Origin of the sequence: Cloacibacterium sp. (genome assembly GCF_047601505.1) — a bacterium.
Taxonomy (GTDB): Bacteria; Bacteroidota; Bacteroidia; order Flavobacteriales; family Weeksellaceae; genus Cloacibacterium.
Window position 1 is genome coordinate 287,843 of sequence record NZ_JASGJD010000001.1, and the last position, 57,671, is coordinate 345,513.

At 31.9% G+C, this 57,671-nt stretch carries 58 protein-coding genes, 1 tRNA gene, 1 pseudogene and 1 riboswitch (2 of these 61 running past the window's edge); of the genes and pseudogenes, 29 read left to right on the plus strand and 31 right to left on the minus strand.

The features are described from left to right. Positions 1 to 750: the 5' portion of a M48 family metallopeptidase gene (locus QM746_RS01285; protein ID WP_414982557.1), read on the minus strand. Its footprint begins 57 nt before the window's first position; the window shows 750 of its 807 coding nt (coding positions 1–750); it begins with the start codon at positions 748 to 750; its stop codon lies beyond the left edge, outside the window. A 147-nt stretch (positions 751 to 897) separates the two neighbouring features. Here QM746_RS01285 and QM746_RS01290 point away from each other — a divergent pair, with 147 nt between their 5' ends. Beyond that, a complete protein-coding gene (locus QM746_RS01290; protein WP_414982558.1) occupies positions 898 to 1,425 on the plus strand; it encodes a DUF4251 domain-containing protein in 528 nt (175 codons plus the stop codon). Position 1,426: 1 nt separating this feature from the next. Here QM746_RS01290 and meaB read toward each other — a convergent pair whose 3' ends face one another. Next, positions 1,427 to 2,413, minus strand: coding sequence for a methylmalonyl Co-A mutase-associated GTPase MeaB (gene meaB / locus QM746_RS01295; protein ID WP_414982559.1), 987 nt, complete (start codon positions 2,411 to 2,413; stop codon positions 1,427 to 1,429). A gap of 61 nt (positions 2,414 to 2,474) precedes the next feature. On the opposite strand from meaB, the gene QM746_RS01300 reads away from it, so the two are divergent. Further along, positions 2,475 to 2,774, plus strand: a complete 300-nt coding sequence (locus QM746_RS01300) for a cytochrome C (RefSeq protein WP_414982560.1) — start codon at positions 2,475 to 2,477, stop codon at positions 2,772 to 2,774. A 69-nt stretch (positions 2,775 to 2,843) separates the two neighbouring features. On the opposite strand, the gene QM746_RS01305 is transcribed toward QM746_RS01300, so the two are convergent. From QM746_RS01305 to scpA, 3 genes are all read right to left on the minus strand, one after another. Continuing rightward, positions 2,844 to 3,065 carry a hypothetical protein gene (locus QM746_RS01305; RefSeq protein WP_414982561.1) on the minus strand — a complete coding sequence of 74 codons (222 nt, stop codon included), beginning with the start codon at positions 3,063 to 3,065 and terminating at the stop codon, positions 2,844 to 2,846. 112 nt (positions 3,066 to 3,177) lie between these two features. After that, positions 3,178 to 4,173 (minus strand): enolase C-terminal domain-like protein, encoded by a 996-nt coding sequence (locus tag QM746_RS01310; RefSeq protein WP_414982562.1) that lies wholly within the window; start codon positions 4,171 to 4,173, stop codon positions 3,178 to 3,180. A 62-nt stretch (positions 4,174 to 4,235) separates the two neighbouring features. Beyond that, a complete protein-coding gene (gene scpA, locus QM746_RS01315; RefSeq protein WP_414982563.1) occupies positions 4,236 to 6,359 on the minus strand; it encodes a methylmalonyl-CoA mutase in 2,124 nt (707 codons plus the stop codon). 414 nt (positions 6,360 to 6,773) lie between these two features. Here scpA and pflB point away from each other — a divergent pair, with 414 nt between their 5' ends. The 3 genes from pflB (at position 6,774) to QM746_RS01330 (ending at position 10,855) form a co-directional block, all read left to right on the plus strand. Further along, positions 6,774 to 8,999, plus strand: coding sequence for a formate C-acetyltransferase (gene pflB / locus QM746_RS01320; RefSeq protein ID WP_414982564.1), 2,226 nt, complete (start codon positions 6,774 to 6,776; stop codon positions 8,997 to 8,999). Between the two features lie 86 nt (positions 9,000 to 9,085). Then, positions 9,086 to 9,823 (plus strand): pyruvate formate-lyase-activating protein, encoded by a 738-nt coding sequence (gene pflA, locus QM746_RS01325; protein ID WP_414982565.1) that lies wholly within the window; start codon positions 9,086 to 9,088, stop codon positions 9,821 to 9,823. A 183-nt stretch (positions 9,824 to 10,006) separates the two neighbouring features. Next, the gene (locus QM746_RS01330; RefSeq protein WP_414982566.1) at positions 10,007 to 10,855 is read left to right on the plus strand and encodes a hypothetical protein; all 849 of its coding nucleotides are present in this window, start codon (positions 10,007 to 10,009) and stop codon (positions 10,853 to 10,855) included. An 81-nt stretch (positions 10,856 to 10,936) separates the two neighbouring features. Here the strand turns inward: QM746_RS01330 and prfA are convergent, their stop codons facing one another. The 13 genes from prfA to QM746_RS01395 form a co-directional block, all read right to left on the minus strand. Next, the gene (gene prfA / locus QM746_RS01335; protein ID WP_414982567.1) at positions 10,937 to 12,019 is read right to left on the minus strand and encodes a peptide chain release factor 1; all 1,083 of its coding nucleotides are present in this window, start codon (positions 12,017 to 12,019) and stop codon (positions 10,937 to 10,939) included. Positions 12,020 to 12,132: 113 nt separating this feature from the next. Then, the gene (locus QM746_RS01340) at positions 12,133 to 13,437 is read right to left on the minus strand and encodes an APC family permease (RefSeq protein WP_414982568.1); all 1,305 of its coding nucleotides are present in this window, start codon (positions 13,435 to 13,437) and stop codon (positions 12,133 to 12,135) included. Positions 13,438 to 13,441: 4 nt separating this feature from the next. Next, a complete protein-coding gene (locus QM746_RS01345) occupies positions 13,442 to 15,835 on the minus strand; it encodes a TonB-dependent receptor plug domain-containing protein (protein ID WP_414982569.1) in 2,394 nt (797 codons plus the stop codon). A gap of 76 nt (positions 15,836 to 15,911) precedes the next feature. Continuing rightward, a riboswitch (SAM riboswitch) is annotated at positions 15,912 to 16,020 on the minus strand. 151 nt (positions 16,021 to 16,171) lie between these two features. Next, positions 16,172 to 16,444 carry a hypothetical protein gene (locus tag QM746_RS01350; protein WP_414982570.1) on the minus strand — a complete coding sequence of 91 codons (273 nt, stop codon included), beginning with the start codon at positions 16,442 to 16,444 and terminating at the stop codon, positions 16,172 to 16,174. A 156-nt stretch (positions 16,445 to 16,600) separates the two neighbouring features. Next, a complete protein-coding gene (locus tag QM746_RS01355) occupies positions 16,601 to 18,208 on the minus strand; it encodes a fumarate hydratase (protein WP_414982571.1) in 1,608 nt (535 codons plus the stop codon). A 159-nt stretch (positions 18,209 to 18,367) separates the two neighbouring features. Continuing rightward, positions 18,368 to 19,075 (minus strand): ABC transporter ATP-binding protein, encoded by a 708-nt coding sequence (locus tag QM746_RS01360; protein WP_414982572.1) that lies wholly within the window; start codon positions 19,073 to 19,075, stop codon positions 18,368 to 18,370. A 14-nt stretch (positions 19,076 to 19,089) separates the two neighbouring features. Continuing rightward, the gene (locus QM746_RS01365) at positions 19,090 to 20,556 is read right to left on the minus strand and encodes a DUF5687 family protein (protein ID WP_414982573.1); all 1,467 of its coding nucleotides are present in this window, start codon (positions 20,554 to 20,556) and stop codon (positions 19,090 to 19,092) included. A gap of 45 nt (positions 20,557 to 20,601) precedes the next feature. Then, positions 20,602 to 22,254 carry a DNA repair protein RecN gene (locus QM746_RS01370; protein ID WP_414982574.1) on the minus strand — a complete coding sequence of 551 codons (1,653 nt, stop codon included), beginning with the start codon at positions 22,252 to 22,254 and terminating at the stop codon, positions 20,602 to 20,604. A 100-nt stretch (positions 22,255 to 22,354) separates the two neighbouring features. After that, a complete protein-coding gene (locus tag QM746_RS01375) occupies positions 22,355 to 23,257 on the minus strand; it encodes a DUF4835 family protein (RefSeq protein ID WP_414982575.1) in 903 nt (300 codons plus the stop codon). Between the two features lie 33 nt (positions 23,258 to 23,290). Continuing rightward, positions 23,291 to 24,496, minus strand: a complete 1,206-nt coding sequence (gene coaBC / locus QM746_RS01380; RefSeq protein WP_414985106.1) for a bifunctional phosphopantothenoylcysteine decarboxylase/phosphopantothenate--cysteine ligase CoaBC — start codon at positions 24,494 to 24,496, stop codon at positions 23,291 to 23,293. A gap of 129 nt (positions 24,497 to 24,625) precedes the next feature. Continuing rightward, positions 24,626 to 24,949, minus strand: coding sequence for a DNA-directed RNA polymerase subunit omega (locus QM746_RS01385; RefSeq protein WP_374362414.1), 324 nt, complete (start codon positions 24,947 to 24,949; stop codon positions 24,626 to 24,628). 38 nt (positions 24,950 to 24,987) lie between these two features. Beyond that, entirely contained in the window at positions 24,988 to 25,974 is a 987-nt protein-coding gene (locus QM746_RS01390) for an outer membrane protein assembly factor BamD (RefSeq protein ID WP_414982576.1), read from the minus strand. A gap of 106 nt (positions 25,975 to 26,080) precedes the next feature. After that, the gene (locus QM746_RS01395; RefSeq protein WP_414982577.1) at positions 26,081 to 26,704 is read right to left on the minus strand and encodes a TetR/AcrR family transcriptional regulator; all 624 of its coding nucleotides are present in this window, start codon (positions 26,702 to 26,704) and stop codon (positions 26,081 to 26,083) included. Positions 26,705 to 26,804: 100 nt separating this feature from the next. Here QM746_RS01395 and QM746_RS01400 point away from each other — a divergent pair, with 100 nt between their 5' ends. The 3 genes from QM746_RS01400 (at position 26,805) to rnpA (ending at position 28,667) form a co-directional block, all read left to right on the plus strand. Further along, on the plus strand, positions 26,805 to 27,434 hold the full coding sequence (locus QM746_RS01400) for a TatD family hydrolase (protein WP_414982578.1): 630 nt from the start codon (positions 26,805 to 26,807) through the stop codon (positions 27,432 to 27,434). Between the two features lie 5 nt (positions 27,435 to 27,439). After that, positions 27,440 to 28,186, plus strand: a complete 747-nt coding sequence (locus QM746_RS01405; protein ID WP_414982579.1) for a ThiF family adenylyltransferase — start codon at positions 27,440 to 27,442, stop codon at positions 28,184 to 28,186. Between the two features lie 130 nt (positions 28,187 to 28,316). After that, complete coding sequence (rnpA, locus tag QM746_RS01410; RefSeq protein ID WP_414982580.1) at positions 28,317 to 28,667, plus strand: ribonuclease P protein component; 351 nt, start codon at positions 28,317 to 28,319, stop codon at positions 28,665 to 28,667. A gap of 134 nt (positions 28,668 to 28,801) precedes the next feature. Here rnpA and QM746_RS01415 read toward each other — a convergent pair whose 3' ends face one another. From QM746_RS01415 to QM746_RS01460, 10 genes and pseudogenes are all read right to left on the minus strand, one after another. Then, entirely contained in the window at positions 28,802 to 30,502 is a 1,701-nt protein-coding gene (locus QM746_RS01415; protein ID WP_414982581.1) for a hypothetical protein, read from the minus strand. Between the two features lies 1 nt (position 30,503). Beyond that, entirely contained in the window at positions 30,504 to 31,016 is a 513-nt protein-coding gene (lptE, locus tag QM746_RS01420) for an LPS assembly lipoprotein LptE (protein WP_414982582.1), read from the minus strand. Between the two features lie 39 nt (positions 31,017 to 31,055). Then, positions 31,056 to 32,347 (minus strand): annotated as a pseudogene (locus tag QM746_RS01425) (sigma-54 interaction domain-containing protein). Between the two features lie 55 nt (positions 32,348 to 32,402). Beyond that, entirely contained in the window at positions 32,403 to 33,836 is a 1,434-nt protein-coding gene (gene miaB, locus QM746_RS01430) for a tRNA (N6-isopentenyl adenosine(37)-C2)-methylthiotransferase MiaB (protein WP_414982583.1), read from the minus strand. 128 nt (positions 33,837 to 33,964) lie between these two features. Continuing rightward, complete coding sequence (locus QM746_RS01435) at positions 33,965 to 34,681, minus strand: energy transducer TonB (RefSeq protein ID WP_414982584.1); 717 nt, start codon at positions 34,679 to 34,681, stop codon at positions 33,965 to 33,967. 10 nt (positions 34,682 to 34,691) lie between these two features. Then, the gene (locus QM746_RS01440) at positions 34,692 to 35,105 is read right to left on the minus strand and encodes an energy transducer TonB (protein ID WP_414982585.1); all 414 of its coding nucleotides are present in this window, start codon (positions 35,103 to 35,105) and stop codon (positions 34,692 to 34,694) included. 63 nt (positions 35,106 to 35,168) lie between these two features. Next, positions 35,169 to 35,678 (minus strand): hypothetical protein, encoded by a 510-nt coding sequence (locus tag QM746_RS01445; protein WP_414982586.1) that lies wholly within the window; start codon positions 35,676 to 35,678, stop codon positions 35,169 to 35,171. A gap of 94 nt (positions 35,679 to 35,772) precedes the next feature. Continuing rightward, positions 35,773 to 36,972 carry a diaminopimelate decarboxylase gene (gene lysA / locus QM746_RS01450; protein ID WP_414982587.1) on the minus strand — a complete coding sequence of 400 codons (1,200 nt, stop codon included), beginning with the start codon at positions 36,970 to 36,972 and terminating at the stop codon, positions 35,773 to 35,775. Between the two features lie 258 nt (positions 36,973 to 37,230). After that, the gene (locus QM746_RS01455) at positions 37,231 to 38,454 is read right to left on the minus strand and encodes a PolC-type DNA polymerase III (protein ID WP_414985107.1); all 1,224 of its coding nucleotides are present in this window, start codon (positions 38,452 to 38,454) and stop codon (positions 37,231 to 37,233) included. Between the two features lie 94 nt (positions 38,455 to 38,548). Next, on the minus strand, positions 38,549 to 40,084 hold the full coding sequence (locus QM746_RS01460; RefSeq protein WP_414985108.1) for a helicase HerA-like domain-containing protein: 1,536 nt from the start codon (positions 40,082 to 40,084) through the stop codon (positions 38,549 to 38,551). A 161-nt stretch (positions 40,085 to 40,245) separates the two neighbouring features. On the opposite strand from QM746_RS01460, the gene QM746_RS01465 reads away from it, so the two are divergent. The 12 genes from QM746_RS01465 to QM746_RS01520 all read left to right on the plus strand — a co-directional run bounded on the left by QM746_RS01465 (position 40,246) and on the right by QM746_RS01520 (position 47,710). After that, positions 40,246 to 40,860, plus strand: coding sequence for a Crp/Fnr family transcriptional regulator (locus QM746_RS01465; RefSeq protein ID WP_414982588.1), 615 nt, complete (start codon positions 40,246 to 40,248; stop codon positions 40,858 to 40,860). Between the two features lie 72 nt (positions 40,861 to 40,932). Then, positions 40,933 to 41,721 (plus strand): sulfite exporter TauE/SafE family protein, encoded by a 789-nt coding sequence (locus tag QM746_RS01470; protein WP_414982589.1) that lies wholly within the window; start codon positions 40,933 to 40,935, stop codon positions 41,719 to 41,721. A 156-nt stretch (positions 41,722 to 41,877) separates the two neighbouring features. Further along, positions 41,878 to 43,290, plus strand: a complete 1,413-nt coding sequence (locus tag QM746_RS01475) for an MBL fold metallo-hydrolase (RefSeq protein ID WP_414982590.1) — start codon at positions 41,878 to 41,880, stop codon at positions 43,288 to 43,290. A gap of 31 nt (positions 43,291 to 43,321) precedes the next feature. Next, positions 43,322 to 43,915, plus strand: a complete 594-nt coding sequence (locus QM746_RS01480; protein ID WP_414982591.1) for a methyltransferase domain-containing protein — start codon at positions 43,322 to 43,324, stop codon at positions 43,913 to 43,915. An 18-nt stretch (positions 43,916 to 43,933) separates the two neighbouring features. Beyond that, complete coding sequence (locus QM746_RS01485) at positions 43,934 to 44,137, plus strand: DUF2892 domain-containing protein (RefSeq protein WP_414982592.1); 204 nt, start codon at positions 43,934 to 43,936, stop codon at positions 44,135 to 44,137. Beyond that, entirely contained in the window at positions 44,137 to 44,337 is a 201-nt protein-coding gene (locus tag QM746_RS01490; RefSeq protein WP_414982593.1) for a DUF6132 family protein, read from the plus strand. The genes QM746_RS01485 and QM746_RS01490 overlap by 1 nt, the downstream gene beginning before the upstream one ends. 4 nt (positions 44,338 to 44,341) lie before the next feature. After that, positions 44,342 to 44,653, plus strand: coding sequence for a rhodanese-like domain-containing protein (locus QM746_RS01495; protein ID WP_414982594.1), 312 nt, complete (start codon positions 44,342 to 44,344; stop codon positions 44,651 to 44,653). 2 nt (positions 44,654 to 44,655) lie between these two features. Next, on the plus strand, positions 44,656 to 44,865 hold the full coding sequence (locus QM746_RS01500) for a hypothetical protein (RefSeq protein WP_414982595.1): 210 nt from the start codon (positions 44,656 to 44,658) through the stop codon (positions 44,863 to 44,865). A gap of 12 nt (positions 44,866 to 44,877) precedes the next feature. Next, entirely contained in the window at positions 44,878 to 45,177 is a 300-nt protein-coding gene (locus QM746_RS01505) for a thioredoxin family protein (protein WP_414982596.1), read from the plus strand. 1 nt (position 45,178) lies between these two features. Further along, positions 45,179 to 46,057, plus strand: coding sequence for an AraC family transcriptional regulator (locus QM746_RS01510; protein ID WP_414982597.1), 879 nt, complete (start codon positions 45,179 to 45,181; stop codon positions 46,055 to 46,057). 272 nt (positions 46,058 to 46,329) lie between these two features. Continuing rightward, entirely contained in the window at positions 46,330 to 47,235 is a 906-nt protein-coding gene (locus QM746_RS01515) for a DUF4476 domain-containing protein (protein ID WP_414982598.1), read from the plus strand. Positions 47,236 to 47,362: 127 nt separating this feature from the next. Further along, the gene (locus tag QM746_RS01520) at positions 47,363 to 47,710 is read left to right on the plus strand and encodes a YybH family protein (RefSeq protein WP_414985109.1); all 348 of its coding nucleotides are present in this window, start codon (positions 47,363 to 47,365) and stop codon (positions 47,708 to 47,710) included. Between the two features lie 46 nt (positions 47,711 to 47,756). Here the strand turns inward: QM746_RS01520 and QM746_RS01525 are convergent, their stop codons facing one another. Further along, complete coding sequence (locus tag QM746_RS01525) at positions 47,757 to 48,506, minus strand: amidohydrolase (RefSeq protein WP_414982599.1); 750 nt, start codon at positions 48,504 to 48,506, stop codon at positions 47,757 to 47,759. 113 nt (positions 48,507 to 48,619) lie between these two features. Between QM746_RS01525 and QM746_RS01530 the strand changes: the two genes are divergently transcribed. The 4 genes from QM746_RS01530 (at position 48,620) to menD (ending at position 52,382) form a co-directional block, all read left to right on the plus strand. Further along, positions 48,620 to 49,060 carry a DUF6646 family protein gene (locus QM746_RS01530; RefSeq protein ID WP_414982600.1) on the plus strand — a complete coding sequence of 147 codons (441 nt, stop codon included), beginning with the start codon at positions 48,620 to 48,622 and terminating at the stop codon, positions 49,058 to 49,060. Between the two features lie 119 nt (positions 49,061 to 49,179). Beyond that, positions 49,180 to 50,511 (plus strand): RIP metalloprotease RseP, encoded by a 1,332-nt coding sequence (gene rseP, locus QM746_RS01535; protein WP_414982601.1) that lies wholly within the window; start codon positions 49,180 to 49,182, stop codon positions 50,509 to 50,511. 77 nt (positions 50,512 to 50,588) lie between these two features. Beyond that, a tRNA-Asn gene (locus QM746_RS01540) sits at positions 50,589 to 50,665 on the plus strand. Positions 50,666 to 50,714: 49 nt separating this feature from the next. Then, on the plus strand, positions 50,715 to 52,382 hold the full coding sequence (gene menD / locus QM746_RS01545; protein WP_414982602.1) for a 2-succinyl-5-enolpyruvyl-6-hydroxy-3-cyclohexene-1-carboxylic-acid synthase: 1,668 nt from the start codon (positions 50,715 to 50,717) through the stop codon (positions 52,380 to 52,382). An 11-nt stretch (positions 52,383 to 52,393) separates the two neighbouring features. On the opposite strand, the gene QM746_RS01550 is transcribed toward menD, so the two are convergent. After that, entirely contained in the window at positions 52,394 to 53,020 is a 627-nt protein-coding gene (locus QM746_RS01550) for an aminotransferase class IV (RefSeq protein WP_414982603.1), read from the minus strand. After that, positions 53,004 to 54,002 (minus strand): aminodeoxychorismate synthase component I, encoded by a 999-nt coding sequence (locus QM746_RS01555; RefSeq protein WP_414982604.1) that lies wholly within the window; start codon positions 54,000 to 54,002, stop codon positions 53,004 to 53,006. The genes QM746_RS01550 and QM746_RS01555 overlap by 17 nt, the downstream gene beginning before the upstream one ends. A 204-nt stretch (positions 54,003 to 54,206) precedes the next feature. Here QM746_RS01555 and QM746_RS01560 point away from each other — a divergent pair, with 204 nt between their 5' ends. From QM746_RS01560 to QM746_RS01580, 5 genes are all read left to right on the plus strand, one after another. After that, a complete protein-coding gene (locus QM746_RS01560) occupies positions 54,207 to 54,929 on the plus strand; it encodes a hypothetical protein (protein WP_414982605.1) in 723 nt (240 codons plus the stop codon). A 59-nt stretch (positions 54,930 to 54,988) separates the two neighbouring features. Next, positions 54,989 to 55,753, plus strand: coding sequence for a YciC family protein (locus QM746_RS01565; RefSeq protein WP_414982606.1), 765 nt, complete (start codon positions 54,989 to 54,991; stop codon positions 55,751 to 55,753). A 66-nt stretch (positions 55,754 to 55,819) separates the two neighbouring features. Beyond that, entirely contained in the window at positions 55,820 to 56,908 is a 1,089-nt protein-coding gene (locus QM746_RS01570) for an AI-2E family transporter (protein WP_414982607.1), read from the plus strand. A gap of 8 nt (positions 56,909 to 56,916) precedes the next feature. Further along, positions 56,917 to 57,168, plus strand: a complete 252-nt coding sequence (locus QM746_RS01575) for a DUF3820 family protein (RefSeq protein ID WP_414985110.1) — start codon at positions 56,917 to 56,919, stop codon at positions 57,166 to 57,168. A 274-nt stretch (positions 57,169 to 57,442) separates the two neighbouring features. After that, positions 57,443 to 57,671 carry the 5' portion of a hypothetical protein gene (locus QM746_RS01580; RefSeq protein ID WP_414982608.1) on the plus strand. It continues 263 nt past the right edge of the window, so the window shows 229 of its 492 coding nt (coding positions 1–229); its start codon is at positions 57,443 to 57,445; its stop codon lies off the right edge, out of view.

Here is a 57,671-nt window from a genome sequence, read left to right on the forward strand (position 1 = left end):
AATATCTGCCATTCTTGTTTCAGGATTTGGGTGAGTAGATAAAAACTCGGGCTGTCTAGATCCTGAACTTTGAGCTTCCATTCTTTGCCAAAAGGGTTTTGCTTGTCTTGGGTCATAACCTGCCATTGCCATAAGATACAAGCCCATTTTATCTGCTTCTAATTCTTGGTTTCTACCATATTTTAATAATACTCCTTGTGCTCCTATAGGATAAGCTACTTGAAATATCTGTTGTAATTTATCACTTTTTATAGCACTTCCTGTTGCTGCTCCTAAACCTTGTGCTATCATTGCCTGAGAAATTCTTTCGTTACCATGACCAGCCAAAGCATGAGATACTTCGTGTCCCATTACTACGGCTATTCCTGTAGCATCTTTACATACTGGCATAATACCTGTATAAAAAGCCACTTTACCACCGGGCATACACCATGCATTTAATTGTTTATCTTCCAGAAGATTGAATTCCCAGTTGTAATTCTGAAGATCTGCTTCTCTTCCTATACTTTTATAATATCTTTCCGCAGCATTTTTTATATTCATTCCAACCGTTTTTATATTTTTTGCATCTACAGTATTAGAAACAACTTTTGATTTAGAAAGTGTTGCTTTGTATTCTTGTAACGCCATCTGTTGAAGTTCAGCATCATTGCTTATTTGAATAGATTTTCTTCCGGTAATAGGATTGGTAACGCAAGCTACTAAAGTAACTGCTAAAGCACTTGCCCCTAATAAAGTTTTAAATTTCATCTTTAGTTGTTTTAATAATTATGACAAAATTAAAACAATTATTGTTCCATTTGAGATTAAATAATAATTATATAAAAAAATGATAAAATGATGATATATTTTTGCACTAAATTTGTACATATCCACATAACTCAAAATAAATCTATTATGAAAAATACAGTTTTAATGAGTGTAATGTTTTTATTAACATTTCTTTTTTCTTGTACCTCTCAAACTTATGTAGACGAGAAATCGCTTGACCAATTTATCAACTCCAACGAATTGACTTTCATGGCAAAACGTGCTAATCCTACTAATTTTGATGTGATAAATGTGATGAACTCTATGCCTAATAATAATTCTGCAAGAATGCTGAATTTAGATTATGGATATTCTGTAGTATTGAAAGACAAAGAATTAACTGTTAACTTACCTTATTTTGGAAGATTATTCAACCCAAGTTATGACACCAGTAAAAACAGTTACAATTTTACTTCAAAAGACTTCACAATAAGTAAAGTACAAAACAAAAAAGGAAATTGGGTTTATACTATTTCTCCCAAAGACCAAAACAACATTAAAGTAATTTATTTGGAAATTTTCAAAAACGGAGCGGCGTTTGTTTCCATAGATTCTAGTGATAGACAAGCCATTTCTTACGATGGATATATCATGAAAAATGAAACGAATAAATAGTTTAAAGCTTTTTATTCAAAAATTTTTCTACAAATAATTTTGCTTCAGAGCTTGGATTCGATGCCATTTCTGAAGCATTTTTTTTGTGCAAATCATATTGATTTTCTAATTCTTCTGATGATTTGGAAGCACTCAAAATATATTCTTTCACCCAATAATCAAAACGTTTTTTTGCCTGAATTTTTCTTACCTCATCAAATCTTTTAGTCGATTTTTTAAGAGAAATAAATTCTGAAATCTTATCATAAACCTCCTCCAAACCAATTTTATTAAGCGCTGAACCTAATAGAACAGGTATTTTCCAGTTTTTTTCTTTCGGAGGTAAGAATTGTAAAGCACGTTGTAACTCTAGTTTTGTTTGTTTGGCTTTCGAGAGGTTTTCATCATCAACTTTATTGATAAAAACCACATCTACCATTTCCATTATTCCTCTTTTTATGCCTTGCAATTCATCGCCACCACCAATAATTTTCAAAAACAAAAAAACATCAGAAATATCTGCAACCAAAACCTCAGATTGCCCTACTCCAACAGTTTCTATCAGAATATAATCATAACCTGCAGCCTCACAAATCAGCATGGTTTCGAAAGTTGTATTGGCAACTCCTCCCAAAAATCCGGAACTTGGGCTAGGTCTTATAAACGCGTTTTCGTCTTTTGCCAATTCTTCCATTCTAGTTTTATCCCCCAAAATAGAGCCTTTGTTTAGAGACGAACTAGGGTCTATTGCCAAAACAGCCACTTTTTTGCCATTTGCAATCGCTAATTTTCCGAAATTTTCTATAAATGTAGATTTCCCAGCTCCTGGAACTCCTGTAATTCCTATTCTTACAGATTTTCCAGACAAAGGCAAAATTTCTTTCAACAATTCTTCAGCTTGAGCTCTGTGTTCTGGTTTTTTACTTTCAATCAAAGTAATTGCTTTACCCAAAATTCTTTTATCTTGAGCTTTTAATCCTGCTAATAATTCTTGTGTTGAAAGTTTCATTTTAACAAATTTAAGAAAACATATTTCAAAAAAATATTATATTTGATAAAACTTATTTAATATGAAAAGATTATTTTTATTGATGATTCTTGCGATTGGTATTGCAGCTTGTACCTCGCAGAAGCCAAATACAGGCACTGTTACACAAACTCCAATTAATGCAACTACGTCTGTTAACGAAAATCTAGCGCAAGGAAAGGTAGTTTTCGAGAATAATTGTGGAAAATGCCACGGTTTGCCAGCATTAGAAAAATATGACGACGAAAAGTGGAAATCTATTGTAGATTGGATGGCACCAAAAGCCAAACTTACCTCTCAGCAAGCAGATTTAGTGTATTTATACGTTAGCACTTCTAACTAATAAAAAAGCTTCAGATGATTTTCTGAAGCTTTTCTATCTATTAATTTTGATTCGATTTGAAATAAAACCTTAAATAATAGTTTCTTCAGTACTTGAAGTTTCAATGTGACTTCTTCCGTATTTGATGTCTTCCAAACCTCTCAAAATAACCCTCTTCTGCTCATCACTTAGCTCCTCATCTTTGTGAAATTTGTAAACCAAATATTCTACATACTCCAACAGTTCTTCGGCTAAGTAATCTGGCAAATCTTTAATTAAATTGTTGATTTTCTGTAAGGTAGTAGTTTCCATTAATAATTTATTTTCTTTGATAAAGGTACGGCATATTTTTATACCGCATTGGGAAACTAATATGATTGATTTCAATGATATTTGTTAGGTTTTTAGGGATATTTTTACAATTTTATAGCAAAAAATCAATCCCAAGACCTGGTTTTTCGGAAAGTTGAATTCTGCCATTTTCTACAAAACTGCCTTTTGCATAATCGTTCGAAATAAGATTAGCACCATCCAAATCTGCAAAATCTAACAATCCCGCTAAAGCGCAACCCGCAGAAATCCCAATAGAACTCTCCGTCATACATCCCAGCATGATTTTGTAACCCAATTTTGTGGCTTCCGAAATCATTTCTAACGCAGGCGTAAGTCCGCCACACTTCATCAATTTGATGTTAATAGAAGAATAATGAGGTTTCAATTTTTGCAAATAAGTAAAGTCCTGACAATCTTCGTCTGCCATCCAATTTACAGTTCCGCTATTTTTTAAAATTTGATAATTCCCAATTTCCAAAGGCTGTTCTATGTACTTTAATTTCTGAAAATCAGCATTTTCCTGAATTTCAAGACAATCTTCTTTGGTAAAACTCGCATTGGCATCTAGAGAAATATTTTTGTTCAAACTTAATAATTTTTCTGTTTTTTCTAAATTAAAACCATTGCATTTTACTTTAAATTTAGACCAAGAACTATTTTCTATTTTCCTAATTTGCTCGTCTATTTCTGCAATTGAAATCGTGATAGAACTTTCTACCAACGGTTTATTTTCTAATTGATTAATTTCTGAAACCGTTTTATTTTCTAATTTCCCAAATAAATCCCAATATGCACAATCTAAGGCCGAAAGCAAGAAATGATGCAAGTTTAAAGTTTCTAAAAATTGGTAAAATTCTTTTGGATGAATGATTTCTTGTGTTTCAATTTTAGGTTGAATTTGCTTTAATTTTAAAATAAATTTTTGCAGATTAATTCCGTAATAATTAATCGCAACGCATTCTCCAAAACCTTCACAACCAAGATGCGAAAGTTTTATCACCAAAGCATCTCGCTTGTCATAATTGCCATAAGCGATAGAGAAAGTTTCTTTTAAAAGAAGTTCTGTTTTGTAGAAGTGTAATTGCATTTATTATTTTAATAGAAAAAAAAATCAAAATCTTGTTCGTGAATTCGTGACAAAAATATATCTTATTCCAAAAATTTCTCCAAAATCTCCACTGCACATTTTGGTAAATTGGTTCCAGGTCCAAAGATGAAATCTGCACCATTTGCGTACAAAAATTCATAATCTTGCTGAGGAATTACTCCTCCCACAACAATCGTAATATCGTCTGCTCCCAACTTTTTCAATTCTTCTACCACTTGAGGCACCAAAGTATTATGACCTGCCGCCAAAGACGACACTCCCAAAATATGAACATCATTTTCTACCGCTTGTTTCGCCACTTCTTCTGGTGTTTGAAACAAAGGCGCAACATCTACATCAAAACCCATATCTGCAAAAGCTGTTGCTACCACTTTCGCACCTCTATCGTGTCCGTCTTGTCCCATTTTGGCAACCATAATTCTAGGTCTTCGTCCTTCTTCGTCCTCAAATTTTTGAGTAAGAGAAACTGCTTTTTCAAAAAATTCATTTTTACTGGCATTCATGGCATAAACTCCTGAAATGGTTTTAATATTAGCTTTGTATCGCCCGAAACTTTCTTCCATCGCATCGCTCATTTCGCCCAAAGTAACTCTTCTTCTGGCAGCTTCAATGCAAAGAGACAAAAGATTTCCTTTCCTTGTTTTTGCACATTCTCTAATTTCATTTAATATCTGTAGAACGGACTCGGTATTTCTTTCGGCTTTTATTTTTTCTAATCTTTCGATTTGTTTACGGCGAACTTCTGTATTATCAATGGCTAGGATTTCAATTTCGGGTTGTTTTAATGAAGATTTAAAAGAATTTACTCCAATAATAAATTCTTCGCCACTATCAATTTTTGCTTGTTTGATGGCTGCCGCTTCTTCAATTCTCATTTTCGGAATTCCCGCTTCAATGGCTTTAGTCATTCCGCCTTCTTTTTCCACTTCATCAATGTATTTCATGGCTTCATCAATCATTTGTTGTGTAAGAGCTTCCACCAAATTACTTCCTCCCATTGGGTCAACCACATCACAAATTCCAGATTCTTGTTGAAGGATAATCTGCGTATTTCTCGCAATTTTCGCCGAATAATCTGTTGGAAGCGCAATAGCTTCGTCCAAAGCATTGGTATGAAGAGATTGCGTTCCGCCCAAAGCTGAAGACAACGCTTCAATAGCCGTTCTGGTAATATTATTGAAAGGTTCTTGCTCGGTTAAACTCCATCCAGAAGTTTGAGAATGCGTTCTTAATGCCAAAGATTTTTGATTTTGAGGATTGAATTGTGTCAAAAGATTTGCCCAAATATATCTTGCAGCACGCATTTTTGCGATTTCCATGAAATGATTCATCCCAATTGCCCAGAAAAAGGACAATCTCGGTGCAAAATCATCGATATTCATTCCGGCTTTAATCCCTGTTCTTACATATTCTAAACCATCTGCCAAAGTATAAGCCATTTCCAAAACTGGTGTTGCTCCCGCTTCTTGCATGTGATACCCAGAAATTGAAATTGAGTTAAATTTCGGAATATTTTGAGATGTATATTCGAAAATATCAGCAATAATTTTCATGGAAGGTTCTGGCGGATAAATGTAAGTGTTACGCACCATAAATTCTTTCAAAATGTCATTCTGAATGGTACCAGAAAGTTTTTCTTGAGAAACGCCTTGTTCTTCTGCCGCTACAATATAAAACGACAAAATTGGTAAAACAGCACCGTTCATCGTCATAGAAACCGAAATTTCATCCAAAGGAATTTGGTTGAACAAAATCTTCATATCTTCTACAGAATCTATGGCAACTCCCGCTTTTCCTACATCTCCCACAACTCTGGGATGGTCGCTATCATAACCTCTGTGAGTAGCCAAATCGAATGCTACTGAAAGTCCTTTTTGTCCGGCTGCCAGATTTCTTCTGTAAAAAGCATTAGATTCTTCGGCGGTAGAAAAACCTGCGTATTGACGAATTGTCCAAGGTTTTTGCACATACATGGTAGAATAAGGACCTCTGAGATACGGCACAATGCCAGCGGTAAAAGATTTTTCTTTTAAAATTGCAGCATCTTCGGAAGTGTAAGATGATTTTAACTGAAGTCCATCTTTTTCAAAAGAATAATTTTCAAACTTTTGGGTAAAATTGAAAGATTGAAAATCGGGATTTTGATTTTGGATTTTGGTTCTCATTTCAAGAATTTTCTATGAGTAAATTTAATAAAAATAGCCTTCAAAAAATAATGTTTTTTTTGAAAAAAGAGCATCTTTGAATTGAATTTTAGCAATTTTAATGAATTACTAAAAAACGAATATTATTTTTAACAATAATTCAAAACTTCACCACAAAAACATCACATTTTTACAAAATATTTTTTCTTATTCAGTTTTAATTCAGACAAAAACATCCTATTACTTATTTTTTCTATTAAAATTCTGCTTTCAATTTAAAAAATCTACTAGCGCTCTAACAAAAATCATATAAAGTCATTATTAATTAATTATTTATGTTTTTAATTTTGCAATACGAAAAAGGAGGTTCTGTAAGACAAAATAACTCAATAAAAAACCACTTACAGATTACTAAAAAACTTAAAATATAAAATTATGGAAGCAACAATTGGATTTAAGCCTGGCGTTTGGCAAAAAGAAATTAACGTAAGCGACTTTATAAAGAACAACTATACAGAATATACCGGAAATGATAGTTTCCTTGCCGGTCCTACAGAAGCAACCAACCAACTATGGGCAGAGCTTTGTGAAATGTTTAAAGTAGAAAGAGAGAAAGGAATTTATGATGCTGAGACTAAAAAACCTTCACAAATTGATGCATATGAAGCTGGATATATCAATAAAGATTTAGAGAAAATTGTTGGTTTACAAACGGATGCTCCTCTTAAAAGAGGTATATTCCCAAATGGTGGTATCAGAATGGTGGAAGATGGCTTAAAAGCCTATGGTTATGAATTAAATGCTGATACCAAAGAAATTTACACTAAATATAGAGTTACTCACAATGAAGGAGTTTTCTCTGCGTACAATGCTCCTATTAGAGCTGCCAGAAATTCTGGTATTGTAACTGGTTTACCAGATGCTTATGGACGTGGTAGAATTATTGGTGATTACAGAAGAGTTCCTCTGTATGGTGTAGATTTTCTTATTAAAGACAGAGAAGATTATTTCAACAGAATGGATTGTGATGGTATGAACGAAGAAGTTGTAAGACTTCGTGAAGAAATTACCATGCAAATTAATTCTTTGAAAGCCCTAAAAAGAATGGCTGCTTCTTATGGTTATGACATTTCTAACCCTGCTACCAATGCTAAAGAAGCTATCCAATGGTTATATTTTGCATATTTAGCTGCTACTAAAGACCAAAACGGTGCTGCAATGTCTATTGGTAGAGTTTCTACTTTCTTAGACATCTACATCGAAAGAGATATTAAAAGAGGACTTCTTACAGAGCAAGACGCTCAGGAATTGATAGACCATTTTGTAATGAAATTAAGAATCATCAGATTCCTTAGAACTCCAGAATATGATGCTCTTTTCTCTGGAGACCCAGTTTGGGTAACAGAATCTTTAGGAGGTCTTAACAAAAAAGGAGGTTCTTTCGTTACTAAAAACAGCTACAGATTTTTACACACTTTATACAACATTGGCCCATCTCCAGAACCCAACTTAACTGTTCTTTGGAGCGAGCAATTACCAGAAAACTGGAAAAAATATTGCGCTAAAGTTTCTATAGACACTTCATCTCTTCAATATGAAAATGATGATTTAATGAAAGACACTTTCAATGACGACTATGGAATTGCTTGTTGCGTATCTCCAATGACTATTGGAAAACAAATGCAATATTTCGGAGCTAGAGCTAATTTACCTAAAGCTTTATTATATGCTATTAATGGTGGTATAGACGAGTTGACTAAAAAACAAGTGACTCCAGTAATGCCAAAAGTAGAAGGAGATTACTTAGATTTCGATGATGTTTGGAATAAATTCGACAAAATGATGGATTGGTTAGCAGAAACTTACATCCAAGCATTGAACATTATCCACTACATGCACGATAAATATTCTTATGAAGCTTATGAAATGGCACTTCACGATGTAGATGTTATCAGAACTCAAGCTTGTGGTATTGCTGGTATTTCCATCGTAGCAGACTCTTTCGCAGCTATGAAATACGGAAAAGTAAAAGTAGTAAGAGACGAAGACGGAATTATCACAGATTATGTAGTAGAACAACCTTACGTACCTTATGGAAACAACGATGACAAAACTGATAAATTTGCAGTAGACATTGTTAAAATCTTTATGGACAAAGTTCGTCAACAAAAAACATACAGAAAAGCAATCCCAACTCAATCTGTTCTTACCATTACTTCTAACGTAGTTTATGGTAAAAAAACAGGAAATACACCTGATGGAAGAAGAGCTGGCGAACCTTACGGACCTGGTGCAAACCCAATGCACGGACGTGATACAAGAGGTGCTGTAGCTTCTTTAGCTTCTGTTGCAAAACTTCCTTTCGAAGATGCACAAGACGGTATTTCTTACACTTTCGCTATTACTCCTGAAACTTTAGGAAAAACAATGGACGAAAAACAATCTAACTTAATTGGTTTAATGGATGGATATTTCAACCAAACTGGTCACCACTTAAATGTAAACGTTTTCAACCGTTCATTATTAGAAGATGCAATGGAGCATCCTGAAAAATATCCTCAGTTAACCATCAGAGTTTCTGGTTACGCCGTTAATTTCATTAAATTAACTAAAGAACAACAACTTGACGTAATCAACAGAACCATCACCGAATGTTTCTAATTTTTATATAAATTCATTTATTTTTCGGGGAGAGTTAAGAGTGTTCTTAACTCTCTTTTTATTGAAATTTATTATCTTTGAAAACTATGCAAACACACGGATTTGTCCATTCATACGAAACTTTCGGAACCAAAGACGGTCCCGGAATTAGATTTATATACTTCTTACAAGGCTGCCATCTTCGTTGTCTCTATTGCCACAATGCAGATACTTGGAACAAAGGCGAAAAAACAAAAATGACAGTAGATGAAGCTTTTCACGAGATTGAAAAAGTAAAAGGTTTCATCAAAACTGGTGGTGTTACCGTTTCTGGAGGCGAACCTCTAATGCAAGCCAAATTTGTTCTGGAATTATTTAAAAAATGCAAAGAACAAGGCATTCATACTTGTGTGGATACCAATGGTTATTTATTTAACGACGATATTAAAAACGTACTAGAAATTACAGATTTGGTACTTCTAGACATTAAACACATCAATCCTGAAAAATATCTAAAACTCACAGAAGTAGAACTAGAACCTACGCTTCAGTTTATGCAATATTTGTCTGAAATCAACAAACCAACTTGGCTAAGATACGTTCTGGTTCCTGGTTATACAGACGATGCAGAAGACTTAGAAAATTGGGCGAAATATGTTTCTCAGTTCAAAAATGTAGAACGTGTAGATATTTTACCATTTCACCAAATGGGCGCACACAAATGGAAAGAAATTGGCAGAGAATATCCTCTAGAAAATTGCCGACCTGCAGATATGGAAGATGTAAAAAAAGCAGTGGAGATTTTTAGGAAATATGATTTGCCTTTGCCAGATAACCAAAAATAAAAGTCGAGAAAAAATCTCGACTTTTTTATTTATGGTTTTCCGTATTTTTTTTAGAGAATATTTTGTAATTTAGAGGAAGAAATAAAAAATTATTTAGGTGAAATTTATTAATTTACATTTATTTTGTAAATAATTTTTAAAACAAATCACAAAAAATATTAATAATCATAAAATATATAAACCATGAAAGTTTTTTTAAGTTGGTCTGGAGATTTAAGCCACAAAATTGCAATTGAACTAAGAGAATGGCTACCATTCGTTATTCAGTCTGTTGAACCTTATGTCTCTTCTGAAGACATAGATAAAGGCTCAAGATGGAGTATTGACATTGCAAAAGAGTTAGAAGATTCCTCATTCGGAATTTTATGTGTTACCCCTCAAAATATAGACGCTCCATGGTTGAACTTTGAAGCTGGCGCTCTATCAAAAGCTTTTACTACATCAAATGTCTCTCCCTTTTTATTTGGACTAAAACCATCAGAGCTAAAAAAAAGTCCTTTACTACAATTTCAATCAACGCTATACGACAAAAAAGATTTGTTAAAGCTAGTTTTAAGTATCAACAGTGCATTAGGTAAAGAAAAATTAGACGAAAGTAAATTAAAACAAACTTTCGATGTTTGGTATGAAAAATTAAAAAATAATCTTGATCCTCTTTTAAAGGAAATAAATTCTAAATCAGTTAGCAATGAAGACACTATAAAAGATAGTTCAAATGAAGCCGTTGAGGAAATACTTGAAATTACTAGAGAGCAATTCAAAATTCTTAGAAATCCAGAACTAATATTACCTCCAAATTATATTTCCCACATAATCAAGGAAATAAATCAAAGTAATCCTCTAGATTTGAGGGTGGTTAGAGACTTGGATTTTGGCATGAGAAATTTAAAAATTGTATTATCTTCACTTCCAAATGAAATTACATTTGAAAATAAAGAATTAGAAATGGCAATAAATAGACTTGAGAGAGCAATAATTTTCATTAAAGAAAATCATAGAAGAAATCGAGTTAGAGATTTATTTAACGAATAGTTTGCATAACAAAAGACTCAAGCTTTAACTAAAAAAGCTCCCAAAATGGGAGCTTTCTATATATATTATTTAGAAAATCCGTTAAATTTCTTCTTGACCTTTCATTTTCTCTGCATTTTCAGCCATAATCACAGCATCCATCATTTCTTGGATATCGCCATTCATATAAGCATCTAAATTGTAGATAGATTTATTAATTCTGTGGTCGGTAACTCTACCTTGAGGATAATTGTAGGTTTTAATTTTTGCAGAACGGTCTCCAGTAGAAACCATCGTTTTACGTTGTGCAGCAATATCTCCTACTACTTCTTGTAATTTAATATCATACAATTTTGCACGAAGCATTTCCATTGCTAACTCTCTGTTTGCCAGCTGAGAACGCGCTTGTTGACAAACCACCACAATTCCTGAAGGTTTGTGCGTCAATTGAACTTTCGTTTCAACTTTGTTTACGTTTTGTCCACCAGCTCCACCAGAACGTGAGGTTTGCATTTCAATATCTGCAGGATTAATTTCCACATCTACTTCTTCCGCTTCTGGTAAAACCGCAATCGTAATCGCAGAAGTGTGTACTCTGCCTTGAGATTCCGTTTCAGGAACTCTTTGCACACGGTGAACACCAGATTCAAATTTCATAATTCCATAAACACCTTCTCCTTCTACTTTCATCACGAGTTCTTTGTAACCCTTAGACGCTTCAGAAGAATCGGTAACTTCGTGTTTCCAACCTTTGGTTTTGAAATACATGGTGTACATTCTGTACATATCTTCCACGAAAATTGCAGCTTCGTCGCCACCAGTTCCGGAACGCATTTCCAAGATTATATTTTTATCATCGGCAGGATCTTTCGGAATCAAAAGCACTTTCAATTCTTCTTCCAAACCTGGAATTTTCTCTAGAGCTTCGTTTTTTTCGATTTTTGCTAATTCTACAAACTCTTTATCAGAACCATCCGCTATAATTTCGTCTGATTCTTCTATGGTAGTTAGCGCTTGCATATACTCATCAAAAACTCTCACGATTTTTCCTAAATCGCTGTATTCTTTGTTGAGTTGACCATATCTTTTTTGGTCTGTAATTACATCTGGTTGTATAATTAAATCAGCAACCTCGTTATAACGTTGCTTAATTGCTTGAAGTTTTGGAATTAAACTTTTTGACATTTTCAAAAATTATTTGGGTGCAAAGATAAGGAATTTTGCTTGGATGTTAGAAGTTAGATGTAAGGATGAAAAAAATCTGCTCAGAAAACTGAACAGATTTTAAATATTTTGAATTAATCTTCTTCTATAGGCTTCGGAATTCGCTTATCAAACAAATACAGAATAATACCAATTAAAACAATTGCCAAACCTACCAAACTTTCTTTAGGATTACTAATAAAAGTAAAGTATAAAATGTAAAAACTAAACAAAACAAACACCGCAGGAAACAGATAAAACCAATTGGATTTAAAAAGTCTTCTGTCTGATTTTTTGAGGAAAAATGCAGCAGAAATTGCTAATGTAGAAAGCAACTGCAACACAAACGCTGTGTAAAGAAAAATCTGCTTAAAACTTCCCGTAGAAATAATAATAATTGCGATAATTGCATGTGCAAAAATAGCTCTCACCGGAATGTTTTTTTTGTTTTTAATGGCTAAAAAACTCCAAAGCTTGTTCTCTGAAGCCGTAGCCTGTGTAATTCTAGAACCTACCCAAAGATAACCGCTAATAGTTGCCACCAATTGAAGAGCAATAAAAACGTTCACAATTTTGCCAAAAGTTGTCCCAAACATATAATTGGCTGCAATTCCCATTACATCTTCTTTACCTTTCAATGCTTCTATTGGCGCGTGTTTCAGCATAATGTAATTGATGAAAACATAACAAAAAGTTACAAATACGGTTCCTACAATTAAAGATTTTGGAAGGTTTTTTTGTGGTTTATCTATTTCTCCGGCAATGTAGGAAGCAGAATTCCAACCAGTGTAAGCATACGTTACAAAAACCAAAGAAGTTGCAAAAGCTGAAAAAAGAATCTCTTGTTCCCAACTAGAATTAAAATTAATAGAAGTATGAACCGGATTTTGAGACAACAAAACTCCAATTACAATTAAAACAACTACAAAACTCACTTTGATAAAAGTAAAAAAATTGTGAAATTTCCCCGAAAGACTCAAACTGAAAGACAATGCCAAAGCTACCAATAAAATAACCGCAATTGCAAAAAAAGTCCCAAAATCTCCCTGAAAAACAGACATATATTTAGCCATTGCCAAAGCTGCCAATGAAACAGGAGACGAAAAGCCAATAACAAGAGAAATCCAACTGCTAAGATAACCCAGAATAGGATGATACGTTTTAGAAAGATAAATATAATCTCCACCATTTCCTTTGAAAAACGTTCCCAATTCTGCATAACAAAAAGCGCCAAAGAGCGCCAAAACACCACCAATTAACCATAATAAAAATATAGTGACGGTGTTTTGTAACTCCACAACCTGAAAACCTAAAGTAGTAAAAACGCCAGTTCCAATCATATTAGAAACAACGATAGCTGTGGCGGTTTTCCAGCCGATTTTGTGTTTTAGGTCTTTCATCAATCTAGAAATTGTAATTCAATCTTCCGAAGAAATAGTTTCCTGTTGTTCCCATTTGAACTGGTGCATATTTGAAAACTCCATAATAAGAATTTTCATAAACTTGCAAATCTGGGAAAACATCAAACAAATTATTTGCTCCTACAGTAAAGTTAAGTTTCTTGGTAATATCATAACCTACACTAAGGTCTGTAACCACTTTTGGAGAGAATTTTTGTACAGAACCATACGGAAATCCATCTCTGGTCACTTCTCCGAAATAAGTATTTCTCACCAAGAAATTAAATTTATTTATTTTATAATTTAAACCTAAAGAAGCTTTGGTTTTTGGAGAAAGCGATTCTATAATGTTAATTTGGTCTGGTCCAAAGAATTCGTCTTGAGAATGACTTGCCAAAACTTTTTCAGGGAAATTAAATTTAGTAATTTTCGTTTCTGTATAATTTCCAGCAAGGTTAATGTTAAGATTTCCTCCACCTAAAGCCCAATCATAGCTTACAACCAAATCTACACCTTTGGTTTCTGTATCTACAGCATTAGCAAAAAATCTAGCACTTTCTACACCATAAGTAGCAAAAGACGAGTCTGAAAACTGACTGGTAATTACAATTCTGTCTTTTACTTTAATAAAATAACCATCAAGTGTTATAAATAATTTATCAACAGGCTTGAAAGTAAATCCTGCACTTGCGTTTACAGATTTTTCTTCTTTCAATTTATCAAAACCTATTTCTTGCGCAATTGCACTATCATTGGTAAAAATCCCTTTATTTACAATTCCGCTACCAGATGTTGAAATATCTGAATAAGAATTGTTGAAATATTGTTGTTGTAAAGATGGCGCTCTGAAACCAGTTCCTACAGCTCCTCTCAAAGAAAAGTTTTTAAACAATTCATATCTTAAAGCCAATTTACCGGTAAGTGCACTTCCAAAATCTGAATAATTTTCGAATCTTGCCGCTGCATCTACATTAAATTTATTCAAATCATAAGAAACATCTGCGTAAAGTGCTTCAGAATTTCTAGATTTTTTAAGCGCATTATTATTAGAAAAACCAATGAAAGATTGCGCTCCTCCAGCTGCACCAGAAACTAAACCATAATTTTTATAAGAAGCTTCTTCGCCAGATTTTATTTGATATTGCTCAAATCTCCATTCTCCACCAAAAGCAATATTGAAATTATCAATCTTTTTAGAAACATCTACATTAAATGTATTTTGTAAAAAACCATGAGAACCTGCATTAAACTCAGTTGGAGACTGCGCTCCCATTGAAGCATTATTGGTATTGCTTACATCATAATTGAAAACATTACTACCAAAAGTATTGCTAAGGTCTAAAGTCCAATTGTTGTTTTGGTATTTCGTGCCAACTGCGTAAGAAAAATCGTAAATTTTTGAATTTAAAACCGGTTGAAATCCATTAGGGAAAATAGACAAAACTACGTTAGATGTTTCGCTAGGCAATCTTCTAAAGCCAAAACCTTCGCCTTCTTTAATACTTGCTCCTCCAAAAGAGTACAAATTCCATTTATCACTCAAAGGATATTCGGCGTTTAAAAACAGTTGCCCTTGTTTAATCTGCGCATCACCAACTTGAAAGTTAAAATCATCACGAGTTAAACCTCTTTGTGCAATAATTGCGTCATCATTTGCTCTCGCTTGAGCAGGATCATTCGCAAAATCATAAGCAAAATTATCTCCAAAAATATCTAAATTATGATTTTGAGACCTATTGGTTTTTCCTCTGTGGCTTAATTGAAGAGATAAATTAATAAAACCTTTGTCTTTACCAAGAGTAGTTCCGTAATTAGCCCCAGCTTGGTAGGTTTCGCCGTCATTTCTACCAGTTTGCCCGTATGTAATAGATGCAGAAGCTCCTTGGTTTTTCTTTAAAATAATATTAATAACACCAGCAATAGCATCAGAACCATATTGCGCAGCCGCTCCGTCTCTTAAAACCTCAATTCTATCAATAGCAATCACAGGAATTGTGCTAAGGTCTGTTCCTACTGAGCCATTTCCTACAGTATTTTGATAATTTACCAAAGAAGTTGTATGTCTTCTTTTACCATTTACCAATACTAAAACTTGGTCTGGTCCCAAACCTCTCAAAGTTACGGGGTCAATATGTTCTGTCCCATCAGAAGCAGACTGTCTTACCGAGTTGAAAGAAGGAATTACATAATTCAATAAATCTTGAACGGTAGTCTGAGGAGAACTTTGTTGAATTTTTTGAACAGAAATTACATCTACAGGAACTAATGTATTGAGTTTAGTACGATTATTTGCTCTGTTTCCCACCAAAACAACATCATCAATGCTTTTTTCTGTAACTTCTTGTGCATGTACATACAACGCACTTAGTAAAAGAATGCTAAAGGTAGCTTTTTTCATTTCTAATTTTATTTAAATTTTAAATTAAGAAATGCAGAGGTAACCTATAGAAATTGTAAAATAAACACTTGATCTATTCTCATCTATCCTATTATTAGGTTGGAATTAGCACCGTTACTCCGTTCAGAACGTGTTGGTTGCTAAGGTTTCTAAGGGCCAAATCCCTCCACCTTTCTTGATAAGTTTTGAGTTGCAAAAATAGGAGTATTTTTTAACTTAACAAATTTTTAACAAAAAAAATCTGCCCAAATAAGATTTGAACAGATTTTAAATATATTTTGTTTTGCTTTGATATTACTTTCTTCAAATTAAGGGAAGAAAGCAATGACATCGAAATTAATGATGACCTGCGTGTAAATAAGGACCGTTTCCTTTTGGCTGGTTATAGATTACTTCTACACCTTCTTGCTCTACCAAAGTTTTTCTTCTAACGTCTTCAGGATTAAATTTTTTAGTTTTCCCGAAATATTCGGCTAAACCTTCTGTAAGCCACATTGGGATTACAACTCCGAAGAACATTAAAATACACCAAAATCCCACCAAAAACATTGTGATGAAATATACAGTCCAAAGAAACTGGTAAACTGGCCAAAAACCTGCTAAAAACATAATTTCTATTATTTTAGGCAAAAATAAAACAATTTTTTAATCGACAAAAGTTTTTCACGTGAATTTTGTCATTTAATAGAAGTTATTATTATTTAGAAGAAGCTTATTTTAAATTATTAAAACCTAAAAAGCCTCTTCTAAAGAATAAAATAATAACTAGTGAGCTAATGCAGCAAAGAAATCATTTCCTTTATCATCAGTTATAATAAACGCTGGAAAATCTTTAATTTCAATTTTTCTCACCGCTTCCATTCCTAATTCTGGGAAATCTACTACTTCTACGCTCAAAATATTTTGTTTAGCCAAAATTGCTGCTGGCCCTCCAATTGAACCCAAATAGAAACCTCCGTATTTTGCACAAGCATCTGTTACATCTTTGCTTCTATTTCCTTTGGCAAGCATAATCATACTGCCTCCATTCGCTTGAAATTCATCTACATAAACATCCATTCTTCCCGCAGTTGTAGGCCCGAAACTTCCACTTGGCATTCCTTGTGGCGTTTTTGCTGGTCCTGCGTAATAAATTGGATGATTTTTGAAATATTCTGGCATTGGCTTTCCTGCGTCTAACAATTCTTTAATTTTTGCGTGAGCAATATCTCTCGCTACAATTAGAGTTCCGTTTAATTTTAAACGAGTTTTGATAGGATATTTAGACAATTCTGCCAAAACCTCTGGCATTGGTCTGTTCAAATCTATAGAAACAGGCTCTTCTAAATGAGGTGCCACTTCTGGCAAATATTGAGCTGGATTGGTTTCTAATTGTTCTAAGAAAATACCTTCTTTGGTTATTTTTCCTTTGATATTTCTATCTGCAGAACAAGAAACTCCCATCCCTACTGGGCAAGAAGCTGCGTGTCTTGGTAATCTTATTACTCTAACGTCGTGAGTTAAATATTTACCTCCAAACTGAGCTCCAATTGCAGATTCTTGACAGATTTTTTGAATTCTTTGTTCCCATTCTAAATCTCTGAAAGCTTGTCCTCCTTCGTTTCCTGATGTAGGAAGATTGTCATAATATCCAGCAGATGCTTTTTTAACGGCTGCTAAATTAGCTTCGGCAGAAGTTCCTCCAATTACAAAAGCCAAGTGATATGGCGGACAAGCTGCGGTTCCTAAATCCATTATTTTCTCGCGAATAAACTCTTCTAAAGATTTTTCGTTCAAAAGAGATTTTGTTTTTTGATAAAGAAAAGTTTTATTGGCAGAACCACCACCTTTTGCTAAGAATAAAAACTCGTAATAATTTCCTTTTTTTGCATAAATATCTATTTGTGCAGGAAGGTTAGAACCAGAGTTCTTCTCATCAAACATAGTAAGAGGAACAATCTGAGAATATCTCAAATTTTGTTTTTGATACGTATTGAAAATCCCTTTGCTAATGTATTCTCCATCGTCAACTCCAGTGTAAACATCTTCTCCTTTTTTAGCAACACAAATTGCAGTACCTGTATCTTGACAAGAAGGCAAAGCTCCTTCAATAGCTACAGCTGCGTTTTGCAAAAGATTATATGCTACAAATCTGTCATTATCAGTAGCTTCAGGGTCGTCTAATATTTTTTTCAATTTTGACAAATGTGCTGAACGAAGCATAAAAGAAACATCTTTCATGGCTTCTTCTGCCAAAAGCTCCAGAGCCTTAGGTTCTACTACAAGAATCTCCCTCTCGCCTAATTTTTCTACTTTTACGTAATCTGAAGTTAGCTTTTTATAAACTGTGTCATCCTTTAGAATAGGATACGGATCTTGATAAAAAAAGTCCATATTTTAGTATTTTTAATTTACGATTTACGACATTATAAAATCTTCTTTTTTATAGAAAATTCAATCAAAAAAACTGAATTGTAAATTTACGGAATTTCGATTTTTTAGCATTAAAAAAGTCCCGAAAATTTCCGAGACTTAAAGTGATTTATAATGAGTTTAAATTACAACCTGACTAGCAAAATAATCTTCTAATTCTTGCAAGGTTTCTGAGTTGGTTTGTATGTCTTTTACAATTTCACCTCTATTTATCGCAACAATTCTATTGCAAACTTCTGTGGTATGTGCCAAATCGTGACTAGAAATAAGAAATGTAATTTGTTCCTTTTGAGACCAATCTTTTATTAATTTTTTCAATTTTATTTGAGTAGTAGGGTCTAAATTTGCAAAAGGCTCGTCTAAAACTATAATTTCTGGTTCGCCAATTAAAGCGCCTACAATTCCTACTTTTTTCATATTTCCTTTAGACAAATCTCTGATGTATTTTTTCCCATTAAGAATTTCTCCATTAAAAAAATCTGAAAACTGTTTCAAAAACTCGTCCACATCTTGTCTTTTTTGATTTCTAAGTTCGCCAATAAAATAAAAATACTCTTCTGGCGTAAGATAACCAATTAAAAAATTCTCATCAATAAATGCAGAAACTTTACTTTTCCAATGCTCAGATTTCGCCACATTTTCTCCATCTACAGAGACGCTTCCAGAACTCGCTTCAATTAAATCTAACAAAAGACTGAAAAGAGTGGTTTTTCCTGCTCCGTTATTCCCTACCAAACCAAAAGTTTCACCTTTCGGAATTTCCAAAGATTCTATATTAAGAACTTTTCTGTTGCTGTATATTTTTGAAAGTTGTTTTACTGATATCATAGTTTTGGTTTTAATTAATCGTTTTTCTTGAATGAAGCAATTGCTGAATACTTTTCTTTGATATAAATTTTAACAATAAAATCAAATATTTTTGCCCTAAAAGCAAATCCTACTGCACCAACAACCGCTATCGTAAACATCGCTGCAAACATCCCGAAGAAATATTTCATCACTGCAAAAATTGCCATCGGAAAAAGCAATTTAGGAATTGTAAGCAATAGATTCTTTGCATTAAATTGATTTTTTTCTCCCATAGATTTTGCTCTAGTATTCAAATCGACTGGGTTTTTATTGTAAGCACCACTCAGTAAAGTAAGATGAGAATTAATTCCCAAATTATAAACTCCCGCAGCAAGAAATGTAAAATACAAATCCCAACTGATAAAAGCATAACCAATCGCGAGAATCATACACAAAATAGTTGCTAAATTCACCAACCACCATTTTGCTTCTAAATATTGTCTGTACGGAACTTTTTGCGTCATCATTAATGGATAATAAGAACTGTCCCAAGCTGGCACTCTTTGTCCGAATATGAAAAGAAAACCACCCGTTACAAAAATCCCCAAAAACATTTTCATAAAATCTGTTTCATAGGTTTTAGTAGAATAAATAAGCAACCCGTAGAAAAGAAACATCACACTTCCAATTACAGCACTTTGAGCAGCTTTGCTCCTCTTTATCAACCGAATATCATTATTTAAAAAAGCTCCTAAAACTCCATATTTATTAAGAAATTCTATATTTTCTGTTTTTCCTTCTGCTTTTTTAAGTTCTAAACCTTTATCCAAATAAAAATTCTTTAAAATATATTGATACGTGTAATAAGCTAAAAACAAAGCAATTAAAATCGGAATTACAAAAACGCCAATCACATTGTAAAAACTATAAAACACCAATTCGGAAAGTTTAGAAAGCTCAATAATTTCATATTTATCTAAAATCCAAAATACCACAAAAAATGCCACTGTTCCGTAGAGCCAATTATCCTTTCCGTTAATGAGAATATTGATGAAATTATTAATATAGAACATTGCAAAAACACCCAAAAACCACATTAAAACTCCCAAAACATTATAATGATTAAAAAGCATTAGCCCTGCAAAAGGAATTAAAAAAAGTAAATTTCCCCAATTGAAAAAATTAGTAATAACTTTCAAAAGAGTATAATTGACGAGTTTTTTCTTAGAAATATTCTGAGTAAGAAAAGGTTTAATATTTTGAGTTGGAAGCTGCTGCATAAAATATCGAACTGCCAAATCAAAAACTAAATAATAAACCAAATATTTTGAAACCAAAACAAGCGGATCTACATGAAGTTTATTCTGTGCGATAAAAAAAATAAAAAAAGCAGCTCCCACAAAGATTACAGCAAAATTTGCCAATGCAAAAAGCGACATAATTTTAAAAAATAAATTCGCTCCAAATTGTGGATTCCTGATAAAGTTTTTGAGTTCTAATTGCAACAAACGAAAATACATACCTTAGTTTTATGTATTAGTTTCCATTGAAGCCAAAACGTTACATTAAATACTCATCAATTCCTTTGCTTGAAGAATTGCGGCATCTGTAATCTTGCTACCAGAAAGCAATTGCGCAATTTCGGTCAGTTTTTCTTCTTGGTTTAAAGAAACAATCTGAGTTTGAGTTTTGCCTTCAATATCAGATTTTTTCACTTTATAATTATTGTTTCCTTTGGCTGCAACTTGCGCAAGATGTGTAATTACAATTAGTTGCATATTCTCTGCCATTTCTTGCATCACTTTCCCTATTTCGTCGGCAATTCTACCAGAAACTCCAGTGTCTATTTCGTCTAAAATCAACGTTGGCAACTCAGAATTTTCTGCCATTATTTTTTTAACCGCCAACATTACTCGACTCCTTTCTCCGCCAGAAATTGCGGTTTGAATTGGCTTTAAAGGGAAACCAGAATTTGCCTGAAACAACAATTGAATTTTCTCCTTTCCAAACTGAACGAAATCTTTAGTCGAAGTAAGTTCTACTTCTACTTTGGCTTTTTCTAAACCTAATTGTTGAAGCAAACTTTCTATTTTTTCTTTAAATAAAGGAATAGATTGCTGTCTGTTTTTAGTTAAAACTTTCGTTTGCTTTTCCAATGAATTTTCTAATTCTGCAATTTGTTTTTCCAAAGAAGAAATTTTGGTTTCCAAATCCGAAAAAGAACTTTGCTCAGCAGAAAGCTCATCTTTAATTTTAATTAACTCTTCAATTTCTGAAACTTTGTGTTTCAAAAACAAAGAATTTATTTTATCATTTTGTTCTTGCAAAGCCAACAAATCTTCGTGATTTGTTTCTATATTCTCGGCTTCGTTTTGCAATTGAAAAAGAGTATCTTTTAGTTCAATATAATTTTCCTCAAATCTTTGGTTGATTTCTGAAAATTGCAAAGACAATTCTGCAATTTTATTCAGTTTGTTTTTAATGTCGTACAAACTATCAAAAACGCCTACTTCATCTTGGTCTGTTCGAGCAAAAATCTGAGCTAAAAGTTCAGAAATTACCCCTTTATTTTCTGCCAAAGAAATTTGAGATTGCAACAATTCAAAATTTACATTTTCTAAATTGGCAGATTGCAATTCATCTAGCAAAAATTGTTTATAATCACTTTCTTTATTGCCTTCCGAAAGTTGATTTTTGAGTTTTTCTAGTTCTTTTTTTAATTTTTGATATTGAGAAAAATCATTTTGATAACTTTCAATTAAATTTTTATTCTCCGAAAGTCCATCTACAATTTTAAATTGATAGGCTTCACTAAACAGATTAGAAGTTTCGAACTGAGAATGAATATCTACCAATTTCTCAGCAAGTTGCTGCAAAATATCTAGCGTTACAGGCACGTCGTTTACAAAAGCTCTGGATTTTCCGCTAGGCAAAATCTCTCTTCTAATGATGGTATTTTCGTCAAAATCTAAATCGTTTTCGGTGAAAAAAGTTTGTAAATTATTAGAAATTTTAAATTCAGCTTCTACAATACTTTTGGCTTCTAAATCTGCAAAATTCTTCAAATCTGCCCTTTCGCCCATTATCAAACGAAGTGCACCCAGAATAATAGATTTTCCAGCACCAGTTTCGCCAGTAATTACCTGCAAACCACGCTGAAGATTAATCTCCAACTGGTCTATAAGCGCAAAATTTTGAATGAAAATTCGGTTTAGCATTTTTAGAATTTACGATTTTTAGATTTCGAAGCGTAAATTTATAACTTTAATTGTGAATTTAGGAAATTTTTAATTGCTTAAAATCACAAATCAAGAGAACTTAGTTCCACTTATTCCATTTAGAATCCGAATCTTTGGGAGAGAATGTATTCATCAATTGTTTCAGTTCGCTCATGTTTACAGAACCGTTGTTTCCAGAGTTGAAAATATTGAAAATTTCGTCTTTTTTGCTATCAATAAAAATATTGAAAGGATAATTCATTTGAAAAATAGTTTCGTAGAATTTCAATTTAAGAATTTCATTTGCAATCAATTGTTTTGTAGCAATTTGGTCTGCTTTTGCCAAATTATCTAATCCTATTCTGTGATAATTGTAATAGAAATTTCTAAGCGTAGAATTCTGTTCTGCCAAAATTGCAGCAATTAAAGAACCTCTCGTTCTCGGCCCATCCATCTGAGACCAACCTGCATAATTCTGATTTTGAGAATTTTGAGTAATTTTCATTGCTTTATCAAACCAAGGCGTTCCGCTTTTCATTTGGAAAGTATCTGCATCGTAACCCAAAATAAGATAAACGTAGAAACTGACAACATCTATTAAATTTTTGCCAGAAAATTGCCTTTCGTTGAAAATCATGTTTTGATTTTCTACATATTCAAAAGAAAAATTAGTATCATTAATATTAAGAATTGGCGAATCGTACTGAGATTGATACACCGGACGAACAGATTGCACCACCAAAGTTCCTTTGAAATTATTACCCGTTTTCTCTGTTAAAACAATTGCAAAACTGCATTTTATTTTCTCGAAATTTTGAAGTTTTTTGCCTGTCCAACTGGTATTGTTGATGAAATCTTTCAAGCTTTTTTCTAAAGTTCTGTACAATTGCAAATTGCTACCTCCCAAACTCTGATAATTTATCTGAACCTGAGCATTGAGTTCTTGCGCAAAACTGAAATTGCTAAACAATAAAAAGCCAAATATGTAAAGTAGTTTTTTCATTAAAAATGTTTTCGGTTTTAAAAACGATTTTTTTTATTTTTTATTGAATTTTTCTTCTACAAAATCCAAAATATCTTTCGCAACGTCTTCTTTAGATTTCAAACTAAACTCTTTATGTTCTGTTTGCGTTAAAATTTTAATTTTATTGGTATCTTTTTGAAAACCTGCTCCTTCGTCCTTCAAAGAATTAAGCACAATCATATCCAGATTTTTTTTCTGCAATTTTCCTTTTGCATTTTCCTCCTCATTTTGAGTTTCCAAAGCAAAACCCACTAAAAATTGATGAGATTTTTGCTCACCCATTTTTTTTAAAATATCAGGATTTTTTACCAATTCTATAGTAAATTCATCTTCAGATTTTTTAATCTTTTCTGTAGCAACAATTTTTGGCGTATAATCTGCAACAGCAGCGCTCATTATAGCAATATCAGACTTTTCATAAAATTTAAAAACCTCTTCAAACATTTCTTTCGCAGAAGTAACTTTATGAATTTCTATATTTTTATTATTCGTTTTTTGAGCAGTTGGCCCAGAAATCAAAAGCACTTTTGCGCCTCTTTTTTCGGCTTCTTCAGCAATAGAAAAACCCATTTTACCGGAAGAATGGTTTCCAATAAAACGAACAGGATCTATCGCTTCATAAGTAGGACCTGCGGTAATAAGAACTGTTTTTCCATCTAAAGTTTTAGGCTGAGATTTAATGAAAAAATCTTCTATTTTCTGTAAAATCGTTTCGTTTTCGGCTAATCTTCCTTGCCCCGTTAAACCAGAAGCTAATTCGCCAAATTCAGCAGGAATGATAACATGACCAAATTTTTCTGCTTTTTCCAAATTTTCTTGAGTAGAAGGATGTGCATACATATCCAAATCCATCGCTGGAGCAATAAAAACAGGACATTTTGCAGACATATAAGTTGCAATAACCAAATTATCACAAATCCCATGAACCATCTTTGCTAAAGTATTGGCTGTACAAGGAGAAACAAGCATTATATCTGCCCATAATCCCAATTCTACATGAGAATTCCATGTGCCTTTTTCATCATAAAAATCTGAAAAAACAGGATTTTTAGAAAGTGTAGAAAGTGTAACTTTTGAAACAAAATTCTCTGCCGAAGGAGTAAGAATTACTTTTACGTCAGCACCTTTTTTTATAAAATCTCGAACAAGGTAATTCATTTTATACGCAGCAATTCCGCCAGAAATTGCAATTAGAATTTTTTTACCTTTTAGAGTCATATTTTCGCACATTTAAAAAAACGAATTTATTGATTTTTTTTGAATAATCCTTCGAAAAAGGATTCTCTACTAAAAAACAAAAAATCACAGAAAATTCTGTGATTTTAATTTATTTCAACACAATTGTGTTTATTTTCTATCGTCTGTTCTTCTAAAATACACTTCATCGTCTAGCCATTCTCTTACTGCGATAGAGGTTGGTTTTGGCAATCTTTCATAATTTTTAGAAATTTCGATTTGTTCTCTGTTTTCAAAAACTTCTTCTAATGTAGAATTATGCACTGCAAATTCGTCTAATTTTTGGTGTAATTCTGATCTGATTTCAGCGTTAATCTGCTCAGCTCTCTTCCCCATAATTACTATGGCTTCGTAGATAGAACCTACTTTTTCTTCTATCTTATCTCTGTCGTAAGTGATTGTATTTACTTCTGCTTTTGTATCTTTTACGCTCATTTTGAGTGGATTATTTTAGATTTAGTTTGCAAAGATAATTAATTTCTTCTAATCTTGAAAGTAGCTGCTGGTTCTGGAGTGCTAATTTTTGCACTATCTATTCTAGTTTTGTTAGCAACTTGCTCATCTTTGATTTGTTTTTTAACCTTTTCTTTCTCTTCAAGCTTGGCTTCAGCTTGCTTTTGTTTCTCGGTTAATTCGGCTCTTCTTGCTTCAACTTCTTTCTGTAATTTAGCAAAAGTTTCAGCTTCTTTTTGAAGTCTTTCTCTTGTTGCTACAGCATCTTTAGCATTATCAGTATCTGGAAATTCTTTTTCTACAGTTCTGGTGTAAGCCAATGCATTATCTAATCTTTCTTTTTTAAGATCATAAATAGAATTAATGGCTAATTGCGCTTTAGATTTAAGAATATAATTAAATATTTTAGATTTAAGTTTTGTAGCGGGGAAATCATTCATAACATTTTCGAATGCTATATCTGCGGCTTTGTAATCTGCCATTTTGTAATATTGTCTGGCATTTTCATACGCTTTGAATTCTAATTTATAATTGAGCTCATCAATCATTTCGTTGATGTTTTTTGCTCTTTCAGAATTTGGATAATTATTGATAAAATCCTGCAATTCGTTAATTGCCGAATTGGTATTTGCTTGGTCTAAATTATAATCTAAAGAACCTTCATAATAACAAAGAGCAGACATATAAGCTGCTTCTTCTCTTCTTGGGTCTTTTGGGAAACTTTCTGCAAATCTTTTAAAATGATAACCAGCTAATTTGTAGTTTTTATCATAATATTCAGCAGAAGCAGATTTATAAAGAACTTCTGGCGCATCATCAGTTCCGGCTACCAAATTAGTAAGCCTTTCGTAAAGCGCAAGAGCATTAGTCCATTTTTTCTTTTCATACTCTTTATTGGCAACTTTCAGTATAAAATCTTTATCGGCACTTGCCATTGCCAACCTGTGTTCTTTATTACAAGACAATAGCACCAAAGCGATTGCCAAAATAGAAAATGTTTTTTTCATAGATGAAATAGTGGGAAAACTCTTGATAATGTTTCCTATTCAGTTTGCAAAAATAAAACTTTTTTTGTCAAAAGATTTATTTTAAGATACTTTAACGTATTTTAGATTAAATTTGGTATCCCAAAAGTGCAAAAACACTCAAATTGAGATGATTTTTCAATTTTTTTTCAGAATTTAGAAGAAAGTCTTCTTCATTTCCTTTAAGATAAATTTCATAAAAATTTTTGTTTCTAATGGTAAAAACTACTGTACCAAGCAACATAGAAACAATATCTTCAGATTTTGCGGCTCTCTTAAAAACTCCCGTTACAATTCCTTTTTGAATTACATCGTCTAAAACCTTTACAAAAGTTTGATAAAACTCTAACAATGTATTCTTTACGCGGTCATCATGTCTTAATTCTTGCGTTACAAAACCATGAAAATAATTATAGGTAAGCAATTGTTTTACAATAAAATTTATAATTTCTTTCAATTGCATTTCGGGTTTTCCATCTTTAATGGTTTGGGTAAATTCGGCAAATGTTTCTCTGGTTTTTTGAACTCTGTACTGATAGAGATTTACCATCATTTTTTCTTTAGAGCCAAAATAATAAGAAATCATCGCTACATTAATATTCGCTTTTGTAGAAATATCCCTTACAGAAGTACCTTCAAAGCCTTTTTTTGCTATCAATTCTTCTGCTACATCCAAAATTTGTATCTGTTTTTCCGTAAATTTCTTCTTCATCCAAATTTAGTTTACAAGTAAAGGTATAAAAAAGTTTTCCCACAGCAAACAAATGTTTAACAAAAAACACATATTTTATCTATAATCATTATCTTTGAGGATGATTTTATTTGATTTTCATCATCATAACAGAGAAAATACTTACGGAATTTACAATTTAGAACCAAAAGAAATTGTAACAGAGAAAAAATATTCTGTAGGAATTCACCCGAAAGATATTGATGAAAATTGGGAAGAAAATTTCGAAAAAATAAAAGAAATTTCGCTCCTTCCAAACTGTGTCGCGATTGGAGAATGTGGTTTAGACGGATTAATTTCTGTAAACGAAAATCTTCAAAAAAAAGTTTTTGAGAACCACATTCTTTGGGCAAACCAAATCAAAAAACCTGTTATTATACACTGCGTTAAACGATTTTCTGAAATCATTCCATTTCAAAAAATAGCTGAAATCCCATTAGTAATTCACGGTTTTAACAAGAAAAAAACAATCGCAGACGAAATGCTGAAATACGGTTTTTATTTAAGTTTTGGAAAATCTGTCTTACACAGCTTATCTTTGCAGTCGATTTTAAAAGAATTTCCTTTAGAAAAAATGTTTTTAGAGACAGATGATGCAAATTTCAACATTGAAGAATTGTATCAAAAAACGGCTGAAATAAAAGGAATTTCAATTGAAAATTTACACAATAATATTCTAAAAAATATTGAATCTTTATCTATTAAAATTTAAATTTGATGAGCACAGATTGGTTACAACGTTCCGAATTATTAATTAAAAATGAAGGCATAGAAAAACTAAAAAACGCTAATGTTTTGGTAGTTGGCCTAGGTGGAGTTGGTTCTTTTGCAGCAGAATTTCTGGCAAGAGCTGGCGTAGGAAATTTAACCATTGTGGATGGAGACACCGTAGATATCACCAATGTAAATCGTCAGTTGCCCGCTTTGCATTCTACCGTTGGCAAAAATAAAGTAGAAGTAGTTGCCGAAAGAATTTTAGACATCAATCCAGAAGTTCAACTTGTCCCGATTAATGAATTTTTATCGCCAGAAAGAATGGACGAAATGCTGGAAAACAATAAATTCGACTATGTTTTAGATTGTATTGACAGTGTGTCTCCAAAACTTGCTTTGATAAAAGCTTGTAGAAGAAGAAAAATTAAAATAGTTTCTTCTATGGGAGCTGGCGGAAAAATGGACCCCAGCAAAGTAATGGTGAGAGACCTTAGTAAAACTAAGAATTGCTATTTGGCAAAGCAAATAAGAAAACGTTTAAAAAAAGAAGGAATTACAAAAGGTTTTAGATGTGTTTTCTCTACTGAAATTCAAAACGAGGACAGTTTAAAACTTACAGACGGAAGTAATTTTAAAAAATCTTTTTATGGCACAATTAGTTATATGCCAGCTCTTTTTGGTTTAAATGCAGCTGCCGAAGTTATTAATTATTTAGTAAAAAGCCAGAAGAAGGAAGCTGGGAGTAACTAAGTATGAATCTTAAAAAGTGAATAGTGAATTTTTCTTTAAGAACGTGAATGGCGAATTAAAAAAAATGGACAATAAAAATAGTTCACTTGCAAAGAAAAATTGACAAATTAATTGACAAAAATTTTATATTTTGAATTTTAAATATCCACGAGAAGAAAAACTAAAACAAAAAAAAGACATTTCCTTGCTTTTTGAGAAAGGGAAATGGACAACTTGTGGCAATATCAGAATTATTACTTTTTCTTCTGACGAAATTCTTCAGCACAAAGTAGGCGTTTCTGTTTCAAAAAAATATTTCAAAAAAGCTACTGATAGAAATCGTTTAAAAAGACTTTTGCGAGAAGTTTACAGACTAAACAAAGAAGAATTTTTACAAAAATTTGGAGAAAATTCTTTAAATATGCTTTTTTACATTTCAAAAGAAAAGCCAAAATCTTACAAAGAAATTGAAAGAGATTTTTTAAAACTTTTTAGAAAATAATAACAAACTGCCATGCAATTTTCTTCATTTACTAAGAATTTTCATTAATTAGTTGCTTAAGAAAAACTAGAATAAAGTCTTTCAAAAAATATTTTTCATAAAAAATCCACAGCTCAAAAACTGTGGATTTTCTATTATTTATTGTGTCTTAAATCTTTTATCTCCTGAATTCGGTTTTCAAATTCTTCTTGTCTTTCAGGATGCTTTTTTTGTAGAGATTCGAAGGCTATAATCGCTTTTGTATAAAGCCTTTGTTCCACATACAGATTTGCCAGAGTTTCCGTCATTAGATGAGAAATATCGCTTGCTTTTTCTTTCACCACGAAATTTCCATCTTCTCTTAATTGAGAAATTTTAGGATTATCTTCAATAAATTTATCAATAATTTCTGCTTTCTTCTCAATAATTTTTACAGGTTCTGTTTCTTTTCTATCTATTTTCAACCAATTTTGCCAAGTATTTACAAAATTTGGAATATTACTAGAAGTATCTTGTGCAACTTTTTCTATAATTTCGGCAGAATTTTGCTCTTCAATTATTGGCTCTTCGGCTGTTAATTCAGCTACATCATTATTAAGGAAAGATATATTCATAAATGGTTTTTCGTCCTCAATTTCAGTTTTAATCTCTTCAAGATTTTTCTCTATTTTCAATTCTTCAATAGGAAGAATTTCCACAGGTTTCGCTTCTGGCTCTATCGTTTTTTCGATAATTGGAGCAATAGTTTTTTTTGGAATCTCAACTTTCGGAATGTTAATATGAGCGTCTAAAGGACTTTGCACAAAACTCATTGGTTTCCATTCAAAATGAACTTCTGGTTCAATTTCCGCCTCTTCTATAACTTCTTCATTCACAATATTTTCCTCTACAATTTCTTCAATAACAGAAATATGTTCTTCTTGAATTTCAAATTCTTGAGTTTGATGAAAACTAATAACTTCCGGTTCAGAAATTTCTTCTTGCTTCTCAATTTTCGGCTCAGAAACTGTTTCTTCAATTATTTCTTCTTCTTGAGGCTCAGAATTTTTACTTGGAACCGAAAATTTCACATCTGGAAGAAAACTTTCAAAAGCATTGAAACTTATTTCCGAAGGTTTTACCTTAGTTTCTTCAATTTTATCAATATGCTCTAAAACCGTATCTTTGCTGTAATTTAAATCTCCTTCTCTGGTTTTGAAGCCATCATTTTTCTGTTCTTCTTCTTTTGCCAATTCAGCAAAAATTCTATTCTCGAATGCTTCATTTCCTTCATGATGAGCTTCTTCTATTTTTTCTACAATTGGCGTTTCTAATTCTGTATCGCCCACTACAGAAGCTGGATGCGTAACTACAGGTTTTGTTTCATCAATTTGCTCTAGTTCAGCCACGGGAACTTCTATTTTTGGAGCAATTTCACTAGGGATTTCATCAAAATTAGTATCTGTAACATTAGAAATAGGAGTTTCTAATTCGGTATCACCAACTATTAAATTCTCATTTTCAATAGAGATTTTCGCAATAGTTTGCTCTATAGGTTCATTAATTATAGAATTTGACAATTCTAGCTCTTGTTCTTTAACTAAATTGATTTTTTTAAGCTTTGCAGCTTCTCTTTTTTCAACTTCTTTTTTATTGTTGATAAAGTGATAAAGAATTTTTTTATCTGTGGTATAAGCTGCCGTTTTGGTAAGTTCTTTTTGATAATTATCTGCATCAAATTGGTGAATAGCAGAAAGATACAAAGTCCTAACACTTTGCATATAAGGAAACTTAGAAATCTCGTTTTGTAAAACAGAAATGTCTTCTGCTGAGATATTTTCAGGACGTTGAAGTAATTCTAAAACTCGTACATTCATCTTACCAATTGGCTACAATATCATTAAAAATTTTGTTGATAATTCTATCATTCACAATTTTAACTTGTGAGGTTTCTATTGAATTAATATCTAAATCACTACTAAAAGTGGCTTCGTCTGTATAAGTTCTATCGAAATTTGCTTCAGGAAATTTTTTATTTTCATAGTGAACTTTTACGGTAATCACTAATTTATTTTGAGCCGCCTGAATAGAACCTCCATCTGTATTAATAGGATTAGAAATAGCTGTTGGAATACTTGGGTTATAATCTACAATTTCTCCCTCGATAATAATATCTGCATTTTCTGTAGCTCCTTTTAATGAAGTATTTCTTAAAAATCTGTTTTGTAACAAAGTAGTAAAATCTTGGCTAAGCGTAGGATTTACCATTGCTGCATTATTAGGAAATGTCTTAATTAAAATGGTTTGTTCTTCGTGATTAAGAGAATTACCTGTAAATGTATAGCACGAAACTAAAAACAACAGACAAAAAGACGATAATAAAAATTTCATTATTTGAATTTTAAATTTTGAATTCAGAATTTTCATTGTTTAATCTTCTAAGTTATATTGTTTTATTTTTCTATAAAGTGTTCTTTGAGAAATCCCCAATTCTTCTGCCGCTCTGTTTCTTCTACCTTTGTGTTTTTCCAAAGCTTTTACTATTAAATCTCTCTCATTATTAATCAAAGAAAGAGAAGTTTCTTGTGGTTCTTCTTCCAAATCTATGTCTTCTACACCATTGTCATAATCATCTGTTGTTTCCGTAATATACGTAGGCGTACTAGGAACCACCTGATTTTGATTTTCAAAATACAACAACGAAGAAGGCGCAACAGATTGGCTTTCAGGTTTAAAAACTTTACCAATCAAATCTTTTTCTTGATTAGAAAAATTCTGGCTTCCTCTGTTTTTAATAAGTTCCGAAGTTAAGGATTTTAAATCATTTATATCGCTCCTCATGTCAAAAGAATTTTGTACATTATTTCTCTTTCCGAATTGAAGTCCGAATTAGAATTTCCACCATTTCCTTGCCTTGAAACCACCGCAGGAAGTTGAGCATTCATCGGGATATATTCTGCTAATTTTGTAGAATTGATGGTTCTATTTTGTTCTACTACCGTCATTTGTTCTACCAAATTCCTGAGCTGACGAATATTCCCCGGGAAAGCATAATTTTCTAAATATTTTACACCATCATCTGTTAATTGAAGCTCTGGCATTCTGTATTTTTCGGCAAAATCAATTGCAAATTTTCTAAAAAGCAAATGAATATCTCCTTTTCTCTCTCGCAAAGGTGGCATATCAATTTGAACTGTATTGAGACGATAATACAAATCTTCTCTAAATCTGCCATCTTCTATTGCCTTCATCATATTAACGTTGGTAGCAGCTACAATTCTCACATTTGTTTTTTGAATTTGAGAAGAACCTACTTTCATAAATTCTCCACTTTCTAAAACCCTCAACAATCTAACCTGAGTTTGAAGTGGAAGTTCGCCTACCTCATCCAAGAAAATTGTACCACCATCAGCTACTTCAAAATATCCTTTTCTGGTAGCTGTAGCACCGGTAAAAGCGCCTTTTTCGTGACCGAAAAGTTCAGAATCTATGGTTCCTTCGGGTATTGCACCACAGTTTACAACGATATAAGGTTGGTGTTTTCTTCTGGATTCTGCATGAATAATTTTCGGAATGTGTTCTTTACCAACACCAGATTCTCCGATTACGAGAACCGAAATATCTGTTGGCGCAACTTGAACTGCTTTTTCAATAGCACGATTAAGCGCAGGAAAATTTCCTATAATTCCGAAACGATTTTTTATAGATTGTAAGTCGCTCATAATTTTTGAGATTTGAGGTTTTGTTTTTTTTAAATTCAGAAATTAAAATAATTTCTTAAATCGTTTTCCCCAAAAGTGTGCCTTGTGTACAATCTTCTACGAAAACAGTCACAAAGTCACCAATGTTTTGTCCTTCTACTTTATCAAAAACTACTACAGCATTTTGTGAAGTTCTGGCTTTCCATTGGTTTTTATTTTTTTTAGAAATTCCTTCAATCAAAACTTCGTAGGTTTTGCCAACGTAAGATTGCATTCTTTTTCTGGATAATTCTCCTTGCAAAGCAATAATTTCGGCTAATCTTCTTTGTTTAACATCGGCAGGAACGTCGTCTTCCATTTTCTTATGAGCCGGAGTTCCTGGCCTTTCAGAATACGCAAACATATAACCGTAATCGTATTCTACTTGTCTCATTAAATCCAAAGTTAATTGGTGGTCTTCTTCCGTTTCGCCACAGAAACCAGTAATCATATCTTGCGAAAAAGCAATATCAGGAACCATTTCCTTCGCTTTTTTAATTAAATCTAAATATTCTTGACGCGTGTGTTGACGATTCATTTTCTGCAAAATTCTATCACTTCCGCTTTGTACAGGAAGGTGAATATATTTGCAAACGTTATCATATTGAGCAATTACACGAAAAACATCTTCCGTCATTTCGTGTGGATTAGATGTAGAAAATCTAATTCTAAGAGCAGGAACTGCTTTTGCTACCATTTCTAACAATTGAGAAAAATTTACGGCAGTTGCTTTTTGCATTTCCGAAGCTTTATCAAAATCTTTTTTAGCTCCACCACCGTACCAAAGGTAAGAATCTACATTTTGCCCAAGAAGTGTAATTTCTTTGTAACCTTTTTCAGCCAAAGCTTTGCATTCTTCAATAATAGAATGCGGATCGCGACTTCTTTCTCTACCTCTGGTAAAAGGAACTACGCAAAAAGTACACATATTATCGCAACCTCTGGTAATGGTAACAAAAGCGGCAACACCGTTTCCTCCCAATCGAACAGGATTAATATCTGCGTAAGTTTCTTCTTTAGAAAGAATTACGTTGATGGCATCTCTTCCGTCTTCCGTTTCTTTGAGAAGATTTGGCAAATCTCGGTAAGCATCTGGACCCACCACCAAATCTACCAAATGTTCTTCCTCTAAAAATTTGGTTTTAAGACGTTCTGCCATACAACCAAGAACGCCAACGGTAATATTAGGTTTGTCTTTTTTTAGATTTTTGAATTGAGACAAACGCATTCTCACGGTTTGCTCTGCTTTTTCTCTAATCGAACATGTATTAAGCAAAATTAAATCTGCTTCTTCAACCTTTAAAGTGGTGTTATAACCTTGCTCGTTAAGAATTGAAGCTACAATTTCAGAATCTGAGAAATTCATCTGGCAACCATAACTTTCTAAAAACAATTTTTTAGAATTTTCTGGTTTTTCTGCGATAGCAAAAGCTTCGCCTTGTTTATTTTCGTCTATATATTTTTCTTGCACAATCTTTTAATTTGAGATTTGAGATTTGAAAATTTAAGATTTTGAAAAAGCATAAACAGTTCCAAATTCTAAAAATCCAAATTCAAAATAAGTTAGTGTGCAAAGATAAGAAATTTCATGACAAAATGTCAGTCGAAATTAATGCTAAATGGAATTTTATACCTCTGCCTTACTGGCGTCCCGTTGTATTTTGCGGGATCCCACTTCTTTTTAACATGTTTTAAAGCATAGACAAATCTCTCATCAAATTCTTTTAAACCAGAGCTTTTCTCGACTGCAACATCTGTAACAGAGCCATCAATATCTACAACGAAATTTATGATAACAGTTATTTTTCCTTTTCCATTAAAGCCTCCTAAATCTACCCTTTTTGCCACTTCATCTCTAAATGAACTTAATCCATTAGGCTTAAAACCAGCATCCGCATTAAGTTTTTCAGGAGCATAACCGTCTTTGTAATTTTCAAACAAATCATCTGGGAAAAAAGCAAAAAGACCTTTTGCGGTAATATTATTGCCATTTTTTTCAACTGGTGTCCAATTTTTCAATTCTGGCAAAATCTTATCGAGCAAATCACTTGCACATTTATTAGCATTATAAACATTTGGATGATTTTCTATTTTTTTAAACTCACCTTTGTCTGTTACAATAAATTCTTGATGATATAGAGCTTCCTTCTTATCACAAGGAGCTAGTTTTTTCTCCATAATCACCTGATGTGCTTCTTTATAAAAATTCACAAATCCTCCTTTATAAAACAAATCATTATTATGATTAAAAGGAATTGTTTCTTGAGCTTTAAAAAAAGAGACAAAAAACAAAAAAAGCAATAAAATTTTTCTCATAGTTTTTAATTTAGTCATGGTCAAAATGGTCTGAAATAAAATTAATTTTGATTTTATAATTCGTTTTTACAGCAATTCCGTTTTCTGTTGCTGGTTTCCACTTGGTTTTAATTCTTTTCATGCAAAAAAGCATATCTTCTATAAACATTTCACTGTTTTTCACTTTTGGAGAAACACTTAACTTTTTGGTTCTTCCGTCAACATCAATATCAAAAGAAAAGACGAAAACTCCATTTACCGCATATTTTGACATATCAATATATCCATGAATCATCTTAAATAACTCATTTCTGTAAGCATTATCTCCACCAGGAAATTCTGCTTTCTGAAAAGAAACCGCAGAAGAATTTTGAGTTGGATTTTGAGTTTGTGAAATTCCCAAAAAGGAAATACATAAGAAGAAAAATAGTATTGATTTTTTCATGGTTTTTGATTTTAGCAAATATAAGAAAAAAGCTGCCCTATTAAAAAGAACAGCTTTAATTTATTAAGAATCTGTAAAATCTGAAGTAAAATCTAATTTCAGTTTCACTCTAGAAGAAACTGGCACTCCGGCACAAGTTGCAGGTTGCCATGGTGTTTTAATTCTGAGTAAAGAAAATTTGAGGTCTACAAAAAACATTTCTGCATTTTGAACTTTTGGCTCTACAATTATATTTTTCATTTTACCATCTTTATCCACATCAAAACTTACATAGAACGTTCCGTTTAGAGAGTATGAATTTCTATCTAAATACGCAGCAGAATTTTTTTTCAACTGTTTTACGAAAGCTTCTTCGCCACCTGGGAATTCTGCTTTAGAAAAATTATTGTTGAAATCAGTTTTTTTGCAAGTGTAAACTTTGTTTAGTGTAAAAGGTTGTTTTATTTCTAACCTAAAAGTATTTCTACCGTTTTCGGACAATAGCAACTGGTCTTCGTTTCTCATATCTTCTACTTCATTCTGAGCATAGAAAAAAGGGGAGAAGAATAAACTCATTAAAAATAAATTTTTCATTTGTTTATCTTTTTTTGATTAAATTTTAGTCTGAAATTAGACGATAAATTTACGAAAAAAGGCTGCAAATCATTTACAGCCTTTAGTTAATATTTTATAAAACTTCTATTTGATTTTTTAATAAATCTTCGAATTCTTCTCTTTTTCTTATAAGGTGTGCTTTTCCGTCTAAGAAAAGAACTTCTGCAGGTTTTAATCTCGAATTAAAATTAGAACTCATTTCAAAACCATAAGCTCCAGCATTTCTAAAGACCAAAACATCACTTTCTCTTACTTCGTGTAATTTTCTGTCCCAAGCAAAAGTATCTGTTTCGCAGATATTTCCAACTACAGTGTAAATTCTTTCTGGTCCTTTTGGGTTGCTAAGATTTTCTATAATATGGTAAGAATCGTAAAACATGGGTCTAATTAAATGATTAAAACCAGAATTAACTCCCACAAAAACAGTAGCGGTAGTTTGTTTAATCACATTAGATTTTACCAAAAAATGACCAGATTTCGACACCAAATATTTCCCTGGTTCAAACCAAAGCTCGAAATCTTTTCCTGTTTCTTCTTTAAATTTTGAAACTGCTTTTTCAACTTTCTTGCCTAGAGATTTCACATCGGTTTCCATCTCGTCTTTTTTGTAAGGAACTTTAAAACCGCTTCCCATATCAATATATTTAATATTTGGGAATTTCTCAGACAGCTCAAACATAATTTCTAAGCCTTGAAGAAAAACTTCTGGGTCTTTAATTTCGCTTCCTGTGTGCATGTGAAGTCCTTCTACATTTACACCTGTAGTTTTCATCACACGTTCAATATGGCGCAATTGGTGAATTGAAATCCCGAATTTAGAATCAATATGACCTGTAGAAATTTTATAGTTTCCACCTGCAAAAATATGAGGATTTATTCTGATAAAAATAGGATAACTGTCTCCAAATTTGTTCCCAAACTGTTCTAAAATAGAGATGTTATCAATATTTATATGAACTTGCAAGCTCATAGCTTCTTCTATTTCCGCTAAATCTACACAGTTTGGTGTAAAAAGGATTCTTTCTGCCGAAAAACCAGCTTTAAGACCAAGCTTTACTTCATTTACGGAAACGCAATCTAAATTTGCTCCCAACTTTTCTACATATTTTAGAATATTGATATTGGTAAGAGATTTACATGCGTAGAAAAACTTGGTTTGTTCGGAGAAAGAAGTTTTCAGTTTTTCGTACTGCGTTTTAATAGAATCTGCATCATAAACATAAACTGGCGTACCGAATTCTTGTGCAATGTTCAATAAATCTTGGTTGGTCATACGTTAAATTTTAATTTTTAAAACATAAAAAAAGCAGGACTTTTCTATCAAGAGCCTGCTTTGTATGTGAGTTTATTTTTTCTTTACTTAAAAAAACTATTGCTGCTCCTCCGAAAAATACATTTTCTTAGCCTTAGGGAAATGCTTTTTTCCCTTAGCAGAAGTAGATTTTATCTTTAGAATTGCGTTCATTTTTAGTATTTATCTAAATTTTCTTCAAAAGTAAGAGATAATGTTTAATTACACAATATTTTAACTCTATTTTTCAGGAAGTTGTAATATTTCGTATTCTTTTTTGAGAAGAGATAGTTTTAGTTCATTAATAATTTCTGGTGTTGTTTTTTCTACTGTTACTTTCAATTTATCAATTTTAGATTTGGATTGTATCTGATGATACAATTCGTAGAAGCCATAAGCTGTGAGTTTGCCTTTTTCTAAAATTAAGAAAGATTTCTCGCCTAAATTTCTACCTTTTCCTATCCAGATTTCATTTCTTTTTTTGAGACTTATTTTCTCTAGCAAAGTATTATAATTTTTCAATTCTTCATCATTTTTTATATAATTTCTTACTTTATTGCCCTGAGAAAAATTCTTGAATTTTATAATCGGCTTTTCGGTGTGTTTAGAATTTTTATCTACCAAAAATTTATCATTTTCAAAAAACAAACCGTATGGTAAAAATTGTCTTTTGGGTTTGTTTTTATTTAAAAGGATAAGTCTAGCAATAATATCTGTGCCTGTAAGTTCGTAATTAATTTGCTCTACTTCTTCTTGAATATCTGCAAATTTTTTAGATTTAGAATTAAATAATTTCTTAGAAGTTTTGTACAAATCATCTACATATTCTTCAAAGATAATAGCTCCAGAAGCATTTTGAAAATACAGAAAACCTCTTTCCGAAGGAATATCTTCCGTTAATTCTTTTATCTTGTTGATGTAATTTTTAGCATTGCTTTCTTCGCGATGTTGCTGTATAATTTCTTTGCTATTGTCTTTTGTTTTCAACAATTTGAAAAGTTCTAGCGTAGCTCTGGCATCACCGCTTGCTCTATGTTCTTCTACTAAAGGAATCCCAATAGATTTGCAAAGCTTACCAAGAGAGTAACTTGCCTCGTTTGGAATAAGTTTTTGCGCTAACGGAATTGTATCTAAAGTATTGATTTCGAAATCATAACCCAATCTTTTGAAACTTTGACGAAGCATTCTGTAATCAAAATCAATATTATGACCAACAAGTGTAGTTCCTTCTGTAATTTCGATAATTCTTTTGGCAATTTCGTGAAATCTTGGTGCAGTTTTTACCATTTTGGAGGTAATTTTGGTTAATTTCTGCACAAAAGGAGTAATCTCGCTTTCGGGGTTTACCAAAGAGATAAACTGGTCTGTAATAGTGTGTCCATCGTACCGAAAAATAGCAACTTCTATAATGCTTTCCTTTCGATAACCCGCTCCGTTACTTTCTATATCTATAATGCTGTACATTTCTTCTTGAAACTTTGTTAAAATAAAATCTAGCAATGCCAAATCTTAGATTCAACAAAGTCTTTTTTACAAATTTATTGAAAAATTTTAAAGTTTATCTTCTCATCTTTAATCCAAACATTCCTAAAACAAATTTTGCACCTTCCCTTGCTAAAGTAGAAGTAAAAGTTCTGCCAGCTCTAGATTTCAAAACTTGCTCAAAAACACTTGGCTCTTCTTTAGGTTGACGAGCTGTAGATTTTTCTTTTTCTACCTCTTGTTCTGCTGCTACAGCTTGTTCCATTCTTTTGGTTAGAATTTCATAGGCAGATTCTTTATCTATTTCTTTATTGTATTTTGCGGCTAAATCTGAGGCGTTAACCAAATCATTAATCTCATCATTCGTTAAAACATCCATTCTAGATTCTGGCGAAATAAGATACGTGTGAACAAGTGGCGTTGGGATTCCTTTTTCGTCCAAGACTGTTATAAAAGCTTCTCCTATTCCTAAATTTTGAATAAGATTTCCTGCATCATAATATTCGGTAATTGGATAATTTTCTACGGCTTTATCAATTTCTTTTCTATCTTTTGCGGTAAAACCTCTCAGCGCATGCTGAATTTTAAGCCCTAATTGAGACAAAACATTTTCTGGCACATCACCTGGAATTTGAGTAATAAAATAAATTCCAACTCCCTTAGAACGTATCAATTTTACCATGGTTTCAATTTGTGAAAGCAATGTTTTACTCGCTTCATTGAAAATTAAATGTGCTTCGTCTATAAAAAGAACCAATTTTGGCTTTCCGCTATCTCCTTCTTCAGGGAAAGTCATATAAATTTCAGCAAAAAGCGAAAGCATAAACGTAGAAAACAATTGTGGTTGATTTTGGATATCGGCAACTCTCAAAACATTCACTACACCTTTTCCTCCTCTTGTTTGCAATAAATCTTCTACATCAAAACTTGGCTCACCGAAAAAAACCGTTGCACCTTGTTGCTCCATTGCAACAATAGAACGAAGAATTGTACCCAAAGAAGCTGGCGAAATAGCACCATAATTATTGGCTAAATCTTTTTTCCCTTCGGCATTATCTGTTACATATTGAAGAACTTTTTTCAAATCGTCTAAATCTATCAGCGGTAAACCTTTGTCGTCTGAATATTTAAAAACGATAGACATAATACTTGCCTGAGTATCATTTAATCCTAAAATTTTAGAAAGCAAAACCGGACCGAATTCTGTAACGGTAGCTCTTAATTTAAGACCTTTTTCGGAGGAAATGGTCATCAACTCTACTGGAAAAGATTGTGGTTGATAAGGCAACTTAGTTTTGGTGTACCTTTCATTTATTTTATCATTTTGCTCACCTTCTACCGCAATACCAGAAAGGTCTCCTTTAATATCCATCACCAGAGAAGGAATTCCTTTGTGCGAAAGTTGTTCTACAAAAACCTGTAGCGTTTTGGTCTTTCCCGTTCCTGTAGCTCCAGCAATCAGACCGTGTCTGTTAATGGTTTTTAAAGGAATATTTACATTAACTTCGGGTATTACCTCTCCGTCTAACATTCCTTTTCCCAGTACGATATATTCACCTTTTGGTTGATATTTTGCGTTTAACTCTTCAATAAATTTTGTTTTGTCTGCCATTTCTGTTTTTTTCAAAGTTTAAATTTAATAATATTTCAAAAACTTCTTCATTAATTTCTCTCAAAAAATGAATTTTATAACAATCTTACCCTATAATAGATTATCAAATAAAAATATTAAATTTGTTAAGTACTTATTTCAAAATAAAAACACCATCTAAAATGTCTAAAACTACAGAATTCAGTGCTTCTTCGGAGCTTTTATCACAATTATATGAATTTAGCATTGTGAAAAACTACAAAACAGGAGATGTAATTTTAGACGAAAATGCAAGAATTCGCTCTATTCCCATTGTTACTAAAGGTAGTATAAAAGTAATGAGAACAGAAGAAGATGGCAGAGAAATTCTTTTGTATTACATAAAAGCTGGAGAAAGTTGCGTAATGTCTTTTCTTGGAGGTTTGCACGGAGAAACTTCTAAAGTAAAAGCTGAAGTGGAAGAAGATGCAGAAATTCTTTTTTTGCCTACCGAAAAAGTAACCTCACTCATCAAAACACATCCAGAATGGCTAGATTATATTTTTAAACTCTACCACAAAAGGTTTGAAGAATTGCTAGAAATGGTAAATGAAGTGACTTTCAAAAAAGTGGACGATAGACTCCTGTCTCTTCTTCATAAAAAATCTGAACTTAATGACACCAAAATCATTAACTCTACACACGAACAACTCGCCAACGAATTAGGCACTGCAAGAGTGGTAGTTTCCAGATTATTGAAATCTTTGGAAGAAGACGGGAAAGTAAAATTAGGAAGAAACAAAATAGAACTTTTATAAATTTAACAAAATGCAACTTAAGTAACATTTTTATACTTTTAAAATGTTGATTTTTGTAAAAAATATATAAAAATGGAATTTTTAGGTTACTTTTTCGCACTTCTTATTGGCTTAATTTTAGGAATAATTGGCGGAGGAGGCAGCATATTAGGAGTTCCTGCTTTTGTATATCTTTTTAAAATGGACGCTATTTCTGCTACCACACTTTCTCTTTTTGTAGTAGGAGTTGTAAGTGCTTTTGGCGCTATTGGAAATGCCAGACATGGAAATATCGATTTAAGAACAGCTCTGGTTTTTGGTATTCCTTCGGTATTTTCAATCATTTTTGTAAGAAAAATAATTTTACCTCATCTTCCTGAAAACCTCATCAATGTTGGCGAAATTCACATTCAGAAAAACGTTTTCATCCTTGTAATGTTTGCTTTTCTGATGCTACTTTCATCCATTAGAATGATTTTGGGAAATTCAAACATCGAATCTAAAAACCACTCTCCTCAATATCCTTTATTGATAACTCAAGGCATCGCTGTTGGAATGATTACAGGAATGATTGGCGCGGGCGGAGGTTTTTTAATTGTCCCAGCTTTGGTGATGCTTCTCAATTTAGAAATGAAAAAAGCAATAGGAACATCTTTGCTTATTATTTCTATCAATTCTTTATTAGGTTTCGTAAGTTCTGAAAATATCTCTAATTTAAATTGGGAATTTTTATCGATTTTCACTTTTATTTCTATTATTGGGCTTTTTATTGGAATTAGAATTTCTAAGAAAATTGATGGCAAAAAATTAAAACCAGCTTTTGGATGGTTTGTATTAATAATGGGAATTTATATGATTGTTAAAGAAGTGTTTTTCCACTAATTACCATCATAGTAAGCATCTATAACTTGTGTAATATTTGTTACACAAAACCTTAACAAAAACCCTCATATTTGCTTTTTACAACTTATACCTCTCTAAGGATTATTCAATTATTTAATGTAACTTCGTAGATGTAAAATGGTAAAATTTATCAATATGAATATAGAACAAATTTATACAGGTTGTTTAGCTCAAGGCGCTTATTACATCACTTCTGATGGAGAAGCTGCCATTATTGACCCATTGAGAGAAGTACAACCATATCTGGATAGATTAAAAAAAGATAATGTTAAGTTGAAATATATTTTCGAAACACATTTTCATGCAGATTTTGTTTCGGGACATGTAGATTTGTCACAAAAAACAGGCGCACCAATTGTTTACGGACCAACAGCTCAGCCTTCATTTGAAGCAATAATTGCAGAAGATAATCAAGTTTTTGAAATCGGGAAAATTAAGATAAAAGTTCTACACACACCTGGTCACACTATGGAAAGTTCTACTTTTCTTTTGATAGACGAAAATGGCAAAGAAACTGCAATTTTTTCTGGTGACACTTTGTTTTTGGGAGATGTAGGAAGACCAGACTTGGCGCAAAAAGCAGCAAATCTTACTCAAGAGGAATTAGCAGGACTTTTGTACGATTCTATTTATAACAAAATTCTTCCTTTAGCAGATGACATTACGGTTTATCCGGCTCATGGTGCCGGTTCGGCTTGTGGCAAAAATATGCAAAAAGAAACCGTAGATACTTTAGGCAACCAAAAACAAACCAATTATGCATTAAAACAAAGCTCTAAAGAAAGTTTCGTAAATGCTGTTTTAGATGGACTTACCACTCCACCGAAATATTTCGGTATGAATGTAACTTTAAATAAAAAAGGCTATGATAGTTTTGAAGAAGTAATGAAAAAAGGGAAAAATCCTCTTTCTGTAGAAGATTTTGAAACTACAGCCGAAGAAACAGGAGCTTCAATTTTAGATACTAGAAATGCTGCGGAATTTAGCAAAGGTTTTATTCCTCAATCGATAAACATTGGCTTAAAAGGAGATTTTGCACCTTGGGTCGGAACAATGATAGTAGATGTACAACAACCAATTTTATTGGTTTGCGACTCAGAAACAGAAGAAGAAACCATCACAAGACTTTCTAGAGTTGGCTTTGATAATGTTTTGGGTTATTTGAATGGCAGTTTTGAATCTTGGGAAAATTCAGGAAAAGAAATTGATACTATTGATAGAATTTCCGCTGAAGAATTTGCGGATAAATTTGATAAAAATACAATTGTTATAGATGTAAGAAAAGAAGGAGAATATGCTGCGGAACACGTAGAAAATGCCTTCAGCAAGCCATTGGCCTATATTAATGATTGGTTAAACACCATTAATAATAATCAACATTTTTTTCTTCATTGTGCTGGCGGTTACAGAAGTATGATTGCAGCAAGCATTCTACAAGCAAGAGGTTATAGAAATTTTTCTGAAATAGAAGGTGGTTTCAATGCGATAAAGAAAACAGAAAAAATCCCTACTACAGATTTTGTTTGCCAAAGTAAAACGCTATCATAGTTAATATTTTTTTGATTTATTAAAAACGATAATGACTGAAGAAAATTTTGATAAAAATTACTGGAACTCTAAATGGAAAAATGCTCAAACCGGTTGGGATATTGGCTCAGCATCTACAGCTATTTCAGAATATTTTTTACAAGTTGAAAATAAAAATGTAAAAATCTTAATTCCAGGATGTGGTAACGCTCACGAAGCAGAATTATTATTAGAAGAAGGCTTCAAAAATATTACACTATTAGACATTGCGCCTAAAGCTTGTGAAATTATTTCGAAGAAATTTTCTCATCATGAAGTAAATGTAATTTGTGAAGATTTTTTTAATCTTAACGGGAAATATGACATTATTGTAGAACAAACTTTTTTCTGTGCGCTTCATCGTAATTTAAGAGAAAAGTATGTTGAAAAAATGGATAGCTTGCTTCATGAAAACGGAAAAATAATTGGGCTTTTGTTCAATAAAGATTTTGATAAAGCCGCTCCTCCTTTTGGTGGAAATGAAGCAGAATATAGGAAACTTTTTGAAAACAAATTTGAAATAAAAAAAATGGAAGAATGCTATAATAGCATAAAACCAAGAAAAAACACCGAAGTTTTCATCAACTTTCAAAAAAAGAAATATTAACCCTAAAAAATATAAAATATGAAAACAAACATGGGCGCATTAGATAAAACAATACGTATTATCATTGCCATTATTATTGGTTATTTATATTACAACGGAACTATTTCTGGCACATTAGGAATTATTTTGATGGTTTTTGCAGCGATATTTTTACTTACAAGCATTATAAGTTTTTGTCCGCTCTACACCATTTTCGGAATTAAAACATGTAAGAAAAAATAATGGAGTTTTTAAAAAAGTATAAAATTAGCATTATAGGAGTTTTAGTAGGCGGTATTTTGGGATATGCTTATTATCACTTTATTGGTTGTAGCAGTGGCACTTGCGCCATCACCTCAAAACCAGTTAACAGTTCCGTTTACGGGATGGTAATGGGATATTTAATTTTTTCAACCTTTCAAAAAACTAAAGAAAATAAATAAAATTATGTTCGGATTTTTAAAAAATTTATTTGGTGGTAATTCTGTAGATTACAAAGAATTGGTAAAAAATGGAGCTCAGATTATCGACGTGAGAACTCCAGCAGAATTTAACGGAGGACATGTAAAAGGAGCCAAGAATATTCCTTTGCAAAGTCTTAATCAAAATTTAGGTAAAATTAATAAAAACAAACCTGTAATCACCTGTTGTGCAAGTGGCGCAAGAAGTGCTGCCGCAAAAAGCATTTTGCTAAATAGTGGTTTTTCAGAAGTTTACAACAGCGGAGGCTGGCATGGTTTGAACAATAAATTATCTTAAAAATGAAAAACTTTTTCAGAGATTGGAATTTAAGAAGAATCATTTATTTAATTGGAGGAATCTGGGCAATTGTTCAATCTGTAATGGATAAAGCTTGGTTTTTGATTCCTCTCGGTTTGTATTTTGTTGCAATGGCAATTTTCAAATTCGGTTGTGCTTCTGGAAATTGCGCAATTTCTTATTCTCCTCATCAAAAACAAGATAAACATTAAAACAACAACAAGATGTCACAAAAATTTCAAGAAATTATTAATTCAGAAAAGCCTGTATTGATAGACTTTTTTGCAACTTGGTGCCAACCTTGCAAAGTACAATCTTCCGTCTTGGTTACCGTAAAAGAACAAGTAGGAGATTCTGCTCGAATTATAAAAATAGACATAGACCAATATCCTGCTATTGCTTCAGAGTATAATGTGAGAGGCGTTCCTACGCTTGCAATTTTCAAAAACGGACAAATGCTTTGGAAAGAAAGCGGAGTTCATGATGTAAACAGCTTGGTAAATCTTATTAAACAACACCAATAAAATGACACATTTCCCAGTTTATAGCGCTTGTAATCTTATAACTAAAGAAAATTCGGAACGAAAGATTGTTGTTCATGAATTGAATGAGCTATTAACTGACGAACATCTACCGCAAAAACCACATCGTCACACTTTTTACCAAGTTCTCTACATTGAAGAAGGAACCGGAAATCATAAAATTGATTTCAATGAGCACCAAATTTCACCTCCGGTTATTTATTTTTTAGCTCCAGGGCAAGTTCACGATTTAAGCATTACCGATGAAAATTCCTTAGGCTGCCTTATCAATTTTAATCAAGATTTTTTTAGTTCTTTCCTTAATAAATCTCAGTGCATAGACCAATTACCACTTTTTAGTTTCAATCGGTCGGTTTCATATTATCAAATTCCAAAAGATGACGTATGCAAATTCAGAGAAATTTTCATTAAAATAAAAAATCTTCAAAAAAACGCTTATCACAACTCTGAAAATCTTCTCCGAATTTATCTTTTAGAATTATTTTACACCGTTTTAAACGAAATTTCAGACTCAACAGAAAACACGAATATTACCAATCAAAAAAACTTAATTTTCCGATTCGAAAAACTGGTAGAAGAAAATTACGCAACAGAACATTACCCGAAATTTTATGCAGACAAATTAGCAATTACTGCAAATTACCTCAACTACATTTGCAAAAACATTTCTGGCAAAACAGCAGGAGAAATCATTAGAAACAGGATAATACTAGAAGCAAAAAGACTTTTAATTAATTCAGAATTTAGCATTTCTCAAATTTCATTTCAATTGGGATTTGAAGACAATTCTTATTTTACCAAATTCTTCAAAACAAATTCTGAAATTTCACCGTCAGATTTTAGAAACCAAACATATAGATAAAAATTACCATCTTTAAAAGAATTTATACAATACTTATCATTGTTTTATGATATAACTTTGTGTTGTGAAAACACAAATGATAATTTCACGCTAAACTTTTCATATTTTTATACAAATGCAACGAAAACCACAATTGTTTCGTTGCATTTTCTTTTCTAAAAGAACGCATTTTGTATTTGGCACAATAATAGAATATGTTAATTTAGAATCACAGAAAACCATCGTTTTTTATTAAAGAAAAAAAGCGAATTTTCTATTTAAAATTTAAGAATATGAAAAAAATTTATTTTTTATTAGCCGCATTTATTGCAATACAATTCAATGCTCAACAAGCAGGAAAAGCAGGAGAATTATTGAAAAATGAAGTCAGCAAATCTGAAATAAACACTCAGAAAAATGACTCTTTTAACAGAAACAACCCAAATAACAACAACGATTCTTTCAGAGGAAACTCTAACATTGGTAAGCAACCTCAAATATCCGAAAGAAGAAATCCAAATTACCAATGGAATTACAATTACAATTTTGGATACGCCGAAGTTTTTATAAGAATACCAGAAATGGGAATGTTTTCAGTAGAAATTGGCGACCAAAGAATGTCTAATTCATCAGGAAAATTCAGATTTTTTGACTTAAAACCTGGCAATAACGTTATCTCTATCTACGACAGAAATTTTTTGGTTTACCGAACCAGAATAAACGTTAGAAACAACACCAGAATGGTTTTAGATTACTTCAACTACAACGGTTTGTACTTATTAGGAACTTACAATCTGAGAAATAATTACGGTGATGTTTGGAATGACACTTGGAACAATCCTTACAACAATAATAAAAATGACGATTATTGGGACCCGTCAGATAATTACGGAAACGGAAATTCTTACAAAGACCTAATGAACGACAGAGAATTCTCATCTTTTTTACAAATGTTAAAAAGACAAAGTTTTGATGATGACAAATTGAATTTCCTTGCTCCTCAACTCAATTCAACGCCTTTCACCTCCAATCAAATAAAATTGATAATGAAAGAATTTAGTTTTGATAAAAACAGATTAGAATTTGCAAAAAGAGCTTATAAAAACTGTGTTGACAAAAGAAATTATTACCTTTTAAATGATGCTTTTGATTTTGACAGTTACGCAAGACAACTTAATGATTACATCAGAAACAGATAAAAAACAATTAACGAGGAGTTGAAAATTCAGCTCCTTTTTTTTATTTTTACAAAAAATTGATATAAAAAAAAGCATTTTATTTTTATTACTACTTAGCTTTACTATTGGTTTTTCTCAAGAAAAAGAAATTCTAAAAGTACTTCACACACAACAAGAAGCTTGGAATAAAGGAAATCTAGAAACCTTTATGAGTGGCTATTGGAAAAACGACGCGCTGTTATTTGTAGGCTCTAGCGGACCAACTTATGGCTGGCAAAAAACACTTGACAATTACGAACAAACTTATCCTAACAAAGAAAAAATGGGCATTTTAGAATTTTCAGATATTTCTGTAAAACCATTAGGAAAAGATTATGCTTTTGTATTTGGAAAATGGAAACTGATTAGAGAAAACGATTCTCCAAACGGAGTTTATACTTTAATTTTTCAAAAATTTAAAGATGGTTGGAAAATTATTTCAGACCACTCTAGCTAAAAAATATACAATTTAAAATGGTGAAAACTAAATATTTTCACCATTTTTATTTCAAAACAAAATCATCAGCATCACTCAAAAAAGGAAAATCTTTTCTGAATTCTTGTAATTTTTCTAAATCTAAATTCGCAATTACTAAATTATCTTCTTTTGTAGAAATATCTTCGCCATCAGCAAAAAAACAATGGCTACTTTCTCTATATTTTAAATTATTGCCATCAGTTCCAATTCGATTAAGCGCAAAAACGTAAGACTGATTTTCTATTGCTCTGGCTTTAGTTAAAGTTTCCCAAGCTAAAACTCTAGTTTCCGGCCAATTCGCAACATATAAAATCGCATCATAATCATTCTTATTTCTTGCAAAAACGGGAAATCTTGCATCAAAACAAACTTGTAGTAAAAATCTACATCCTTTATAATTTACAATTACTCTTTCTTTTCCATGTGTATAAACTTTGTCTTCGCCAGAATAGGAAAACAAATGTTTCTTATCATAAAACTGAAAACTTCCATCTGGTTTCACAAAATAAAATCTATTGTAAAAATCTTCTCCATCTTTTACAGAAATACTCCCTGCAATTGCAGAATTTTTATTTTTCGAGAAAGATTTCATCCAAGACAAAGTTACTCCTTCATTATCTGCCACTTCTTCAGCTTTCATACAAAAACCCGTTGTAAACATCTCTGGAAGTAAAAACAAATCTGCTTCTTGATATTCAAATTCCCTTTCTATTAAAGAAAAATTAGCATAAATATTTTTCCAAATTATATTTTGATTTAAACCTATGATTTTCATTTCTGTAAGTTTCAGAATTTCTATTTTGTGTTACAATATTACCACAATTGTAATATGTGAATATAAGAAAAATATAAATTTGCAGTTATAATAACAATTAAAAAAATAAAATTATGAAAAAAATCGTATTCGTTTTTGCGATGTTCTTTTTAGGACAAATGACGTTTGCGCAAGCATGGCAAGGAAGTGGAGATCAAAAATTTCAAGTAGGTCTTAATGGTTGGGGCAACGGCACTGGTGTTACTGCTACTTACGATTATGGAGTTTCTAAAATAATCTCTTTAGGTGCTGGTGCAAATTTATATTTCTCTGGATATAAAGATGACAACAAAGACAATAACGTTTTTGTATTTGGTAGAGTAAACTTTCACTTACAAGATGCTTTAGATATGCCTAGCAAATGGGATTTGTATCCAGGTGTAGATGTAGGTGTTATTGGCAATACTTTCGGACTTGGAGCACACCTTGGTGTAAGATATTACTTCAATAATAATGTTGGTGCATTCTTAGAAGCTGGTAACAATGGTAGCATTGGTGTTTCTTTCAATTTCTAATTGAATACATTAAATAATCATAAATTAAAGACGCTTTTTGGCGTCTTTTTTTATTTGGTACGGTTTTAGTGAAACAGAATTGTTACATTTGCATAATTTTAAAAAAATAATTAAACTTAATGGAATTAGCAACACAGATATTTCAATTTATATTAAGTATTTCTATACTTGTTGTTTTACACGAATTAGGACATTTTTTACCAGCTAAATGGTTTAAATGCAGAGTAGAAAAATTCTATCTTTTCTTTGACCCTTGGTTCTCTTTATTTAAGAAAAAAATCGGAGAAACAGAATACGGAATCGGATGGCTTCCTTTTGGTGGCTATGTAAAAATCTCTGGTATGGTGGATGAAAGCATGGACACCGAACAGCTAAAACAACCTGCACAACCTTGGGAATTTAGAAGTAAACCAGCTTGGCAAAGACTCATCATTATGCTTGGTGGCATTATCGTTAATTTAATTTTAGCTTGGGCTATTTTCACAGGATTAAATTTATCAGTTGGCGAACAATATCACGATTTGGCAAAATTCCAAAATGGAATTGCAGTTTCTGAAGAAGGAGCAATGATGGGACTTCAAAACGGAGACAAAATCTTAAAAATAGATGGCAAACCAGCTGAAAGATTAGAAAATTCTATGATTAATATGCTTCTTGCTGATGAAGTAACCGTAGAAAGAAATGGAAAAGAAGTAACCTTCAAACCAAATGAAGACGGAATTGCTCACATTTTAGGCGCGAAAACAGCTAAATTATACATCTCCAATAGATTTGCTCCTGTAGTAGATTCTATTATTGAAGGGCCAGCTAAGCAAGCAGGCTTACAAATTGGCGATAAAATTGTAGGAGTTGATGGCAAAAAAATTAATTTTCAAGATGAATTAATTCAAGATTTATCTAACAAAAAAAATACTCCAATAAAATTAGAGGTTCTAAGAAATAGTGAATTAAAAACACTAGACCTTACAACTACAAAAGACGGCAAAATAGGCTATTTTCAAAACAAAAATTTAGCATTAAAAGCTTTTGAACAAACAGAAACCACTAAAGAATATAGTTTTTTCCCCGCAATAGGAAGAGGTTTCGAAAGAACAGTAGAATCTCTTACCATGCAGATTAAGCAGTTCAAATTAATGTTTAACAAGAAAATTAAAGGATACAAAAACGTTGGAGGTCCTATTGCCATTATCAAAATGATGCCTAAAGAAATAGATTGGGTAGCTTTTTGGAGTTTTACGGCAATGTTTTCGGCTTGGTTAGCATTTTTAAACTTGCTTCCTATCCCAGGTTTAGACGGTGGGCACGCCCTTTTTACCACTTGGGAACTTATCACTGGCAAGCCAGTTCCGCAAAAAGTTTTAGAAAATGCTCAAATGATTGGAGTAATCTTCCTAATGGGACTAATGCTATTAATCTTTGGTTCAGATATTTACAAATTAATCGTAAAATAATTGAAAATTTTTCTTGAAAATATTTTGCAGATAAGTAAAAACGCTCTATATTTGCACCACTCAAAACAAACAGAGTAGCCTTTTTAGCTCAGTCGGTTAGAGCATCTGACTGTTAATCAGAGGGTCGCTGGTTCGAGCCCAGCAAAAGGCGCCAAAACCATCAGAAAATCTGATGGTTTTTTTTGTATTTTTGGTATTTTAAAATGAAACAATTCTCAGCAAAACGTTCAATTCAGATTTTAGGACATATTTTACAACAATATGGCATCAATAAAATGGTAATTTCACCTGGTTCTAGAAATGCTCCACTTGCCATTCATTTTTCTGATTTAGATAGTTTTGAATGTTTCAGCGTGGTAGATGAAAGAAGCGCAGCTTTTACCGCAATGGGAATGGCAAAATCTCTTAAAAAGCCCGTTGCCATTTCTTGTACTTCTGGTTCTGCAGCTGCCAATTATTATCCTGCGGTTACAGAAGCTTTTTATCAAAACGTTCCGCTTTTAATTTTAACAGCAGACAGACCGAGAGATTTTGTTGACATTTTTGACGGACAAACTATTCGTCAGAAAAATTTATTTCAACAACATTCTTATGGAGATTTTGAACTTTTGGAAGACGAAACAGAGAATGCTGAAGAAGAAAATTTCAAAACCATTAAAACAGCCATAGAACTTTGTATAGAAAAACAAGGTCCTGTACATATCAATATTCCGCTTTCTGAGCCTTTATATGGATTGGTGTACGAAATGCCTGTTTTCCCAGAAATTGAAGTCATTAAACAAGAAAAAAAACACGAAATTCCTTCTCAATTAATTTCAGAATTCAATCAATCTAAAAGAATTCTAATTTTAGCAGGAACTCACGATAAAAATCCAGAGCTAGAATCTATCCTTTCTCAGTTTGTAAAAAACCATTCTGTAGTGGTTTTAACAGAGGCAAATTCTAATCTTTATCACGAAAAATTCTTCAATCATATAGACCGTTATGTTTTTAATTTTAACGACGAAGACATAAGAACTTTCGCTCCAGATTTACTGATTACTATTGGGCAGAATGTGGTTTCTAAAAAAGTAAAAGAATTTTTAAGAAAAGCAAAACCTAGCAAACATTGGCATATAGACCAACATTGGTTTCCTAATACTTACTATGCTCTTACCGAAAAAATTAATGCAAAACCAGAAATTTTCTTCGGGCAACTGCTTCCTTTTTCTAAGTTAGAGCCACAAGCTTATTACAATCTTTGGGATGTTTTAAGAGACAAAAGAGACGCTAAACACGATGCTTATTGTTCGTCTATCAGATTTTCGGATTTTAAAATTTTTGAAATTCTAGAGCAAAAAATTCCTCAGAATTATCACGTTCACGTTTCTAATTCTTCTGCAATTAGATACACCGAACTTTTTCCGTTTTCTAAAAATCATCATATTTTCTGCAACCGAGGAACCAGCGGAATTGACGGCAGCACTTCTACCGCAATGGGATATGCTATGATGAGCGAAAATCCTGTGATTTTGGTAACTGGAGAATTAAGTTTCTTGTACGATGTAAATGGACTTTGGAACCAATACATTCCGCCTTATACGAGAATTATTGTGGTGAACAACGGCGAAGGAAATATTTTCAGAATTATTCCCGGACCAAGTTCTACCAATGCTGTGGACGAATTTATCGCAACAAAACATCATAAAACCTGCGAACACATCGCCAAACATTTCGGTTTTAGTTATTTTAAAGTAGATGAAGAAGAAACTTTATTAAGAACTTTGGACAATTTCTTTAAGCCAGAAGAAAAACCAAAAATTCTAGAAATTAATACTTCTGAAATTCAAAATGCTGATGTTTTGAAAGAGTATTTTAATTCTTTGAAGTAAAAAACACAGAATTAAATCCCCAAATACTCTCTGCTTTCTGGTAAATTTACAATTCTTTCAATAGGATAGATAAACATATCATCAAAATCGTTCATAGAATTAATCAGTTGAAAATGAGAGAATTCTTTAATATTTTGCAAAGTAATTTCGGTTTCTTTTATTTTCTTTTCTTTCAAAAGATGTTGGCGCATTACGCCGTTTAACAAATAAGTAGTTGGCGTGTACCAAATTTCGTCTTTTAAGAAAAGTAGATTGGTGTAAGAAGTATCCGTGATGTAATTATTTTTAACAATAATAATTTCTTCGCATTTTGCTTTGGTTTTCATTTTTTCGAATTCCTTACGGTCTTCAAATTTAAAAGCATAATCGTATGTATTGTTTTCTACCAACTGAAAATTATCAATCTCTGCAATAGCATAAGGAATGAGCTGAGTTTTGTAGTTTCTATTTAAATCATACACAATTCTCAGTTTAAAAAATCCGTCTTCGTCTATTTCTAGATTTTTTACAATTTTTTCTAAATTGATAGAACCTTGCGCCCCAAAATGCGCAAAAGTATCATTCACTCTTTTTTGGTGTAACTCTAGCAGAAACACTTCCTGATCTTCTATTTTGATGCTTTCAATGAATTGGGACATATATTTTGTTTTTCATTTCTTGATATTCGTCTTCTAGCTTGCTGAGATGCGTAATTCCGCCTCCACTTTTGAAAACCAAATTCGGTTTTTCATTCAAATATAAAGAATTTTTGTTTTCTATGTACCTAATAATCACACAAGAATCAAGATTTTCTCCATCAAAACAACCTGCAACGCCGGTATAAAATCCTCTTTTATAATTTTCGGCTTCCAAAATCACTTCCAAAGTCTTCGGTTTTGGCGCTCCGAGAATAGAACCAGCTGGAAGAATTTTTTGAAGCAAACTTCCTATTTTATATTGAAATTCTGGTTTTACATCACCAGAAATTTCCGAACTCATCGCATAGAGATTTTTATTGCTAGTTTGCAGATAATCAATTCGTTGAAATTCATCTAATTGAACGTTATCAGCAATCATACTCAAGTCATTTCTCAACAAATCTACTACCGTATAATGTTCGGCTTTTTCTTTTACATCGTTTTTTAAAAGTTCTATTGCGTTCTGTTTTTCCGCTTCAATAGTTCCTTTCATTGGATGAGTGTAAATTTTTTGGTTTTTAATCTCGACAAAAGTTTCTGGCGAAAAAAAAGTAAACTCATTATTAAGCAACACTTTGTATTTTGCTTTAGACTGATAAAAAACTTCTTCCAGAGTAAGATTGGTCTCAACGGGAGTTTCTGTAGTGTAATTTACCAAATAAGAATCGCCACGTTTTAGATGTTCTTGCACAATTTTGAAACCTTTTTCGTAATCTTTTTTAGATTGAGGAAAAGCTTGCCATTCAATTTTTTTAGAAGCAAATTCTTTGTTTTCAATGTTTTTGAAATAAGGAAAATCTACTAAAATTATCTTTGATTTTAAATCTTCTTCATTGAAAATCAAAACGTTTTCCATCAAAAAATCTATCACAAAAAAGAAAGGAACTTTCTGCTGAGAAAGTTGGTCTAATTCTAAGAATTTTTGATGATTGATATTTAACATGCGCAAATTTACATTTTTGAAAAAAATTATCTCCTTTTTTATTTCTGAAAAAAAAACTTTTTTCTTCTAAAACCCTATTAAAAAATAACCTTCATCGTTCATAAGAACAATTAAAAATTAAATTACCATTAAAAACATGAATTTCTATCAATTAAATTAAAAAAAACAATGGTAAATTTTATACAAAAGAACTAATTTTGCAAAATGAATGAAGCAAGCAGAAAGATTAGTTTAGATTACGTTATAAAACAGTCTTTTAAATATTGGAGTTCCACTCTTTTTTATCAATTAATATTTACTTTAATATACTTTTCTACGTTACTTATTTTGGGAAAATTTTTGTTAGATTACTATGAAATTTACCCTAAAATACAAGAAATTGCTCCATTAATGTCTTCAAACCCAGACGAATTTAGCTCTGCTATTCAAGAGATTACCTTTAGTGACAATTTCAAATATTTCTCAATGATGGTAATTGTAGCTACTGCAATTATTTATCCTCTTAATATTGGTTTTTTCAAAATTTATACTTTAATAGATGCTCATGAAAAAGTTAATATAAACGATTTATTTGCTGGTTTTTCTGGTTCTAATTTCTTTAAATTTTTTGGTTATTATTTGCTTTGGGGCGGAATTTATTTCTACTTAAAACCATTGGTAATCCCTGGTTTTCTATGGATTATGTTTACCATTTTTGCGGCACCGCTTCTTTATTTTACTCCGATGAATTTAACCGAAGCTCTAAAGATAAGTTTTAAGGTAGTTGGCGGTAATTTTTTCATTATAGCAGCGTGTTCTGTTTTAGCTATAATTTTCAGTTATTCTGGATTTCTCTTATGCTTTTTTGGGCTTTTCTTTACCTTTCCTTTCTGGAATGCAATTATTTATACTTTGTTTAAAAGTTATTTTCGTATAAAATTTGTGTAGTTCTGTAACAAAAGTCACATAATTTTAACTAATTTTGGTAAAAACAAAATATTAAAACTATGAGTAACTTTTCTGAATTTGAAAGACCTTTAGCTCCGCAAAAGGAATCTGGAAGTATTATTTCTCACGCATGGGAGAATTATAAAAACATTATCGGGTATGCAATATTATTTTGGGTTATTACTTTCGTTATTTCTTATTTAATTTCTATGCTTTTTCCAAGTGCTACTTTAGGAGTAAGCTTCTACAAAGAACTTATTGAGTCTGCACAATCTGGAAATTCTGAAGATTTAAAAGACATGATTTTAGAACAACAAAATTCTGGGTTTGGTTCTACTGCATTTGCAATGCTATCGTCTATGGTAAGTAGTATGATATTATACCCTTTATCCGCAGGCATTATTTATATGACTCATAAAAGCAACACGAAACAAAATATTGAGTTTTCGGACTTATTTATTGGATACAGACAAAATACAGGAAATTTAATTTTATACGGAATTGTAATTTCTATTTTAGCAACAGTAGGTACTTTTTTCTGTCTTTTACCAGGTATTTATATGTACATTGTAGGATTCGTTGGTTTGCCCATTGTATTTTTTGGCAATAAAAATGTTTCTGATGGATTAAGTTTGAGCTTCAAAACTACAAATGATAACTTCGGACTTGTATTGGTAGTTGCGATTTTAGGAGGTTTAATTTCAATTTCTGGATATTTATTGTGCTGTATTGGAGCAATTGTTACATTACCATTTATACACACTGTTTCATATTCATTATATTGTGCTTTATTTGGTACACCTTACGAAGTAAATAAAGATTAAAATTTTTAAAAATATTTATACCTTTGAAAGCAACAGAAATTTCTGTTGCTTTTTTAATTCCACAATATGAATACATCTAACCAAATAAGCAATAACAAAGTAAGACAGGTTTTTATGCTTGCCATCATTTTATTGATGCTGGGTTTAATACTTTTCAATTTGAGTGATTTTTTACCATCACTATTAGGTGCACTTACGCTTTATATTATTTCGAGGGAATTTAATTTTAATCTGGTAGAAAAAAGAAAATGGAAACCTTGGGCAGCAGCCATTGTCATTATTCTCATTGCACTTTTCGTTATTATTATTCCATCTTATCTTATTGTAGATTTATTGGTAGAAAAAATTGGAAACGCACAACAATACGCAGATAAATTCAATGATTTTATAGACAAAGTATCTCATTATATTCAGAGTAAATTAGACATTGATATTTTAAGTAAAGAAAATAAGCAGAAAATATCTGAAGTAGCAGGAAAACTTTCTACTACAATCCTCAACACAACACTCAACACTCTTACAGTAATCTCAGCAATGTTCTTTATTCTGTATTTTATGCTTACCAAAGCTAGACTTTTCGAAAGAATTTTAATGGGAATTTCGCCTTTAAAAAAATCTAATGGAAAAAAAATTGGTATAAAATTCAGAAAATTAGTAGTAGCAAACGCTGTTGGGATTCCTGTTGTTGCATTAGGACAAGCCATTGTAGCATTAATTGGTTATTTCATCTTCAAAGCTCCCAGCCCGATATTATTATTTGCGCTTACCTTTATTGGAAGCATGATTCCTATTGTAGGAGCAGCAATTGTTTATATTCCTGTTGGGATTTTTATGTTGGCAAGTGGAGACACCGTTGGTGGTTTAGGCGTTATAGCTTATGGATTACTAATTGTTGGTTTAATTGATAATGTTTTGAGATTTACATTGCTCAAAAAATTAGAAAATATACATCCTCTTAATACTGTTTTCGGGATTATTTTAGGGTTAAAGATTTTTGGATTTTTTGGATTGATTTTCGGTCCAATATTGGTTTCCATTACAATACTACTGATGCAAATTTATGCCGACGAATTCTCAGAAAAACTCGAAGAAACCTCATCAATTCTTCCCGACCAAAAAGGCGATAACCAAGAAAGTGTAGAAGTAAAAATTTAGAAAAATTGATTAATCCAGAAATTTTAAAAGAAATCTGCGAGGTAAAAATGCCTTTCGGAAAATACGCAGGAACTATTTTAGCAGATTTGCCTATTTCATATCTCGAATGGTTCCAAAGACAAGGAATGCCCAAAGGAAAACTCGGGATGCAACTTTCTACGATTTACGAAATTAAACTCAACGGTTTAATGGATTTATTAACGCCAATTCGTGGTGAAGTGAATTATGAAAAACCGAAGAAGAGGGTTTATAAGTTTTAGGATATGAAAATATTAATAACAAGTTTTTTCATGCTTTTTATTGGATTCTATTTTTATAAATTTAGTCCAGAAATTTTAGAGAAAGAAAAAATTGAAGCAAATAATTTCATTAGAAAATTCTTTGCAAAACACACAACAGCTTTTATTTTAAGAATAATGAGTATGCTAATTATGCTATTAGGAATAGTAGGAATAACTTTATTCATAATAAAAATTACCTCAAACTAGAAAGGGTTCCGTAGGAACCTACTACTATTATAATATTAAAAAAAACATGATTTTTATAACATTTTTAAGTAGTAAATTTTTTAGACAAGAGATTGCCTACATATTTATATTTCTTTTCATAGTGTTTGGAATTTTATATTTAATTAAATTCATTTATAATTCATTCAGAACCGTTAAACATAGCAACAATGTTAATTATCTTCTGAAAAATGGTAAAAAAATTGAAATTGATTTAACAACATCTATGATAAGCATTACAGAGGATAAAAGAATCA

Coding starts and splice junctions, on each gene's coding strand:
- QM746_RS01290 (WP_414982558.1), top strand. CDS start 898: ATGAAAAATACAGTTTTAATGAGTGTAATGTTTTTATTAACATTTCTT.
- meaB (WP_414982559.1), bottom strand. CDS start 2,413: ATGAAACTTTCAACACAAGAATTATTAGCAGGATTAAAAGCTCAAGAT.
- QM746_RS01300 (WP_414982560.1), top strand. CDS start 2,475: ATGAAAAGATTATTTTTATTGATGATTCTTGCGATTGGTATTGCAGCT.
- QM746_RS01305 (WP_414982561.1), bottom strand. CDS start 3,065: ATGGAAACTACTACCTTACAGAAAATCAACAATTTAATTAAAGATTTG.
- QM746_RS01310 (WP_414982562.1), bottom strand. CDS start 4,173: ATGCAATTACACTTCTACAAAACAGAACTTCTTTTAAAAGAAACTTTC.
- scpA (WP_414982563.1), bottom strand. CDS start 6,359: ATGAGAACCAAAATCCAAAATCAAAATCCCGATTTTCAATCTTTCAAT.
- pflB (WP_414982564.1), top strand. CDS start 6,774: ATGGAAGCAACAATTGGATTTAAGCCTGGCGTTTGGCAAAAAGAAATT.
- pflA (WP_414982565.1), top strand. CDS start 9,086: ATGCAAACACACGGATTTGTCCATTCATACGAAACTTTCGGAACCAAA.
- QM746_RS01330 (WP_414982566.1), top strand. CDS start 10,007: ATGAAAGTTTTTTTAAGTTGGTCTGGAGATTTAAGCCACAAAATTGCA.
- prfA (WP_414982567.1), bottom strand. CDS start 12,019: ATGTCAAAAAGTTTAATTCCAAAACTTCAAGCAATTAAGCAACGTTAT.
- QM746_RS01340 (WP_414982568.1), bottom strand. CDS start 13,437: ATGAAAGACCTAAAACACAAAATCGGCTGGAAAACCGCCACAGCTATC.
- QM746_RS01345 (WP_414982569.1), bottom strand. CDS start 15,835: ATGAAAAAAGCTACCTTTAGCATTCTTTTACTAAGTGCGTTGTATGTA.
- QM746_RS01350 (WP_414982570.1), bottom strand. CDS start 16,444: ATGTTTTTAGCAGGTTTTTGGCCAGTTTACCAGTTTCTTTGGACTGTA.
- QM746_RS01355 (WP_414982571.1), bottom strand. CDS start 18,208: ATGGACTTTTTTTATCAAGATCCGTATCCTATTCTAAAGGATGACACA.
- QM746_RS01360 (WP_414982572.1), bottom strand. CDS start 19,075: ATGATATCAGTAAAACAACTTTCAAAAATATACAGCAACAGAAAAGTT.
- QM746_RS01365 (WP_414982573.1), bottom strand. CDS start 20,556: ATGTATTTTCGTTTGTTGCAATTAGAACTCAAAAACTTTATCAGGAAT.
- QM746_RS01370 (WP_414982574.1), bottom strand. CDS start 22,254: ATGCTAAACCGAATTTTCATTCAAAATTTTGCGCTTATAGACCAGTTG.
- QM746_RS01375 (WP_414982575.1), bottom strand. CDS start 23,257: ATGAAAAAACTACTTTACATATTTGGCTTTTTATTGTTTAGCAATTTC.
- coaBC (WP_414985106.1), bottom strand. CDS start 24,496: ATGACTCTAAAAGGTAAAAAAATTCTAATTGCAATTTCTGGCGGAATT.
- QM746_RS01385 (WP_374362414.1), bottom strand. CDS start 24,949: ATGAGCGTAAAAGATACAAAAGCAGAAGTAAATACAATCACTTACGAC.
- QM746_RS01390 (WP_414982576.1), bottom strand. CDS start 25,974: ATGAAAAAAACATTTTCTATTTTGGCAATCGCTTTGGTGCTATTGTCT.
- QM746_RS01395 (WP_414982577.1), bottom strand. CDS start 26,704: ATGAAGAAGAAATTTACGGAAAAACAGATACAAATTTTGGATGTAGCA.
- QM746_RS01400 (WP_414982578.1), top strand. CDS start 26,805: ATGATTTTATTTGATTTTCATCATCATAACAGAGAAAATACTTACGGA.
- QM746_RS01405 (WP_414982579.1), top strand. CDS start 27,440: ATGAGCACAGATTGGTTACAACGTTCCGAATTATTAATTAAAAATGAA.
- QM746_RS01415 (WP_414982581.1), bottom strand. CDS start 30,502: ATGAATGTACGAGTTTTAGAATTACTTCAACGTCCTGAAAATATCTCA.
- lptE (WP_414982582.1), bottom strand. CDS start 31,016: ATGAAATTTTTATTATCGTCTTTTTGTCTGTTGTTTTTAGTTTCGTGC.
- QM746_RS01435 (WP_414982584.1), bottom strand. CDS start 34,681: ATGAGAAAAATTTTATTGCTTTTTTTGTTTTTTGTCTCTTTTTTTAAA.
- QM746_RS01440 (WP_414982585.1), bottom strand. CDS start 35,105: ATGAAAAAATCAATACTATTTTTCTTCTTATGTATTTCCTTTTTGGGA.
- QM746_RS01445 (WP_414982586.1), bottom strand. CDS start 35,678: ATGAAAAATTTATTTTTAATGAGTTTATTCTTCTCCCCTTTTTTCTAT.
- lysA (WP_414982587.1), bottom strand. CDS start 36,972: ATGACCAACCAAGATTTATTGAACATTGCACAAGAATTCGGTACGCCA.
- QM746_RS01455 (WP_414985107.1), bottom strand. CDS start 38,454: ATGTACAGCATTATAGATATAGAAAGTAACGGAGCGGGTTATCGAAAG.
- QM746_RS01460 (WP_414985108.1), bottom strand. CDS start 40,084: ATGGCAGACAAAACAAAATTTATTGAAGAGTTAAACGCAAAATATCAA.
- QM746_RS01465 (WP_414982588.1), top strand. CDS start 40,246: ATGTCTAAAACTACAGAATTCAGTGCTTCTTCGGAGCTTTTATCACAA.
- QM746_RS01470 (WP_414982589.1), top strand. CDS start 40,933: ATGGAATTTTTAGGTTACTTTTTCGCACTTCTTATTGGCTTAATTTTA.
- QM746_RS01475 (WP_414982590.1), top strand. CDS start 41,878: ATGAATATAGAACAAATTTATACAGGTTGTTTAGCTCAAGGCGCTTAT.
- QM746_RS01480 (WP_414982591.1), top strand. CDS start 43,322: ATGACTGAAGAAAATTTTGATAAAAATTACTGGAACTCTAAATGGAAA.
- QM746_RS01485 (WP_414982592.1), top strand. CDS start 43,934: ATGAAAACAAACATGGGCGCATTAGATAAAACAATACGTATTATCATT.
- QM746_RS01490 (WP_414982593.1), top strand. CDS start 44,137: ATGGAGTTTTTAAAAAAGTATAAAATTAGCATTATAGGAGTTTTAGTA.
- QM746_RS01495 (WP_414982594.1), top strand. CDS start 44,342: ATGTTCGGATTTTTAAAAAATTTATTTGGTGGTAATTCTGTAGATTAC.
- QM746_RS01500 (WP_414982595.1), top strand. CDS start 44,656: ATGAAAAACTTTTTCAGAGATTGGAATTTAAGAAGAATCATTTATTTA.
- QM746_RS01505 (WP_414982596.1), top strand. CDS start 44,878: ATGTCACAAAAATTTCAAGAAATTATTAATTCAGAAAAGCCTGTATTG.
- QM746_RS01510 (WP_414982597.1), top strand. CDS start 45,179: ATGACACATTTCCCAGTTTATAGCGCTTGTAATCTTATAACTAAAGAA.
- QM746_RS01515 (WP_414982598.1), top strand. CDS start 46,330: ATGAAAAAAATTTATTTTTTATTAGCCGCATTTATTGCAATACAATTC.
- QM746_RS01525 (WP_414982599.1), bottom strand. CDS start 48,506: ATGAAAATCATAGGTTTAAATCAAAATATAATTTGGAAAAATATTTAT.
- QM746_RS01530 (WP_414982600.1), top strand. CDS start 48,620: ATGAAAAAAATCGTATTCGTTTTTGCGATGTTCTTTTTAGGACAAATG.
- rseP (WP_414982601.1), top strand. CDS start 49,180: ATGGAATTAGCAACACAGATATTTCAATTTATATTAAGTATTTCTATA.
- menD (WP_414982602.1), top strand. CDS start 50,715: ATGAAACAATTCTCAGCAAAACGTTCAATTCAGATTTTAGGACATATT.
- QM746_RS01550 (WP_414982603.1), bottom strand. CDS start 53,020: ATGTCCCAATTCATTGAAAGCATCAAAATAGAAGATCAGGAAGTGTTT.
- QM746_RS01555 (WP_414982604.1), bottom strand. CDS start 54,002: ATGTTAAATATCAATCATCAAAAATTCTTAGAATTAGACCAACTTTCT.
- QM746_RS01560 (WP_414982605.1), top strand. CDS start 54,207: ATGAATGAAGCAAGCAGAAAGATTAGTTTAGATTACGTTATAAAACAG.
- QM746_RS01565 (WP_414982606.1), top strand. CDS start 54,989: ATGAGTAACTTTTCTGAATTTGAAAGACCTTTAGCTCCGCAAAAGGAA.
- QM746_RS01570 (WP_414982607.1), top strand. CDS start 55,820: ATGAATACATCTAACCAAATAAGCAATAACAAAGTAAGACAGGTTTTT.